The 57,671-nt window shown below is 59.6% G+C and carries 50 protein-coding genes, 2 tRNA genes, 1 other RNA gene and 1 pseudogene (1 of these 54 running past the window's edge); 45 read left to right on the top strand and 9 right to left on the bottom strand.

Annotated elements, in window-relative coordinates:
* Positions 1-778, bottom strand: partial view of a protein kinase gene (locus tag VNM72_01515; GenBank protein HXF04075.1) — the start only. It extends 1,382 nt beyond the left edge of the window; only the first 778 of its 2,160 coding nucleotides appear in the window; its start codon is at positions 776-778; its stop codon lies off the left edge, out of view.
* Positions 779-931: 153 nt separating this feature from the next.
* The gene (locus tag VNM72_01510; GenBank protein HXF04074.1) at positions 932-1,225 is read right to left on the bottom strand and encodes a hypothetical protein; all 294 of its coding nucleotides are present in this window, start codon (positions 1,223-1,225) and stop codon (positions 932-934) included.
* Positions 1,226-1,490: 265 nt separating this feature from the next.
* Between VNM72_01510 and amrS the strand changes: the two genes are divergently transcribed.
* The 18 genes and pseudogenes from amrS (at position 1,491) to VNM72_01420 (ending at position 22,203) form a co-directional block, all read left to right on the top strand.
* Positions 1,491-2,630, top strand: coding sequence for an AmmeMemoRadiSam system radical SAM enzyme (gene amrS / locus VNM72_01505; GenBank protein HXF04073.1), 1,140 nt, complete (start codon positions 1,491-1,493; stop codon positions 2,628-2,630).
* Positions 2,631-2,755: 125 nt separating this feature from the next.
* Positions 2,756-3,100, top strand: coding sequence for a 4Fe-4S dicluster domain-containing protein (locus VNM72_01500; protein ID HXF04072.1), 345 nt, complete (start codon positions 2,756-2,758; stop codon positions 3,098-3,100).
* Positions 3,101-3,118: 18 nt separating this feature from the next.
* A pseudogene (locus tag VNM72_01495) lies at positions 3,119-4,218 on the top strand (3-methyl-2-oxobutanoate dehydrogenase subunit VorB).
* The gene (locus VNM72_01490; protein HXF04071.1) at positions 4,169-5,638 is read left to right on the top strand and encodes a 2-oxoacid:acceptor oxidoreductase family protein; all 1,470 of its coding nucleotides are present in this window, start codon (positions 4,169-4,171) and stop codon (positions 5,636-5,638) included. Before VNM72_01495 ends, VNM72_01490 begins: the two are co-directional and overlap by 50 nt.
* A gap of 165 nt (positions 5,639-5,803) precedes the next feature.
* A complete protein-coding gene (gene pta / locus VNM72_01485) occupies positions 5,804-8,095 on the top strand; it encodes a phosphate acetyltransferase (protein ID HXF04070.1) in 2,292 nt (763 codons plus the stop codon).
* A gap of 70 nt (positions 8,096-8,165) precedes the next feature.
* Complete coding sequence (locus tag VNM72_01480) at positions 8,166-8,627, top strand: hemerythrin domain-containing protein (GenBank protein ID HXF04069.1); 462 nt, start codon at positions 8,166-8,168, stop codon at positions 8,625-8,627.
* Positions 8,628-8,640: 13 nt separating this feature from the next.
* Positions 8,641-8,919, top strand: a complete 279-nt coding sequence (locus tag VNM72_01475) for a 4Fe-4S dicluster domain-containing protein (protein ID HXF04068.1) — start codon at positions 8,641-8,643, stop codon at positions 8,917-8,919.
* Positions 8,916-10,073 (top strand): 2-oxoacid:acceptor oxidoreductase subunit alpha, encoded by a 1,158-nt coding sequence (locus VNM72_01470; GenBank protein HXF04067.1) that lies wholly within the window; start codon positions 8,916-8,918, stop codon positions 10,071-10,073. Before VNM72_01475 ends, VNM72_01470 begins: the two co-directional genes overlap by 4 nt.
* Positions 10,066-10,941: a 2-oxoacid:ferredoxin oxidoreductase subunit beta gene (locus VNM72_01465; GenBank protein ID HXF04066.1), complete on the top strand. Its 876-nt coding sequence runs from the start codon at positions 10,066-10,068 to the stop codon at positions 10,939-10,941. The genes VNM72_01470 and VNM72_01465 overlap by 8 nt, the downstream gene beginning before the upstream one ends.
* 9 nt (positions 10,942-10,950) lie before the next feature.
* The gene (locus VNM72_01460) at positions 10,951-11,502 is read left to right on the top strand and encodes a 2-oxoacid:acceptor oxidoreductase family protein (protein ID HXF04065.1); all 552 of its coding nucleotides are present in this window, start codon (positions 10,951-10,953) and stop codon (positions 11,500-11,502) included.
* 132 nt (positions 11,503-11,634) lie between these two features.
* Entirely contained in the window at positions 11,635-12,771 is a 1,137-nt protein-coding gene (locus VNM72_01455; protein HXF04064.1) for a Glu/Leu/Phe/Val dehydrogenase dimerization domain-containing protein, read from the top strand.
* 28 nt (positions 12,772-12,799) lie between these two features.
* Positions 12,800-14,233 carry an NAD(P)-dependent oxidoreductase gene (locus tag VNM72_01450; protein ID HXF04063.1) on the top strand — a complete coding sequence of 478 codons (1,434 nt, stop codon included), beginning with the start codon at positions 12,800-12,802 and terminating at the stop codon, positions 14,231-14,233.
* A 16-nt stretch (positions 14,234-14,249) separates the two neighbouring features.
* Entirely contained in the window at positions 14,250-15,326 is a 1,077-nt protein-coding gene (gene buk, locus VNM72_01445) for a butyrate kinase (protein HXF04062.1), read from the top strand.
* Positions 15,327-15,416: 90 nt separating this feature from the next.
* Positions 15,417-16,376 (top strand): phosphate acyltransferase, encoded by a 960-nt coding sequence (locus VNM72_01440; GenBank protein HXF04061.1) that lies wholly within the window; start codon positions 15,417-15,419, stop codon positions 16,374-16,376.
* A 259-nt stretch (positions 16,377-16,635) separates the two neighbouring features.
* On the top strand, positions 16,636-17,769 hold the full coding sequence (locus tag VNM72_01435) for an alanine dehydrogenase (GenBank protein HXF04060.1): 1,134 nt from the start codon (positions 16,636-16,638) through the stop codon (positions 17,767-17,769).
* Between the two features lies 1 nt (position 17,770).
* Positions 17,771-19,069 (top strand): acetyl-CoA hydrolase/transferase C-terminal domain-containing protein, encoded by a 1,299-nt coding sequence (locus VNM72_01430; protein ID HXF04059.1) that lies wholly within the window; start codon positions 17,771-17,773, stop codon positions 19,067-19,069.
* Positions 19,066-19,875, top strand: a complete 810-nt coding sequence (locus VNM72_01425) for a hypothetical protein (GenBank protein ID HXF04058.1) — start codon at positions 19,066-19,068, stop codon at positions 19,873-19,875. Before VNM72_01430 ends, VNM72_01425 begins: the two co-directional genes overlap by 4 nt.
* Before the next feature lie 1,959 nt (positions 19,876-21,834).
* A complete protein-coding gene (locus tag VNM72_01420; GenBank protein ID HXF04057.1) occupies positions 21,835-22,203 on the top strand; it encodes a hypothetical protein in 369 nt (122 codons plus the stop codon).
* Here the strand turns inward: VNM72_01420 and VNM72_01415 are convergent.
* Positions 22,200-22,523, bottom strand: a complete 324-nt coding sequence (locus VNM72_01415; protein HXF04056.1) for a hypothetical protein — start codon at positions 22,521-22,523, stop codon at positions 22,200-22,202. The genes VNM72_01420 and VNM72_01415 overlap by 4 nt on opposite strands.
* Before the next feature lie 1,042 nt (positions 22,524-23,565).
* On the opposite strand from VNM72_01415, the gene VNM72_01410 reads away from it, so the two are divergent.
* The 11 genes from VNM72_01410 to VNM72_01360 all read left to right on the top strand — a co-directional run bounded on the left by VNM72_01410 (position 23,566) and on the right by VNM72_01360 (position 37,507).
* Positions 23,566-23,925 carry a hypothetical protein gene (locus tag VNM72_01410; GenBank protein ID HXF04055.1) on the top strand — a complete coding sequence of 120 codons (360 nt, stop codon included), beginning with the start codon at positions 23,566-23,568 and terminating at the stop codon, positions 23,923-23,925.
* The gene (gene cas10, locus VNM72_01405) at positions 23,922-26,855 is read left to right on the top strand and encodes a type III-B CRISPR-associated protein Cas10/Cmr2 (protein ID HXF04054.1); all 2,934 of its coding nucleotides are present in this window, start codon (positions 23,922-23,924) and stop codon (positions 26,853-26,855) included. Before VNM72_01410 ends, cas10 begins: the two co-directional genes overlap by 4 nt.
* On the top strand, positions 26,855-27,943 hold the full coding sequence (gene cmr3, locus VNM72_01400; protein ID HXF04053.1) for a type III-B CRISPR module-associated protein Cmr3: 1,089 nt from the start codon (positions 26,855-26,857) through the stop codon (positions 27,941-27,943). Before cas10 ends, cmr3 begins: the two co-directional genes overlap by 1 nt.
* Positions 27,936-28,886 carry a type III-B CRISPR module RAMP protein Cmr4 gene (gene cmr4, locus VNM72_01395; GenBank protein ID HXF04052.1) on the top strand — a complete coding sequence of 317 codons (951 nt, stop codon included), beginning with the start codon at positions 27,936-27,938 and terminating at the stop codon, positions 28,884-28,886. Before cmr3 ends, cmr4 begins: the two co-directional genes overlap by 8 nt.
* Before the next feature lie 15 nt (positions 28,887-28,901).
* Complete coding sequence (locus VNM72_01390) at positions 28,902-29,204, top strand: type II toxin-antitoxin system HicB family antitoxin (GenBank protein HXF04051.1); 303 nt, start codon at positions 28,902-28,904, stop codon at positions 29,202-29,204.
* 41 nt (positions 29,205-29,245) lie between these two features.
* A complete protein-coding gene (cmr5, locus tag VNM72_01385) occupies positions 29,246-29,632 on the top strand; it encodes a type III-B CRISPR module-associated protein Cmr5 (GenBank protein HXF04050.1) in 387 nt (128 codons plus the stop codon).
* Positions 29,633-29,737: 105 nt separating this feature from the next.
* On the top strand, positions 29,738-30,676 hold the full coding sequence (gene cmr6 / locus VNM72_01380) for a type III-B CRISPR module RAMP protein Cmr6 (protein HXF04049.1): 939 nt from the start codon (positions 29,738-29,740) through the stop codon (positions 30,674-30,676).
* Positions 30,677-30,703: 27 nt separating this feature from the next.
* Entirely contained in the window at positions 30,704-33,916 is a 3,213-nt protein-coding gene (locus VNM72_01375; GenBank protein ID HXF04048.1) for a putative CRISPR-associated protein, read from the top strand.
* A 279-nt stretch (positions 33,917-34,195) separates the two neighbouring features.
* Entirely contained in the window at positions 34,196-34,564 is a 369-nt protein-coding gene (locus VNM72_01370; protein HXF04047.1) for a hypothetical protein, read from the top strand.
* 405 nt (positions 34,565-34,969) lie between these two features.
* Complete coding sequence (gene ttcA, locus VNM72_01365; GenBank protein ID HXF04046.1) at positions 34,970-35,803, top strand: tRNA 2-thiocytidine(32) synthetase TtcA; 834 nt, start codon at positions 34,970-34,972, stop codon at positions 35,801-35,803.
* Between the two features lie 66 nt (positions 35,804-35,869).
* Positions 35,870-37,507, top strand: coding sequence for a thiamine pyrophosphate-binding protein (locus VNM72_01360; protein ID HXF04045.1), 1,638 nt, complete (start codon positions 35,870-35,872; stop codon positions 37,505-37,507).
* 98 nt (positions 37,508-37,605) lie between these two features.
* Here VNM72_01360 and hutU read toward each other — a convergent pair whose 3' ends face one another.
* The 3 genes from hutU to VNM72_01345 all read right to left on the bottom strand — a co-directional run bounded on the left by hutU (position 37,606) and on the right by VNM72_01345 (position 40,545).
* Positions 37,606-39,258 (bottom strand): urocanate hydratase, encoded by a 1,653-nt coding sequence (gene hutU / locus VNM72_01355; protein HXF04044.1) that lies wholly within the window; start codon positions 39,256-39,258, stop codon positions 37,606-37,608.
* Between the two features lie 168 nt (positions 39,259-39,426).
* Positions 39,427-40,305, bottom strand: a complete 879-nt coding sequence (locus VNM72_01350; GenBank protein HXF04043.1) for an SDR family NAD(P)-dependent oxidoreductase — start codon at positions 40,303-40,305, stop codon at positions 39,427-39,429.
* A gap of 18 nt (positions 40,306-40,323) precedes the next feature.
* Complete coding sequence (locus VNM72_01345) at positions 40,324-40,545, bottom strand: AtpZ/AtpI family protein (protein ID HXF04042.1); 222 nt, start codon at positions 40,543-40,545, stop codon at positions 40,324-40,326.
* 189 nt (positions 40,546-40,734) lie between these two features.
* Here VNM72_01345 and VNM72_01340 point away from each other — a divergent pair, with 189 nt between their 5' ends.
* Complete coding sequence (locus tag VNM72_01340; protein ID HXF04041.1) at positions 40,735-41,223, top strand: hypothetical protein; 489 nt, start codon at positions 40,735-40,737, stop codon at positions 41,221-41,223.
* A gap of 400 nt (positions 41,224-41,623) precedes the next feature.
* The gene (locus VNM72_01335) at positions 41,624-41,830 is read left to right on the top strand and encodes a cold shock domain-containing protein (protein HXF04040.1); all 207 of its coding nucleotides are present in this window, start codon (positions 41,624-41,626) and stop codon (positions 41,828-41,830) included.
* Between the two features lie 96 nt (positions 41,831-41,926).
* Here VNM72_01335 and VNM72_01330 read toward each other — a convergent pair whose 3' ends face one another.
* The 3 genes from VNM72_01330 to VNM72_01320 form a co-directional block, all read right to left on the bottom strand.
* Entirely contained in the window at positions 41,927-42,922 is a 996-nt protein-coding gene (locus tag VNM72_01330; protein HXF04039.1) for a carbon-nitrogen hydrolase family protein, read from the bottom strand.
* A gap of 130 nt (positions 42,923-43,052) precedes the next feature.
* Positions 43,053-45,167, bottom strand: a complete 2,115-nt coding sequence (locus tag VNM72_01325) for a S46 family peptidase (GenBank protein HXF04038.1) — start codon at positions 45,165-45,167, stop codon at positions 43,053-43,055.
* A 240-nt stretch (positions 45,168-45,407) separates the two neighbouring features.
* Complete coding sequence (locus VNM72_01320; protein ID HXF04037.1) at positions 45,408-48,134, bottom strand: GH116 family glycosyl hydrolase; 2,727 nt, start codon at positions 48,132-48,134, stop codon at positions 45,408-45,410.
* Positions 48,135-48,159: 25 nt separating this feature from the next.
* Here VNM72_01320 and VNM72_01315 point away from each other — a divergent pair, with 25 nt between their 5' ends.
* The 14 genes from VNM72_01315 to VNM72_01250 form a co-directional block, all read left to right on the top strand.
* Complete coding sequence (locus VNM72_01315) at positions 48,160-48,339, top strand: hypothetical protein (protein HXF04036.1); 180 nt, start codon at positions 48,160-48,162, stop codon at positions 48,337-48,339.
* Positions 48,329-48,673, top strand: a complete 345-nt coding sequence (locus VNM72_01310; protein HXF04035.1) for a hypothetical protein — start codon at positions 48,329-48,331, stop codon at positions 48,671-48,673. Before VNM72_01315 ends, VNM72_01310 begins: the two co-directional genes overlap by 11 nt.
* Positions 48,674-48,708: 35 nt before the next feature.
* Positions 48,709-49,692 carry a porphobilinogen synthase gene (gene hemB / locus VNM72_01305; protein ID HXF04034.1) on the top strand — a complete coding sequence of 328 codons (984 nt, stop codon included), beginning with the start codon at positions 48,709-48,711 and terminating at the stop codon, positions 49,690-49,692.
* Between the two features lie 95 nt (positions 49,693-49,787).
* Positions 49,788-50,261: a tRNA adenosine(34) deaminase TadA gene (gene tadA, locus VNM72_01300; protein HXF04033.1), complete on the top strand. Its 474-nt coding sequence runs from the start codon at positions 49,788-49,790 to the stop codon at positions 50,259-50,261.
* A 43-nt stretch (positions 50,262-50,304) separates the two neighbouring features.
* Positions 50,305-50,393, top strand: a tRNA-Ser gene (locus VNM72_01295).
* A gap of 19 nt (positions 50,394-50,412) precedes the next feature.
* Positions 50,413-50,505: transfer RNA gene (locus VNM72_01290), tRNA-Ser, on the top strand.
* A gap of 52 nt (positions 50,506-50,557) precedes the next feature.
* An RNA gene (ffs, locus tag VNM72_01285) (signal recognition particle sRNA small type) lies at positions 50,558-50,657 on the top strand.
* Between the two features lie 78 nt (positions 50,658-50,735).
* On the top strand, positions 50,736-52,340 hold the full coding sequence (gene dnaX, locus VNM72_01280; protein ID HXF04032.1) for a DNA polymerase III subunit gamma/tau: 1,605 nt from the start codon (positions 50,736-50,738) through the stop codon (positions 52,338-52,340).
* Positions 52,341-52,367: 27 nt separating this feature from the next.
* Positions 52,368-52,679 carry a YbaB/EbfC family nucleoid-associated protein gene (locus VNM72_01275; GenBank protein HXF04031.1) on the top strand — a complete coding sequence of 104 codons (312 nt, stop codon included), beginning with the start codon at positions 52,368-52,370 and terminating at the stop codon, positions 52,677-52,679.
* A 153-nt stretch (positions 52,680-52,832) separates the two neighbouring features.
* Entirely contained in the window at positions 52,833-53,432 is a 600-nt protein-coding gene (gene recR, locus VNM72_01270; protein HXF04030.1) for a recombination mediator RecR, read from the top strand.
* A gap of 179 nt (positions 53,433-53,611) precedes the next feature.
* Entirely contained in the window at positions 53,612-53,887 is a 276-nt protein-coding gene (locus VNM72_01265) for a hypothetical protein (GenBank protein HXF04029.1), read from the top strand.
* Positions 53,887-54,456, top strand: coding sequence for a PH domain-containing protein (locus VNM72_01260; protein HXF04028.1), 570 nt, complete (start codon positions 53,887-53,889; stop codon positions 54,454-54,456). Before VNM72_01265 ends, VNM72_01260 begins: the two co-directional genes overlap by 1 nt.
* A gap of 74 nt (positions 54,457-54,530) precedes the next feature.
* A complete protein-coding gene (locus VNM72_01255; protein HXF04027.1) occupies positions 54,531-55,772 on the top strand; it encodes a DUF6599 family protein in 1,242 nt (413 codons plus the stop codon).
* A 22-nt stretch (positions 55,773-55,794) separates the two neighbouring features.
* A partial coding sequence (locus VNM72_01250) for a M14 metallopeptidase family protein (protein HXF04026.1) occupies positions 55,795-57,671 on the top strand: 1,877 nt, incomplete at its 3' end.

Below are 57,671 nucleotides of genomic sequence, written 5' to 3'. Positions count from 1 at the left end.
TCTCGACGGCTTCGGACAAATCGGGTCGAAGCGCTCTGAGTGGTGGTGGCTCGACTTTCAGATGCTGATAGATCATGCGCTCCATCGAGTCGGCATCGAAGGGAACCTGACCCGTCAGCAATTGATAAAGGATGACGCCCAGGCTGTAGATGTCCGAGCGATGATCAATGCTCGCGCCCAGCATCAATTGCTCCGGCGAAGCGTAATGAAGCGTGCCGATGGCCCGACTGACCTTCGCGCCCGTGGTCGTACTCATGGCCTTGGCGATGCCGAAGTCGAGAATCTTCACCGCCTCCTCGCCCTTGTAATCGGTCACCAGCATTATGTTTCCCGGCTTGAGGTCACGGTGAACGATGCCCCGCGCATGGGCCTGAGCCAGCGCCTCGCAGACCTGTTCGATCAGCGTGGCCACCCGGTCCAGCGGCAACATGCCTTTGTCTCGAATCTCGGCTTCGAGCGTGCGGCCGTCAAGCCACTCCATCACCAGGAAGGGGATGCCATCGGCAGTCACCGCCGCATCGGTCACTTTGATGATGTAGGGATGATCAAGTCCGACGGTCGCTTTCGCTTCCTTGAAGAAGGATTCGACCATGTCGGGATAGGCGATCGCCAGATCGGGTTTCAACACCTTGAGGGCTACCGTCGCCGTTGTCATGACGTGCTGAGCCCGATAGACCACTCCCATGCCGCCGATGCCCACCAGCTCTTCGACTTTATACCGGTCGGCGATCGTTGTCCCCACCAACCCGTAGGGGTCGCGTTTGGGTCGCTGCTCCATAAAATTCCTCCTTAACCGCTTCGCCTCACCCGGCGCTTCGACAGGTCTTCGACATCATAAGGAACGAATCCGGTGAAAGCAAGACGACACAGGCAACGTGACGCTCAGGTAAGGAATGCCTTCGGCTCCTCATCCCCGAGAGGGCCGATCCCGCTACTTGGTCGGTTTGAATCCGATCTTTTCCCGAATGGCTTCGGGGAGAGTCTGAAGCATCTGCTCGTGACGCAGCAAAATTTCTTCATGGCGGAGCAAAATTTCCTCGTGGCGGAGCAAAATCGTCTCAATGCGGGTGAAGCGTTCGGCGTTCTCGCGCCGCAGGGCCGCGATCTCCGCCAGGAAAGCGGCCTGGTTATGCACCAGGGTTGCTTGCGCATGAAGCAGTTCGGCCAGGGCTTCCTCCAGACGATCCCCTCTGTCGGCTTTTGCTGGTCTTTTCCGCTTGTTCATCTCCTTACCCACCCTCACGGTCGGGGTGCTGACAGGCGCTGATATTGTATCACACTTTTGCCGATGCGACGGTTTGGTTTGCGCCCTGCCGGGGGCCTGTGCGCTGGTTGGTAACTTTTCTGCGTCGTATGACTCATCGGTGGGGGAAGGTTCTCAGCGTGGGGCCGGGTAGGTCTTGTTAAGCTCTTTGATTGTCGAGGTTGACAGAATCCGTCGCGCGCGGCACGCTGTTTGCACGCGCCACATCGAACGGGATGGACAAGCGATGACGAACCGGGACGAACAAGGTGTTACAGGAATTCAGCGGGCGGCACAGGAAGCGATGCTCTATCATCGCGTCGGCGCTCAGGATGTCGTCTGCGATCTCTGCGCTCACCGTTGCGCTCTTGGTCCGGGCCAGCGCGGGCTGTGTGGTGTGCGGGTCAATCACGAGGGGCGGCTCTACACGCTTGTGTCTGATCGGATTGTGGCGATGGCGGTGGAGCCGGTGGAGAGGCATTCGTTTTATCACGTTGATCCCGGCTCGGCGGCTCTGGCGCTGGCGACGGTGGGCTGCACGATGCGCTGTCGCTACTGTCTGAATTACACGCTCTCCCAGCTCCCGAAAGGGAATCGAGGGCGGGTCATCGGTCGGCGCATTACTCCTCCGGAGATCGTCGCTTCCGCCCGAGCGCATCGCTGCCGCAGCATCGTTTACACCTACACGGAGCCGACCGTCGCTTTCGAGTTGATGTACGAAACGGCTCGCCTGGCCCATGCTCAGGGAGTGAAAAATTTGCTCGTCACCAACGGCTACCTGACCGACGCCGCGCTTCGGTTGCTCGCCCCTTATCTGGCGGCCGCGGCCGTTGATCTCAAGGGGTTTGATGATCATCGCTACCAGCAGTGCTGCGGAGCGCGGCTGGAACCGGTTCTGGAGACGATCCGGATGCTGCATCAGCTCGGCGTGTGGATTGAAGTGACCACGCTGGTTGTTCCCGGTCATAACGATTCGGACGTGGAACTCTATCGCACGGCGGAGTTTGTCGCGTCGCTATCGCGGGATATTCCCTGGCACGTCGCCGCCTTCTTCCCTTCCTATCAGATGGGGCAGTGCGAGCCCACACCGCTGGAGACGCTCTATCGCGCCTGCGCAATTGGGCACGCCGTCGGATTGCGGTACGTCTATTGCGGGAACATTCCGGGATCGTCGTGCGCCCACACCTATTGCCCTCGCTGCCGAACAATTCTCATCGAGCGCCAGGGCTATCACACGCTGCTCAATCGAATCGTCAATGGTCGGTGCGGCGAGTGCGACCAGGCGATAGCCGGCGTCGCTCTGAGCGCGGCGGCTTCTGGTGACTCGCGTCCTCTCTGGAAGAATTGGCTGTCAGGCCCCTGGCCGATGATCTCCTCACCTGGGTGAAATTTCCCTCAGGAGTGCGGAGTTTTAGCCCACCGGAGCGAAACCACTGCCCCACAGGTCGGCTGACCTCTTGAGGAATCAACCAATTAGAATGGCTACCCGCGAGAACGGTCCCGGCATGGAGTTTGCTTCCCTTTCTGAGCGGGAGAGGCCGCTGTAAGGCTTCTCCCCAAAGGAGTACCGGGACAATGGCAAAAGCAGAGACGCTTGATCGTGGCACGGTGGAGATCAACCAGGAGGAGTGCAAAGGATGTGGGCTGTGCGTGGCGGCCTGTCCGCCTCAGGTCCTGCGGCTGTCGGAGCGACTCAATAGCTATGGGTATCATCCGGTTATGTATGTTGGGCAGGGATGCACGGGCTGTGGCGCGTGCTTTTATGCCTGTCCGGAGCCGGGAGCCATCACCGTCTTTGTCCTGCAGCAACCGGCGCGTGCCGCCCCGGTTCAGGGTCACGCTGCTGCCGCTGCGTGAGCGGGAGAGGAGGGCATCATGGCCAAGCAGCTCGTCAAGGGAAATGAAGCGGTGGTGATTGCGGCCATTCTGGCGGGATGTCGCTCGTTCTACGGCTATCCGATCACGCCGGCCAGTGAGATCGCCGAAGCGGCTGCCCGATACTTCCCTCTGGTCGGGGGGACCTTCCTTCAGGCCGAAAGCGAAGTGGCAGCCATCAATATGGTCTACGGAGCGGCTGCCGCCGGACAGCGGACGATGACGGCCTCCTCGGGGCCGGGGCTGAGCCTGATGCAAGAAGGCATCTCCTATTTGGCGGGTGCCGAACTTCCCTGCGTCATCGTGGACATCATGCGCGGGGGCCCGGCCTGGGCAATATCGCACCGGAACAAAGCGATTACCACCAGATCGTCAAGGGCGGCGGCCACGGCAATTACCGGACAATTGTCCTCGCGCCCAACTCCGTTCAGGAGATGTGTGACCTGACGATGCTCGCCTTCGATCTGGCCGATCGGTTCCGCAATCCGGTGATTGTGCTGGCCGACGGCTTCATCGGTCAGATGATGGAACCGGTGGAATTCCCTTCCACCGCCGTTTTGCCTGAACCGCCGGAGTGGGCTGTGTGCGGCAATGCCCAGACGCGCTCCAATCTGATCACGTCAATCTATCTTGCGCCGGAAGAGCTGGAGCAGCATATTCGCCATCTCGAACAGAAGTACGCGCGGGCGCGACATAGCGTCCTGCTTTATGAGAAGTACAAAACCGAGGATGCGGAGATCATCACGGTCGGCTATGGGATCGTCTCGCGCATCTTGAAAACAGCCGTGGACGGAGCGCGGGCGCAGGGCGTCAAGGCCGGACTCTTTCGTCCGATCACGCTGTGGCCATTTCCTGCCGAACCGCTATCGGTGCTGGCCGATTGGGCGCAATGCTTTCTCACCGTCGAACTGAGCGCGGGACAACTCGTCGAGGATGTGCGACTGGCCATCGAAGGCGAGCGGCCCGTCTTGCTCTACAGTCGGTTCGGAGGAGTGGTTCCCACGGCCGAAGAACTGGTGGAACAAATTCTCAAAGCCAACGAGGTGAAACATGTACGCCGTCGCTTACCAGAGACCGAAGAGTTTCTATGGGGTGTTTGAGCGCAAGCCGGGCGATCATCACACGACGCACTATTGTCCCGGCTGCGGTCATGGCAACATCCACAAGTACATCGCCGAGGCCATTGACGATCTCGGCATTCAGGATCGCACGATCTTCATCAGTCCCGTGGGCTGTTCCGTCTTCGCCTACTACTATTTCGACGTGGGGAATATTCAAGCGGCTCACGGGCGAGCGGCGGCCGTGGCCACGGCAGTGAAACGGGCGCGACCGGAGAGTATCGTCATCAGCTATCAGGGCGATGGCGATCTGGCGGCCATCGGCGGCAATGAGGTGCTGCACGCGGCCAACCGGGGAGAAAACATCACCGTCATCTTCGTCAATAACGCGCTGTATGGTATGACGGGCGGACAGATGGCGCCGACGACGTTGCTGGGGCAGAAGACGACGACCACCCCGCGCGGACGAGATGTCCTCAACGAAGGCTATCCGCTGCGCGTGTGTGAGCTGTTAGCTACGTTGGCCGGACCCGTCTATATTGAGCGGGTAGCTCTGTTCGATACCCGATCCCGCATGAAAGCGCGTCGCGCCATTCGCAAGGCGCTTCAGGCTCAGATGGAAGGCAAAGGGTTCTCGCTGGTGGAGGTGCTCTCGCCCTGTCCCACCGGCTGGGGTCTTCAACCGGATGCGGCCTGCGAGTGGATCAAGGAGCAGATGCTGCCGGTCTTCCCTCTGGGCGTGTTCAAGGACGAAACGGCGACGCGGCCCAGCCGGACGCTCACGAAAACCCATGTTCCCGTGACCGAGATTCCCGCGCTTCTCGGCTTGCGCGAGCCCGACATTTTCGGTCGTGTCACACCGCCGGACGTCGCCGCTTGTTATCGCAATCCCCGCATTAAGATCGCCGGATTCGGCGGTCAGGGCGTGCTCTTTCTGGGAACGATCCTCGCTGAATGCGGGATGTATCAGGGGTATCATGTCTCCTGGCTTCCCTCCTACGGACCGGAGATGCGGGGAGGAACAGCTCACTGTCATGTCACGCTCTCACAGGAGCCCATCGGCTCGCCGCTCATCTCGCATCCCACCGTGTTGATGGCCATGAATCGTCCGTCGCTCGACCGATTCGAAGCGGAAGTCGTGAGCGGAGGACTCTTGCTCTATAACGCCACCCTTATTGATCGTGCGCCGGTGCGCCGGGATCTCGAAGTGATGGCCGTCCCCGCCAGTGAGATTGCCGATCGCCTGGGCGAAGCCCGAGCCGCCAATATGGTGATGCTGGGCGCATACCTCGGGCGAACCAGACTCCTGACACCAGACCTCGTTGAACGGGTACTGGAGAAAAACACCAAGAAATCTTCTTTGCTGGAAGTGAATCGGGCGGCACTGCGCGCCGGCATCGAATGGGCTGCTGCTGGACAATGCACCGAGCCGATCACTTCCTGGGTGGTGGATAACTGGTGAACGAAGCGGCAGTTGGATACGGGTCTTCTTTCGAAAGGGGGCCTGGGCGGCTGCTGCACGAGAGATGTTGAATGCGTCCATCAGCGCGCGTTTGCCACGAACGAAGGGGAGAGGACTCCTCGGCCTCGTTCGTGCGCATCGTGGGCTATTTTTCGGGAGGAGGTCATGATCAAGGAACAGGAAGCCCTCGATTATCATAGCCAGGGACGAAGGGGCAAAATCGAAGTCGTCCCCACCAAGCCCTGCCTCACCCAGCGCGATCTCTCGCTGGCCTACACGCCGGGAGTCGCCGTCCCCTGCCTGCGCATTCAAGCCAATCCCGACGATGCCTATCTTTACACGGCCAAAGGAAATCTCGTCGCCGTCGTCACCAACGGAACGGCTGTCCTGGGGTTGGGCGATATTGGCGCGCTGGCGGGAAAACCGGTGATGGAGGGCAAGGGGATTTTGTTCAAGCGCTTCGCCGATATTGATGTCTTTGACATCGAGATCAACACACATGATCCCGACGAAGTCATCCGCGTCGTCAAACTGCTCGAACCGACCTTCGGCGGCATCAATCTGGAGGACATCAAAGCGCCCGAATGTTTTTACATCGAGGAGACGCTCAAGCGCGAGCTGAGCATCCCCGTCTTTCACGACGATCAACATGGAACGGCGATCATTTCCGGAGCGGCGCTGCTCAATGCTCTGGAGATCGTGGGTAAGCGCATAGATGAGATCAAGGTCGTCTTCAACGGAGCGGGTGCGTCGGGCATCGCCTGCGCCAAATACTATCTCCGCCTGGGCGTGAAAAAGGAGAACCTGATCCTCTGCGACACCAAAGGAGTCATCTACAAAGGGCGAACCGTCGGCATGAATCCCTGGAAGGAAGAGCTGGCGGCAGAGACCGATGCTCGCACGCTGGCCGAAGCGATGGTGGGAGCCGATGTATTCGTCGGATTGTCGGTGGCTAACTGCGTGACGCCCGAGATGGTTCGTTCGATGGCCGAGCGCCCGATCGTCTTCGCCATGGCCAATCCCGATCCCGAAATCACCTGGGAGGAAGCCAAGGCCGCCCGCCCGGACGTCATCATGGCCACCGGACGCTCGGACTATCCCAATCAGGTCAATAATGTCCTCGGCTTCCCCTTCATCTTCCGGGGGGCGCTGGATGTTCGCGCCACCACGATTAACGAGGAGATGAAACTGGCAGCCACACGCGCTCTGGCGGCGCTGGCCAAAGAAGATGTTCCCGATTCGGTCATGAAAGCTTACGGCGGCGAACGTCTGCGGTTTGGACCGGACTATCTCATTCCCAAACCGCTCGATCATCGGGTGCTCATCTGGGAAGCGTCGGCGGTGGCTCAGGCAGCGATGGAAAGCGGTGTGGCCCGGCTGCACATTGACATCGAGGAGTACAAGGAGCAACTGGAGAGCCGCCTGGGCAAATCCCGTGAAGTGATGCGGATCATGATCCATCAAGCCAGGCGCAATCCGAAGCGCGTCGTCTTCCCCGAAGGGGAGAACGAAAAGGTGCTGCGGGCCGCTCATCTGCTGGTGGACGAGGGCATCGCTCGTCCCGTGCTGCTGGGCAATGAGGAGCGGATTCGTCAACAGGCGCGGGAGCTGGACATCGCGCTCGACGAGATCGAACTCATTGATCCGATCCGTTCGCCCAAGTTCGAGGGCTATGCCCGCGAATTCTACGAACTGCGCCAGCGCAAGGGCGTGACCTGGCGCGATGCTCTGGAGCAGATGCGCAATCCCACTATCTTCGGCGCGATGATGGTGCGGCGGGGCGATGCCGACGCGCTCATTGCTGGCGTCACCCAGCACTATCCGGAGACCATTCGTCCGGCTCTTCAGATCATCCAGATGCGGGAGGATGTGTCGCGCGTCTCGGGTCTCTACATGATGATCCTCAAGGACAAGGTCTACTTCTTCGCCGACACAACGGTCAACATCGAGCCGACGGCCGAGGAGCTGGCCGAAATCGCTCTCTGCGCCGCTGAGGTGGCCCGGCGCTTCCACATCGAGCCGCGCATCGCCATGATCTCGTTTTCCAATTTCGGCAGCGCCCGCCATCGGTTCGTGGATAAAGTCCGCGAGGCCACGCGCCTGGTCAAAGAGCGGGCTCCCGATCTCATGGTGGATGGCGAGATGCAGGCCGACACCGCCGTGGTGCCGGAGCTGATTGACGAATACTATCCCTTCAGCACACTCAAGGGGGGAGCCAATGTGCTCATCTTCCCCGACCTGCAATCGGCCAATGTGGCCTATAAACTGGTGCAGCGGCTCGGCGGGGCGGAAGCCATCGGCCCCATCCTCATGGGCATGCGCAAGCCGGTTCACGTCCTCCAACGGGGCTGCGAGGTCAAAGACATCGTCAACATGGCAGCCATCGCCGTGGTGGATGCTCAGGAGGCGGAAGAGAAACTCCTCCGGCATCCGGAACCCGTCACCGTCGGCGGATGACCTGAGAATCGAGCGGTCCGCCCGCCGAGCGGATTCCGGCGGGCGGACCGACCTCGAGGGAGTCGGAACGATGAACGAAACATCGGTCGCTACAGCTCAGGAGATTCTCCGAGAGCATGAGGTCGTGCGGTCTCTCCTCGGCGAACTGCGCGCCTTGCTCGACGAAGGAGAGGAGCACCATAACAATCCCGACTGGAACTGGCGACTCTGCGATAAGCTCTGGCAATTTCGCCGCCACCTCCTGCGCCATTTCATGCTGGAGGAGACGGGTGGATTCATGGAGGATGTCGTCCTGCGCTGGCCTTCGGCCGAGGAGCAGGTGAAGAAGCTCCGACAGGATCACGTGCGGATTCTCCGGAATGTGGATGACCTGATCAGTGCCTCCGATCTTCAGGCCACAGGTTGGGGGGCATCGTTTGCCGACTTTCGCCAGCGCTGTCAGAATCTTTTCGCTCTCATCCAGCGACACGAGACCGAAGAGAACGAGCTGATCCAGAAGGTTTACTATCTGGAGGTCTCGGCTCTCGACTGAAAGGGAGAGACGCATGCCGAACCAAGCTGCTCATGTGACCGTCGTTTCTCGCCCCTCCCGCGGGCGGGCGCGCGTTCATGTCTTTCTTCTGGCGGAGCGATGCAAGGGCTGCGCCTTCTGCGTGGAGTTCTGTCCCAAGCATGTGCTGGTGATGTCGGATCGGTTCAATGCCAAAGGGTATCACATCCCGCAGGTGGTGGACGAAAGCGCCTGTACGAATTGTCAGCTCTGTCAACTGTTGTGTCCGGAGTTCGCCGTCTACGTCGTTACGGAGAATGGATCGAAGCCATGACGTCCGATCGAGCGGTCCTCACCGGCGAACACTTCATCAACGGCGATGTCGCCTGCGCTGAAGGGGCACTGGCGGCGGGCTGCCGCTTCTTCGCTGGCTATCCCATCACGCCGGCTACCGAGATCGCCGAGCGCATGGCCGAACGCCTGCCCGAAGTGGGCGGAATCTACATCCAGATGGAAGACGAGATCGCCTCGATCAGTGCCGTCCTGGGAGCCGCCTGGGGAGGGCTCAAAGCCATGACGGCCACGTCCGGCCCGGGCTTCAGCCTGATGATGGAAAACCTCGGCCTCGGCATGATGACGGAAACACCCTGCGTCATCGTCAACGTTCAACGAGGGGGACCCTCGACCGGATTGCCGACGCTCGTCAGTCAAGCTGACATGATGCAGGCCCGCTGGGGCGCGCACGGAGATTATGGAGTCATCGCCCTGGCTCCCATGAGCGCCCAAGAGATGTTCGACCTCACCGTGCTCGCCTTCAACCTGTCGGAGACCTATCGCCTGCCGGTTCTCGTCATGAGCGATGCCGTCGTCGGCCACCTTACGGAGAAGGTGGTCATTCCGCCCCGGGATGAAATTCCGGTGGTGAACCGGAAGAAGTTCACCGGTCCACCCGAGGCCTACTGGCCCTTCCGCGCCGAGGCCGATTTGGTTCCGCCGATGGTGGCGGCCGGAGAAGGCTATCGCGTCTACATCACCGGACTGACGCATGACGAACGAGGCTATCCGGCAACATCCGCCGAGGTGCACGACGCCCTGGTGCGACGGCTGGTGGAGAAGATTCGGCGCCATGCCGACGAGATCATTCGGCTGGACGAGTGGGCGACCGAGGATGCTGAAGTGGTCGTGATCTCCTATGGCATCAGTGCGCGCGTGGCCCGCTATGCGGTTGAACGGGCCCGCCACAAGGGCCTGCCCGTGGGACTCCTGCGATTGGTGACCGTGTGGCCTTTTCCCGAAACGCGCGTGCGCGAACTGGCCGAGCAGATCAGAGCCTTCGTCGTGCCGGAAATTAATCTGGGACAGATCGCCCTGGAAGTCGAACGCGCTGCCGCCGGTTGTGCCCGCACGCGCCCGGTGACGCGCGCCGGCGGACGCGTGCACGATCCCGGTGAGATTCTGGCGGCCATTGAGGAGGCTCTCCATGAGTGAGACGCTCGCACATCCCCTCGATTATCTGCTGCGCACCGACCGCTTCCCGCATATTTGGTGTTCGGGCTGCGGCATCGGCATTGCGATGAAGAGTCTGCTTCTGGCGCTGGAGAATCTGAAGCTGCCGCTCGATCAGGTGGCCGTCGTGTCGGGCATCGGTTGTTCGGCTCGCGTCGCCAGTTATGTCAAGCTCGATGCCTTTCACACCACCCACGGTCGGGCCATCCCCTTCGCCACCGGGTTGAAGCTGGCCAATCCCCGGTTGACGGTCATCGTCTTCACCGGCGACGGCGATCTGGCGGCCATCGGGGGCAATCACTTCATCCATGCCGCCCGGCGCAATCTCGATCTGACGGTCGTCTGCGTCAACAATTTCATCTACGGCATGACCGGCGGACAGATGGGGCCCACGACGCCGCTGGCGGCGAAAAGCAGCACCAGCCCCTACGGGAACTTCGAGTATCCGTTCAACCTGCCGCGTCTGGCCGCCGCCAGCGGTGCCGTCTACGTCGCCCGCTGGACCGTCTTCCACGTTCGCCGCCTCATCACGGCTCTGGAGGAAGCTGTGATGAAACCCGGATTCAGCTTCGTCGAAGTGATTTCGCCCTGCCCGACCGGCTATTTGCGCCGCAATCGGCTGGGCGATGCGCTGGAGATGATGAAGTACTTCAAGACTCACAGCAAGATCGTTCATGGAACTCTTCCCGATGAGGATGGACTCGATGTGCGAGGTGAGATTATCCTTGGCAAGTTCGTGGATCGCGAGCGGCCAACCTACCACCAGATGATGCGTCGGCAACTGGCCGCCTTCATGGTCGAGCCCTACGTCGAGAAGGTTCATGACGAGATCGAAGCCGTGGAGGGATAACAGAACGCGATGAGCCACACCGAGGTGAGAATTTCCGGTTTCGGCGGGCAGGGAGTCATCCTGGCCGGCTATCTGGTGGGCAAGGCGGCGGCGCTCTATGATCATCGCTATGCCACTCTGGTTCAGTCCTACGGGCCGGAAGCGCGGGGCAGCGCCTGTAGCGCCCAGGTGATCATCGCCGATGAACCGATTCACTATCCCTATCTCACCCGACCCGACATCGTCATCGCCATGTCGCAGGAAGCCTACACGACGTTTGCCGCTGAGTTGAAACCGGAGGGACTGTTGCTCATTGATGAGGATTTGGTCGTCCCGGACCCGGTGCGACCCGACGTGCGCCTGTTCCGCATTCCGGCCACGCGCCTGGCCGAACAGCTCGGGCATCGCATCGTCGCCAACGTCGTCATGCTCGGCTGCCTGACGGCGCTCGCTCAGGTAGCGACGGTGGAAGCGATGACTCAAGCACTGGCTACCTCGTTCCCCTCGTCCGCTGTCGCCCTGAACCAGAAAGCGTTCGAGAGCGGATACGACTATGGCCGAGCAGCTCAAATCCCAGCGTAGCGCAGACTTTTCAGTCTGCCGACGTAGCGCAGATTTTCGAGTCTGCGAGAAACGCCGGCTGGAAAGCTTGCGCTCCAAGCGATACAGGCGGGGAAACCCGCGCGACTCCATTTTTTCGCCGGAGGTGACAGGATGAACTGCTTCTCCCGAATGGAAGAAGGCGGTCACGAGGAAGTGATCTTCTGCCAGAATAAAGACGTCGGATTACGGGCGATCATCGCCATTCACGATACGACCCTGGGACCGGCGCTTGGGGGGACCCGCATGTGGCCGTACGCGACCGATGAGGACGCTCTCATTGATGCCTTGCGACTGTCGCGGGGAATGACCTACAAGGCGGCGGCAGCGGGACTCAACCTGGGCGGCGGCAAGGCGGTCATCATCGGCAATCCCAAAACGGATAAATCGGAAGCGCTCTTTCGTGCCTTCGGGCGATTTGTGCAAAGCCTGGGCGGGCGCTTCATCACTGGCGAAGACGTGGGCATTGATGTCAACGATGTCGAGTACATGTACATGGAGACCGACTACGTCTGCGGATTGTCTCCCGCTCATGGCGGTGGCGGAGATCCCGCTCCGGTGACGGCGTTCGGCGTCGTCCAGGGAATGAAAGCGTGTCTGCTGGAGAAATTCGGCACCGATTCGTTTCAGGGATTGACCGTGGCCATTCAGGGTCTGGGGAGCGTCGGTTTTCATCTGGCCCAGCTCCTCAGCCGCGAAGGCGTTCGCCTCATCGGCGCCGACATTGACCCGGAGAAAACCGAGCGGGCACGGACGGAGCTGAAAGTGGAGATCGTTCCGCCGGAGGAAATTTACGATGTCCCGGCGGAAATCTTCGCCCCCTGTGCGCTGGGCGCAATCCTCAACGACCGCACGATCCCGCGCTTGCGCTGTCAGATCGTCGCCGGCGCTGCTAACAACCAACTGGAAGAGGATCGGCACGGCCTGGCGTTGCATGAGCGGGGAATTCTCTACGCTCCCGATTACGTCATCAATGCCGGTGGCCTCATCAACGTCTCGGTCGAGCTTGAAGGCTATGATCGTCGGCGGGCGCTGCGGATGACGCGGGGAATCTTCTACAACTTGAGGAAAGTTTTTCAGATTGCCCGCGAGCGGGGGATTCCCACTCATGAAGCTGCCGACCGCATGGTGGAGGAGCGCATCGCCATGGTCCGTCACCTCAAAGGCGTCTACACGGGAGGCCCGCTCCGACGCTATCGCTGGGAGCGCGCCAATGCCGGGGTGCGACCGGTCGAACCGCCAAGACTGTGATCTCACACATCCATTGGGAGGAAAAGCCATGATGCTGACCGATGTCCTGCGCGAGCGCGAGGGGAAGAAAAAAACCGAGTGGCCCCGACTCGATCCGGAGAAACGTCCGGTCGCCGAACGGGTGCGCGATTTCCGCGAGGTCTACATCGAATATGACCCCGTGACGGCGCAACTTGAAGCGCAGCGGTGTATCGGTTGCAAGAATCCGGCCTGCGAAGCCGCCTGCCCCCTTCACAATCGTATTCGTGATTGGCTCATCCTCACGGCCGAGGGGAAATTCCTCGAAGCCGCCCACCTCTCGCAATCCACCAGCAATATGCCGGAGATTTGCGGGCGCATCTGCCCGCAGGATCGGTTGTGCGAGGGAGCCTGCGTGCTCGGCAAAAAGCACGATCCGGTCGCCATCGGCGCAATTGAACGCTTCATCAACGAGTATGCCTTCCGCCAGGAGGGACTTCCCCGGCCCCCCATCGCTCCGCCGACGGGCAAGCGCGTCGCCGTCGTCGGATCGGGTCCGGCGGGATTGGCCTGCGCCGAGGAACTGGTCAAACAGGGCCACGACGTCGTCGTCTTTGAAGCCTGGCCGCAACCGGGCGGATTGCTCATCTACGGTATCCCCGGATTCAAACTCGAAAAATGGGTGGTCGAGCGGCGCATCCGTTATCTGGAGAGCCTGGGCGTGAAATTCGTCTGCTCGACCCGCATCGGCAAGGACCTCACCCTGAGTGATCTCTTCGAGCAGGGATTTCACGCCGTCTTTCTCGGCACCGGCGCTCAGGAAGCGAAGAATCCACGCCTGCCGGGAATGGAGCTGGAGGGTGTGTGCGAGGCATTGCCGTTTCTCATCCGCAATAATTTGGATGAGACGTACCTGCCGCCCGGGCAATGGAAGAAGGATGATTTGCGCGGGAAAAAAGTGACCGTTCTCGGCGGGGGCGATACGGCGATGGACTGTTTGCGCACGGCCGTTCGCCTGGGGGCAGCCCGCGTCATCTGCGTCTATCGGCGCGATGAGGAAAATATGCCGGGAAGCCGCGCCGAGGTGCAACGCGCCCGCGAAGAGGGCGTGGAGTTTCATTTCTACACCGCACCGGTGCGCTTCATCGGCGATGCCCAGGGGCGCGTCTGCAAAATCGAGTGCATCCGCATGGAACTCGGCGAACCCGATGTGGATGGCCGACGTAAGCCCATCCCCATTCCCGGCAGTAATTTTGAGATCGAGACCGACTTCGTCATCCTGGCCTTCGGATTTGAAGGTTCGCCCGTTCCCGGAGATGATCAAAAACGATTGGCCCTGACCCCCTGGAAGACCTATGAGGTGAACGACCAGAAGATGACGTCCTGGCCGGGTGTTTTCGCCGGCGGCGATTGCGTGCGCGGAGCCGATCTGGTTGTCACCGCCATCAAAGATGGGCGCGATGCCGCCCGGGCTATTGACGCTTATTTGAAACAAGCCGCCTGACTTGACCCAGACGACCATGGCCGCAAAAGAACCTCTCATTCTCGTCATCAATCCCGGCTCCACGTCCACGCGCGTGGGGCTGTTTGACGGCGAGCGGCCACGTCAGGACAAGACGGTGCGTCATCCGCCGGAGGAGTTGAATCGGTTCGCCACTCTCTGGGATCAATTGGAGTTTCGTCTCGCCTTTGTGTGGGATGCCCTCGCCGAGTGGACGTGCTCGGTCATGGATCTCGATGCGGTTGTCGGTCGCGGCGGCTTGCTCAAACCGGTTGACGGCGGTGTCTATCGTGTCACCGAGCGCATGCTGGAAGACGCGCGGCGGGGCATTCAAGGCCAGCACGCGGCCAATCTCGGCTGCGCCCTGGCCTGGGAGGTAGCCCGTCGGGCCGACGTCCCCGCCTTTGTCGTGGATCCCGTCTCGGTGGACGAGTTCGAGCCGCTCGCACGACTGTCGGGCCATCCGCAGATTCCCCGACGGAGCCTCACCCACGCGCTCAGCGTTCATGCCATCGCCCGCGATGCAGCCCATCGCCTCGGTCGGCCTCTGGAACAAACACGCTTCATCGTCGGTCACCTGGGTGGAGGAATATCCGTCTGTGCGGTCAGGAGCGGACGCATCATTGATGCCAATGATGCTTCCAGCGAGGGACCGTTCTCGCCGGAACGAACCGGCGGTCTGCCGCTTCAGCCCGTCATCACGCTCTGCTTCTCCGGGCGCGTGACCGAAAGCGAAATGCGCCGTATGGTGATGGGCCAGGGCGGATTGGTGGCCTATCTGGGAATCACCGATGCCACGGCAGTCGAAAAGCGCATCGCTCAAGGAGATACCTACGCCGCTCAGGTCTATGAAGCGATGGCCTACCAGATCGCCAAAGAAATCGGGGCCATGGCCGCGGTGCTCAACGGTCGGGTGGATGCGATTCTCCTCACCGGGGGACTGAGCCGGTCAGACCTGCTGGTCCGATGGATTCGACAGCGCGTGGAGTTCATCGCCCCGGTGATCGTCCTCAGTGAAGACATGGAGATGCGGGCTTTGGCCGCTGGCGCCCGCCGCGTCCTGATGGGCGAGGAAACGGCCAAAGAATACGTCTGATGAGGGAGTGGGAGCCATGCGCATCCGTCCGATCCGCCTCGATCACAACAGTATCGCAGGATTCCTTCCGGGAATCGGGAGGACGAAGCGATGACATCGGCGATTTACAGCTTTGATGAGATGGTCGAGCACGCCCGTCTCATCCCCGGCAAGAGAATCGTCGTTGCCGGCGGCGACAATCGCGCCGCGCTCGAAGCGGTCATCGCCGCTGCCGCCGAGTTCCGGACCGAGACTCTCGTCGTCGGTCGGCGGGATCGGATTCATCCGCTGCTTCGCTCGCTCAAGGCCGATCTCCCCATCCTCGATTGCTCCGATGACGCCGAGATCGCCCGCGAGGCCGTCGCCCGGATCCGCGCCGGACAGGGGGACATTCTCCTCAAAGGTTCGGTTGATACGGCCACCGTGATGCGGGCCGTCCTGGACTCGACAAGCGGCCTCCGCACCGGTCAGCTTTTGAGCGATGTCTTCCTCTTCGAGAATCCCGCCCGACAGCCCAATCGGTTGATGATGATCACCGATGGAGGAATCAACGTCAGTCCCGGTCTGGCCGAAAAGATCGAGATCATCCGCAATGCCGTGCGCGTCGCTCAGGTGCTCGGCTGGGAGATGCCCAGGGTCGCTCTTCTCTCGGCGACAGAGAAAGTCACCCCCGCGATACCTTCCACGCTGGAAGCGGCGGTGATCTCGAAGATGAACGAGCGGGGACAAATCCCCGGCTGTCTCATCGAGGGTCCGCTGGCGCTCGATCTGGCCGTAGCGCCCGAAGCGGCTGAGGCGAAGGGGATCAGTTCGCCCGTCGTCGGGCGCGCCGACATCCTCGTGGCGCCAAATATCGAAGTCGCCAATGTCCTGGCGAAAAGCACAGTCTACTTCGCCCGCTTCCGTCTGGCCCACGTCACGGTGGGAGCTTCCGTTCCGGTGCTCATCCCTTCGCGATCCGATAGCGCCGAGGCGAAATTTCTCTCCATCGCGCTCGGTCTTCTGATGCGCGCGAGGGAAGGAGTATCCCCGTCGCCCGAAAGCCCACCGCGACCGACACAGACGGCGTGAGAACGTCGGAGGAGCGACTCATGGAGCGGGACTTCCGCCCGGAAATGACGAAAAGTAGACTTTTCCGTCCGCGACAGGGCGTGGGCTGGAAAGCCCGTGCCCTTTTTTCCGAGGAGATGGAGCCGCAGGTTCCACCGATTTTACCGAGCGAGAGGAATCGGTGCGAATCTCCTCCATTTGTGGCTTCAGGGAATAAACAATCGAGCTGAAAAATCGGTGCCACTGTGTGAGATCTGTGGCCCTTTTCTCAGGAGGACGCATGATCATCGGCATTCCCAAAGAAGCTCCGGTGATGAAAGGAGTCGAGGAAAAGCGCGTCAGTCTCTCACCTGCCGGCGTGCGCGATCTGAGAGGTCTCGGAGCCGAAGTGGTGGTTGAATCGGGCGCGGGTGCGGGTGCGGGATTCAGCGACGAGGAGTATCGCGCGGCCGGAGCCCGAATTGTCTACTCTCACGAGGAGGCTTTTCGCCGGGCCGATCTTGTGGTCAAGGTTCAACGCCCCGATGTTTCGGAGTGGGGATTGTTCAATCCGGCGACGGCACTCATGGCCTTTCTCCACCTGGCGGTGGCGCCCAGGGAGTTCATCGAGATGCTCGTCGAGCGGCGCATGACGGCCATCGGGTTCGAGATCGTTCGTCGGGATGACGGATCGCTTCCCATCCTTCGCGCATCGAGCGAGATCGCGGGACTCATGGCCGTTCAAATCGCCGGGCGGCTGCTGGAGACGACCCACGGTGGGCGCGGCGTGCTTCTCGGAGGCATTCCCGGCATCCCACCCGCCGACGTCGTCATCCTCGGCGCCGGGACGCTCGGCTACTACGCGGCGCGCGCTTTCCTGGGTGTCGGGGCCAACGTCTATGTCCTCGACAAGGAGATCACCCAGTTGATGAAGATTGACGCCGCCTTCGGTGGGCGCGTCGTCACCGCCCTGGCGACGAGAAATAACATCGAGAAGTTCGTCACGTTCGCCGATGTCCTCATCGGAGCCGTTCTCGTCCCCGGTCAGCGGGCTCCCGTGCTGGTGACAGCCGACATGGTCAAGCGGATGCGACCGGGGAGCATCATCATGGATTTCTCCATTGATCAGGGCGGATGCGTGGAGACGTCCACTCTGACGCCTCACGAGGACTTCCTTTTCACGGCTCACGGGGTGATCCATTTTTGCGCTCCCAATGTTCCCGCGATGGTGGCTCGGACGTCGTCTCATGCGCTGACCAATGCGCTGTTGCCGTATCTGTCGGAGATCGTCGGGCGCGGCCTGCCGGCGGCCCTGAAAACGGATGCGGCGCTCCGGCGCGGCCTCTATGCTCTGGAGGGAACGATCTCCGCCAGCCTGGGACTCGCCGGCGTGCCTGCGGCCGATCTGGAGCAAATGGTTCAGGAGATGCCTTGAGATGAATTGGTGGAACGACTATCAACGGAAGCGCGTGACGGCCGAGGAGGCCGTCTCGGTCATCACCTCGGGCAATCGTCTCTATGTCAGCGGGAATGCGGCCACGCCCTATGTGTTGCTCTCGGCTCTGGCTGCGCGAAGGGATGAACTCCGCGGCATCTCGGTCACGTCGGCCTTGCTGCTGGGCAACGATCCGCTGTCCCAACCCGGCATGGAGGAACACTTCCGGCTCAATTCCCTCTTCGTCGGGCCAGCGGATCGGGCCGCCGTCAACGAGGGTCGCGCCGATTACGTTCCCATCTTTCTGCACGAAATTCCCGAACTCTTCCTGTCGGGTCAGATGCCGCTCGATGTGGCCTTGATCCAGACGAGCCCGCCCGATGAGCACGGCTTTTTGAGTCTGGGCGTCGAATGCCTCATGACGATGGCGGCCATCACCGCCGCGCGGACCGTCATCGCTCAGGTCAACGACCGGATGCCTCGCACCATGGGCGACTGCTATGTCCACGTCTCCAGGGTGAGCCGTATCGTGGAAGTCTCCTGCGACCTGCCGGAGCTGGAGCGGTCGGGCATGACCGAGGTCGAGCGAAAGATCGGTGAGTACATCGCCGAACTCATCGAGGATGGCTCCACATTGCAACTGGGCATCGGCGGTATCCCCGATGCCGTGCTCGCGTCGCTGCAGGGGAAAAGGGATCTCGGCATCCATACCGAGATGATCTCCGACGGCGTCATGGAAGCCATCGAGGCCGGCATCATCACCGGCGCGCGGAAGACGCTCCATCCCCGCAAGGTCGTCTGCACATTTGCCCTGGGCAGCCGTCGCCTCTACGAATACCTCCACAACAACCCCCTGTTCGAGTTCCATCCGGCCAACTACACCAATGATCCATTTGTCATCGCCCAGAACGACAAGATGGTGGCGGTGAATTCCGCCATCGAGGTGGATCTCACCGGTCAGGTCTGCGCCGATTCCATCGGGACGATGATCTATTCCGGCGTGGGCGGCCAGGTAGATTTCATTCGGGGAGCGGCGCGGTCGCGCGGGGGCAAACCCATCATCGCGCTGCCGTCAACGGCGCGCGGCGGCACCGTCTCCCGCATTGTTCCCGTGCTGCGGCCCGGCGCCGGTGTGGTCACCACGCGGGCCGATGTCCATTATGTCGTCACCGAGTACGGCATCGCCTATTTGCACGGCAAGAATCTGCGCGAGCGGGCGGAGGCGCTCATTCGCATCGCCCATCCGCAGTTCCGCGAGGAATTGCTTCGCGCCGCTCGCGAAAGGAGGCTCGGATTATGAAACCCCTCATCCCGATCACCCTTCTCTGTGTGGGAGCGAGCGCGATGACTATCGGCTCGGTCTCCATGTTCGTCACCCCGAGCCAGGAGTCAAAAGCACTGGAGAACAATAGCTGCGTCACCTGCCATCGAAATATCACAGCCCCGATCGTCGTCAGTCAACGCTACTACGATTGGCACCTTTCGGTTCACAAGGAAAAGGGCGTCGGTTGCGAAGCCTGTCATGGCGGCGATCCCAGCCGCGCCGAGGCCAAACAGGCTCATGCGGGAATGCTTCCTTCGTCGGATCCGGCCAGTCGGACTCATGGGAGGAACCAACCGGAGACCTGCGGCCGGTGCCACGCGGAGATTCGCAGCGCATTGGCCGCAAGCGCCCACCAGTTGAAACTCGGCATCGCCGAGATCGGCCCCACCTGCACGACCTGCCATCGTCAGATGGCCAACTCCACCGTGAGAAGCCCGCAGGAAGCGGCAGCTCTCTGCGCCACCTGCCATAACTCACAGGATGGGCTCATGCCGCCTCGACCCGAACTGGTCAAACAAGCGGAAGAAGTCATGCTCGCCCTCAGCCGGGCCAACGCCGTCATGATCTGGGCCGACCGATTGATCGAAGCCGCCCAGAGTCAACGCGTGACCGTGACCGACGAGCAGAAGCAACTGGACCAGGCGCGAGGCGAGTTGAAGAGCGCCCGGATCGAATGGCACACATTCCGCTTCGATCCCGTGCGGACGAAGGCCGACCGCGCGTTCACTCAGGCCACAGCCGTCAAAGACCGACTGATGAAAAAACTCTATCCGGGGTCATAGACATGATGCCCCTGGACGGGGCTTGCCGGGAGTGCACGCCTTCCGGCGTGCGCTCCTACAGCCCCACCGGAGGCAGGCGCTCGCACCACGCCCATTCGGGTGTCGGGTTTATACTAATCGTCTTTCCAAACGCCGTGTTCTCTCTCCCCTCACCGCTCCACCGCCTCCACCCTTCAGGATTAACCCACTAGCGAACGCACCCGATCAGGCGACAACGCCAGTTCCCGCAACACTCCCGCCACCACCTTCACCTCAATAGCCCACCCCACATACACCACACCCTCTACCCAACGACGCACCTCCCAAAGACACCCGCTCCACCGGATTCAATTTAAGCGTATATGCCAGCAAAACCACCAACGGCACACCTACCTCACGCACTGCCCTCAAACGATGCGCCGGCCCCCCGGCCTCGCGCCATTGTGACACCACAACCGCCAGCACCTCCCCCGGCCACCGCTCCACCCACCTCCATCGCAACTCCCCCATTAACCGCCAGCACCAGTATCGCCACACATACACCTGCTCCACCCGCTGCACCATCGTCACCCCTTGTACTTCTGCCAACGCATCTGACCGCCGAAGAACGGCAAGCACTCGTTTGCAAAAAGTTACTCCCTCCTCAACCCCCGCCTTCGCTGATGCCTCGCCAAGCCCTTTTTTGCCTCCCGCACCTGGGCGCGTACCGCTTGCGGACGAGCTACCTTGCGTCGCAGCTTGAGTTTCTCAAGTCATAGTCGCACCAGGTTTTCAATACCCCCCAATGTGCTCCTGGATCCATTGCCTTGCTTCTCCCCGCGGCCGAAAACCATGTCCCGCACGACCGACTGGTGCTTCAGGGTCAGATTCCTGGCTTGACGTCCTGCCCCGCCACACGTGCGCTCGAGCAGGTGGGACAACCCGCCCTGGCGTACCACCCAACCCACCTCTGGACGGTGTGTAAGTAAACCCCCCAGCGTGTGGGCGACTTGGGTTTGGGCGTATCCGCGTCCGAGGAGCCAGAGAACGTGCAGGCGTTAAGCGGTGCTGGGAGGCTTTGCGACGTCCTGTTTTCTATGGTCCTAATCTAGTCTTAAGCCCGTGGTGGTCACCTCTTGACAAAGGATCCACTCTGCGACGACTGAAAAGACAAGCCGGTATTACAGGGCGCCTCCTTTTTGGGACAACTTTCGGTGTTAATTTCAATTGACATCGTTGTGGACAAAATATATAGTAGCGACGAGAGAGTCGGAGGGCCTTATGGCCAGATCAGGCAAAAATGTGATCACCACGATTTGCCTGAATCCTGAGCAGAAGGAGCAACTGAACCGGCTTTCGGCGAAAACCCGCGTGCACATGAGCAAATTCATTCGAGAAGGGGGCGATCACGTCCTGAAGCGACATCCCAGGATTATTAGGAATCTGTACGAAAGCCCGACCATACAATAAGGTTCGGTTGGCCTAGGCTTTTTTGTTTGATTAACTTATCAACGGAGGATATGGCGACCAAGACCGTCAGGGACTCGCTACGGCATGTGTCCGATGATCTAATTGCGCCGATTTGGGAATGGGAGAAAGAACCGAGGGAGACCGGGGCGGCGCGCGACGCCGTTTCACCGGATCTGTGACGAAATCATCTATATGCAGCGAACCGGCTGTCCAAGGCAGGCGATTGCACGTCAGGAGCGGGCGTTAGACTCGGTGGTGCACGGAGGATAACCCTAATGGTTCCACGCGAGGGTGTTTGCTCAGGCTGGAAAAGTGTTGTTGCGATATTACGATGGGCAACTGTGGTTCTCCTGGAAATGGCAGGCGCTCGATGGGGTCATCACCAAGGCCCCGCTAGGCAGTGAGGGGACAAGGCCGGGTCCTGTAGATCGAGGCAAATGCGGGACCAAACGGAGTATGTTGACTGATCGCTGAGGTGCACTCTTGTCGGTGATGAGGACCATCGCTAACACCCATGATAAAATCGTCGCTGTGGAGACGGTCGTTGGCCTTATCGTCCCGCGACCAGAAGAAAAAGTCGTCTATCGCTTGCATCATCTGAGCTTAGACAAAGGCTACGATTATGAGATCTCGCCGAAGGCGTCTTGGAGCGCGATTCTTGTTTTGCACCTGAAGCAAGGCCACGAGGATGACTTGGCGATCCGCACGAAGAAGAACAAGAAGCATCCGGCTTCTCGCCGGGTGGTGGAGCGAACTCATGCCCGGGCAAACCAGTTCCGTCGCGTGTTGGTGCGATGGAAGCGGGAGTTGGCGCATTATGGAGCGATGATTCATTTGGCCTGCGTTCTGATATCGTCTCGTCATCACGCCTTGATGAGGGGTTTTCGTATGGGCTCTTAGACGCTCACCCGGAAGCCGGGCAGTTGGATCAAGTGGTTCGGCTGCCACTTTGGTGCGATGGACAGCGCGAGGCGTTTGTTTAGATAGACGGACAGTCTGCCTGTTAAAAGCGACTTGGTACTGGCATCCTTGCCTGCGTTTGAGCGGAACTTTATGTCGGGATTGGAACTGACCCTGTTCGTTCTCATCGCTTTGGGGATCACCATCAGCTTGGTGAGGCCGAAGTGGATCGGTGGTTTTCTCATCTGGGTACCTCGTGGGCCAATGTTCTTTGGTATCATCTCCAGCACCGAGGAGCAGATTGCGGCAAACTCGTTCATGCTCATAGTCCTCGTCATCATGTCTTTTGGCTCTTCTCAGGCTCATCCTTTCCCGGGATGTCTGGGCAGGTGTAGTGGGAAACCTCGTCCACGATGTATTGAAGTTCGTCGTGATGCTGCCGCTCAGAATTATCGGGTGGTTCATCAAGTTGGTTGCATCGGGAAATCGGAGGTAGATTCTCATTCATCGGAATGGGCATGTTTTGTGCCCGCTGCTTAAGCTGAACGGAGTGAAGGATTATTTAAGATACCAGGAGGATAAAAGCTAATGGCACAAGTGCGATTCAATGTCGAAGCTGTGACTCCAATTTTCCTCGGGGGTGCAGACCCGCGAGGTGATCCAGAATTGCGCCCGGCCTCCTTTCGCGGCATCCTGCGTTTCTGGTGGCGAGCGTTGGTGGGTGGAGTCATTGGAGATGGAAACTTGACGACACTCCGCGAGGCGGAAACGGCCGTATTCGGCGAGACGGAGAGAGGCTCGCCCGTCATCGTGCGCATTTCGGGACAAGCGCGCCCCCAACGCTTTCAGTCCAACCAGCCCGGAGTGAGTTATCTCCTTTGGTCAATGTTACGCACTAATCGCCAATGTCTGCCTGCCAGAACGTCGTTCACTTTGACCTTACAAACCCGTCCCGGTGTGAGAAGCGATGAGCCGCTCAAAAGGGCGCTAGCATCATTGTGGCTCTTGACACATCTGGGCGGCATCGGCTCACGGTCGCGGCGCGGCGGTGGGAGTGTGCAGGTCGTGAATATCCAGGGGCAACTTCCCTCCGGCGTGCCGGACTTACCGGTGCGGGCCCACTCCCCACAGCAGCTACGCGATGAACTTGCGAGCGGGCTAACACAATTGCGGGCACTCGTCCGTGCAGGTGGTTTCCCAGCAGCATCTGTCAGTGCTAACCCGGCGTTTGATGTCTTGCACCCCCACTGCTGCCGCATCGTAGTGCTGAATAGGACGTGGAGCACGTGGGAGCAGGCGCTAGACGAAGTAGGGCAGAAGTTCCAAACTTTCCGTAACCGCCGACAGCCAGACTACCAGAATGTGAAAAATGTGGTGAGCGGCGGCAACCCTACTCTGCAATCGGTCGAGCGTGCCGCCTTCGGCCTCCCTATTGTGTTCTACTATCGTTCGCTGGGCGGTCAACAGGGAATGCTCGCAGGGGCCACTCACGATCGCCGCGCTTCGCCTCTTTTGGTTCGCGCAGTCCGGCTGACGAATGGGCAGCATACGGTGGTGATGACTGTCTTTAAAGCGGCGCTGCTGGAGAGCGGAGAGATGTTGGAACTGCGGCAGCGCGGCAGACCACCGGCTAGTGGCACTCCGCCGGGCTTGGGCATCCTGGACACATTCCTGAATGACCTTGGGCAAACTATTCCTTTGCTGGAGGTGACGAACTGGTGAGCGTGGATTGGAAGCTAAAACTTATCGCTCTGTTGCATGATCCGCCAGACAAAGTATTAGCATTGCAGGGGCATCAGCGACGGGCATTTGAACGGATAGAGCGGTTAGTTGGTCAAAGCGACTTTCAGGCCTTGTTTAACACCACAGGGACTCAACTCACGCGGGCTCAGTTTGAAGCGACACCTATAGGTCAAGCTGTGAAGAAGGCAGATCAGGTTGCATCGGCAATGGACCGTGCGGCTTTCCCGCGAGACATAAATTTGAGCACTCAAGATTTTCTCCAATCGCCCTGTGTTTGCCATCCGCTGGCAGGTCGCCAGCAACCGCTGAATCAAGTTCGCCAAGCCAGCTTCAACACGGTCATAAACGCTCTGAACCATGTTTTTACACAGGCATTGAATTCGACCAATACTGTGCAACAACGGTTTCTTTGGCTCTGGCGAAACCTGGCTGATGCACTCGCGCATCACAATGCCATAAACGGTTTGGCAGAGGAGTGGCACCTTGTCCCAGCCGACACGCGCGTTGTGGATCATACACTGTGGGATCATTTAAGCATCACAGCGGCATTGGCGGTCGCCCTGCCGCGCGCGGCGCTGATGGTGTGTTCTGTCGGTCCCGTACAAGATTTTATCCGCACGGCGCGGCGGACGCAGGACTTGTGGATGGGCAGTTATATCCTGTCCTACCTCACATGGTGCGGTATCAATGTCATCGCCGATGAGTTTGGTCCCGATGCCGTGCTGTATCCAAGCCTACGCGGGCAGCCGCTCGTTGACCACTGGCTGGCAAAGCAGCATGGTTTGTCGGTGTCACCGCATCCTGGCGGTCTGACGCGGGCGACGCTGCCTAACAAGTTCGTCGCGCTACTGCCTGCTGCTGAAGCGAAATCCGTGGCAGAGCGCGTAGCCGAGCAGGTCCGCATCGCCTGGAATACGCTAGCTGATGAGGTCGCGGCGTGGCTACGGACGACAGCGCAGGTGACGACAGACGCAACCTGGCAGGAAATGTACAATGCGCATAAGCAGCAAATGCCCGAGATTTATTGGACTATTCATCGCTGGCCGGATGTCTCGTCCTTCAAGCAGTCAAAGGGTGAAGCGGATGCTGCCTTGGATGAGATTCGCCGCCTGCTCCGTCCGCCATCGGAGTGGGAGTTTCAGCGCATCTATGACGTCTTCTGCGCTACCGCGCCACAGATGGTCAACATCGGCACCGTTTACAGCCGTTTGCACGACTTGGTACAGCGTGGCTTTGAAGCGCGGAAAGGCTTGCGCGACTTCGCGCCCATCGAGGAACTGGGCGAAAAATGCACGCTTTGCGGCACCCGCTCCGCACTACGCAGCCAGGTTCAATCAGCACGCGACCACTGGGCGCATGTTGCCAATCAAGTGCGTCGGGTGCCCGGCGAGGTTGTCACCATCAAGCCTGGTGGGCGGGAGCGGTTGTGCGGTGTTTGTACGGTCAAGCGGCTGGTGCAACGTGGGTTCTTTGAGAAGGAACTCGGCTTACGGGGCGGTTTCCCGTCCACCAGCGAAGTGGCTGTCGCTTCCTTCAAGGAAGGAGTGCTGAGCGAGCTGAGCGATCCACAGCATGGTCAGAGGCTAGCTCAAACATTACAGGACCATCTCCAAATACTACAGCGGTTGAGATTCGAGCCAACAGTTGCTGAAGGCGCGATTCCAAAACTTCGTAATATGTGCCTTCAGTTGTCCAACGTGTCTCCGCAAGCGAAAGCCCTTGCTGACAAGTTTCTGAAGTACGATGGCGATGTGCTCTTTGAAGAGACATTCACTCGCGAGCGCCTCAAGGCCGATTATGATCTTGATGTCACCGAATCTGATGTCGCTGCTGCGCAGGGTTCGCTTAGGAGACTGTTAAAAGCCGCTGAGGAAGCGGGCATCCCTCGTCCAGCCAAATACTTCGCCGTCCTGATGCTTGACGCCGATGAGATGGGCAAGTGGCTGAGCGGGGACAAAGCACCGTTATTTGAGCAGGCGCTTCACCCGGCCGTGGTGAACGACTTACGCTCCAACTATCCCGGTTGGAACGCGGTGCTTGACGCCAAGCGAGTGCTAAGCCCTGCGCTGCACGCTGCCATGAGCAGCGCGCTTGCGAATTTCGCGCTGTATTTGGTCCCCTTGGTGATAGAACAGCGTTACTGCGGACGGGTAGTGTATACGGGCGGTGATGACGTGCTGGCGTTGATCCCAGTGGATCAAGTACTTCCCGCTGCACGCGAACTGCGAGCGTCGTTTAGTGGGGAAGTGAATATTGACGCCAGGCTCAATATACAGGTTCGTTTCCGGGATGTGAGGGTCAGTGGCTTTGTGACGTTCAACAGCAGGCCTTTGATGACGATGGGGCCGAACGCGACCGCATCCATTGGCATCACCATCGCGCATCACCTGTCACCTCTTGACGCCGCACTGGCCGCAGTGCGCCGCGCCGAGGAGTCTGCGAAAAAAGACTATGGGCGCAATGCCATTTGCATCCATTTTCTCAAGCGGTCAGGGGAAGAAATACGTGCCGGAGCACAGTGGTTCTATTCTAATACACCCCCAAGTAACACCCGCGACACGGTGGATTTGCTTACTGATCTTCAGCAGCGGTTTGCCGACAAACGGATCTCGATGAAGTTCGCGCATGCCGTTTTTGACGAAGCCCGCACGCTAGCTGCTGTGCCTGCCGCCTACGAAGCCGAGTTACGCCGCTTACTCAAACGGCATCGTGGAAGCGCGCTCAACCCTCAGCAAGGCGAACGACAAGCAAAAGAGCTCGCGCCACAACTGGCGCACTTAGCGCGTGCGCTGGACATTCACTGCCCAAGTGCCGACCCATCACCTAGTGAGCCACAACCGGGTCTGATCGAACTGGCAAAATGGTTATTGCTGTTGCGCTTCTTAGCACAGGGAGGAGGTGGTGAGTGATGCGTATTTTCATTGAGCCAAGTGATGTGCTCTTGTTCCGCGATGGGCGCCCGTTTGTTGCTGGTGAGGATCATCGTGCTCTGAGCTTGTTCCCGCCCACGCCGCTCACAATGCAAGGGGCGATCCGCTCAAGAGTGCTAGCAGACAAAGGAGTGTCCTATACTGCCTACGCCTCGGGTGCTGTGTCTGTGCCGGGAATTGGCTATGCCGATGACTACGGGCAGTTGCGCCTGCGGGGTCCGTTCATAGCTCGGCAGGAGAATGGACGGGTTATGCGTTACTTCTCCCTCCCCTCTGACGTAGTGTTAGCAGGATGTCCGCATCCTATCGCACTTGCCCCCTTGTTCGCAGCAGAGTCCTCATTCGAGAGCAATCCGACGGTCGGTGCGAACTCGCTTGGTTTGCTCTGGCATCGGACGATAGCCCGCATCGAAGCCCCAAGTGGTTGGTTGAGCGAAATCGAATTGCAGCACTACCTAAATGGGGAACCGTTCAGCGTAACCCCAGAGCATGAGTTGTTCGACCGCGAATCGCGCTTTCATGTCGGCATTGATAGCCAGTTTAAGCGTCCGCATCGAGGCGGCGCAGGTGGGCATTTGTTTCAAGTGGAGTTCGTGCGACTTCAACATGGCGTAGGATTATGGTTGGATGTGAACGGCGTGCAATTAAGCGATGAGGGGCTCCTACAACTTGGTGGTGATTCAAAGGCGGCTGTGTATCGGAAAGTGGATGAGGTACCGCCCCTTACGGCAGGCGGCGTAGTGCAAGGCAAATTCAAACTTTACTTTGCAACACCTGCCTACTTTGCTACTGGCTGGCAGCCTGATGACTGGGGACGATTTATCACAGGTGGCACTGTGCGACTTGTAGCTGCTGCTGTACCGCGCGCGCAAGCGATCGGTGGTTTTGACCTGGCACGAAACCGACACAAACCCATGCGCCGTTTCGTGCCTGCTGGCAGTGTGTTCTTGTTTGAGAGCGATGGTGAGGTGACCGTACCTGAAGTCATCACAGATGACGATGGACAGGCACGGTTCAGTCAAATTGGATTTGGTCAAGTTTTCATCGGGAGGTGGGATTATGTTTGAAGCGAAAGCGATGCTCTACCTTTACGTCGAGACGCCGCTTCATGCCGGCAGTGGCACATCCCTTGGTGTCGTGGACCTGCCCGTTCAGCGGGAGCGGGTGACCAACTATCCGATGGTGCAAGCCTCGGGCATTAAGGGCAAACTGCGGGCGGAAGCGAGTGACCATCCGAACAAAACCAGTGACCAAGAGTGGACAAAGAAAGTTGAAATTGTCTTCGGACCGGACACCCAACGAGCCTCCGAACACGCAGGCGCGTTCTCCCCTGGTGATGCTCGCTTGCTGCTCTTTCCCGTGCGCTCGCTGATCGGCGTGTTTGCGTGGACAACTTCCAAAGATGCTCTTGCTCGTTTCTGCCGGGATGCGAAAACAATCGGACTACCATTCAACTGGCAAGCGATAGGACCCGAAGATAAGTCCCATGATCCGAAGGAAGCAGAGAAGACAGCACTTGTGGCCCCTGGCAACGATGTCACTGCCGACGGCAAGGTGGTGCTGGAGGAGTTCGCATTTGATGCGGAGGAAGACCAGCAGGTGAAAGCCATCGCGGAATGGCTGGCAAGCAACGCTTTGCCGACGGATAGCGAATATGACTATTGGCGGAAGAAATTACCAAAGAGTCTCGTTATCCTGCCGGAAAACGCCTTCCGCGACTTCACGCAGTTCTCCACCGAAGTCGTCAACCGTATTCGTTTGGAGAATGAAACAAAAACAGTGGCGGAAGGTGCACTGTGGAGCGAGGAGCATCTGCCGACTGACACGTTGCTTTACGCCCCGCTGTTTGCCACCAAGCCGCGCGTAGACAAGAGCAAACTGCCACAAGGATGGCAAGGCACGGCGCAGGAAGTACTGGATTTTTTAAAAAACTTGAGACTGAATCGCGTCCAGTTGGGTGGTGATGAAACGGTGGGGAGAGGGCTTGTTAAATTGCGAATAGAACCTTGATGGGAGGTGAATGTGATGGCTCGTTTCCTTGTTTATCTGGAACCAGCCGAAGAGGGTGGTTACATCGTTTCGGCTCCGGCTCTCCCTGGTTGCGTGACGCAAGGGGAAACAAAGGAAGAAGCGCTGGCGATGATCAAAGATGCCATCAGTGGCTACATCGCCAGCCTTCGCAAGCACGGCGAACCGCTGCCTGCTAACTATGAAGCAGCAGAATTTGAGGTTGTTGAAGTTAAGGTGGGAAACGTTGCGTGGGCCGATTGCCCGCCCTCAAACCTGATAGCGTGGCGGCCCTGGCGATTATCCGCCAGGCGGGATTGACGGTAGACGAATTCATTAAGCTGTGATGGGAGGTGACCATCATGCCAAGTCTTCAGCAAACCAAAGACCAAGAGCGAGCGGCACAAGCGTGGAGATGTGTTGAGGAAGTGAAAAAGAAGGGCAAGGAGTTTGGCAGTAAATACAAAAGTCTTGTCCAAAAGATGCCGTCCTATATCCTGACCAACGGGTTAGGACAGTCGTTGGCGTTCCTCAATGCCAAGACGAAAGGCAATCCCCTTGACGAACACGCGTTGCTCTATGAGCACCTGTCTAATTGGGTCAGACCCCAAGTGGACCCAACCAGCAGCCAGCCCTTGTTGCAGTGGGTGATGAATAACGACAGTAATGCTTACCGCCGCGCCACTGCCGAGGCTTTAGCCTTCATCAATTGGCTGAAGCGGTTTGCGGAAGCAGAGTTAGGAGAATGATGAGCCATGCGCCAAGATAGACCACGACAACCAATGGGACGCAGACGTCCAGAGCCTTCGCAACCGGTAGCCGTATTTCCACTGCCAAATGACACTACGACTATCGTGCGTACACACGGCGGCAAATGCCAGAACCTGGGCCTGTGGCTTGACCGTTTTATTCTGTACGAACGGCGGGGCAATCAGTGGGAACAGAGTCAACAGTCTAAAAGGCGTGAAGCCGCACCGCTCAACCTCCAACGACTAAATCAGCTCCTCACCGCGTGCAGCCGTCGCTGGGAAGCGATGCTTAAGTCGTATGAGCCCGATGTGGTGCAGTTCACAGCAGAACCGGAGTGGCGTGTCGTTATCGGTTTAGGGTCAGGGCATGTGTTAGAGACCAACATCACCCTGCACCGCATCTACGGCGTACCTTTCATTCCTGCCAGCGCGGTAAAGGGGGTGACACGAGCACAAGCATTTTGGGAGATTGCCGAAAAGTTAGGCGTGCCTTCCGTTTCGGACGATGAGGCAGAATGGCGTGGGAAGGCGAAGCGCAAAACGCCGTTGCAATTGCTTAACCAGTTGTTGTCTGAAGGTTCGGTGAAGGAGCAGACAGAAACGTTGGAGCAATTGCAGGGGGACGAATTGTGCCGCGACGTAGCGGCTGTGCAATCACTTAACCTCGACCAATGGCATGCGTTGGCGGGTGACTTCTATGCGGTTTTCGGCACAACCAAGCGGCAAGGTAAAGTTATCTTCTTCGACGCTTACCCGGCGCAAGCGCCGCGTATGAAACTCGACGTCATGAATCCACACTATGCTGACTATTACCAGCAAAGGGTAGATAAAACGGGCAGGCCGACTCCGCCTGCAGATTACCTAAGCCCTGTGCCCGTGTATTTCCTTACTGTCGAACGCACGCCCTTTGCCTTTGCCTTGGCGTCTCGGGACAGCCATCTACGCCAAACCGCTGAGGCATGGTTGAGAACGGCGCTAAGCAACTTAGGCATTGGCAGCAAGACAGCGGCAGGATATGGCTTTTTCAGCTCAACGCAGGGATAGGATGGTTAAAGGAGGTAGCAGCGTGGTATGTGGCGAGAGATCTTAATTCAAGTCATATCCGCGCTTCTTGCTGCGCTCTTAATAGCACTGATTGGCTGGATCGTATACCGTTGGTATTCCTCTGAAGCAGTCACCCGTTTGCGCATCTATCGCAGGGCAATGCGTTATGTATTGGGTATTCGTATCTGGCAAATACGACGTTGGTGGAGAGTTTATTCCTTCTTTCGTCAGCGCGATGTGAAAGATGTCATAAAAGACCCTGCGTACCGTGTAAAACAGGAATGGGAGTTCCTCGCGCAAAAGGCGAGAGCGATGGGAGTTCTCGATTCACCGCCATCAGTCTCTGAGTTTTACAAGAGCGTTAGGCTGCAAATGCGGGATACGAAATCTCTGCAAAATGAAGCGGTGATCATCGCTGAACAATTGCGGGAGCTAGAAGAACCGCCTCCGCCGACTCCTGAGGAGTTCCGAACAAGGCCCTCTCCTATAGGCATTTTCTCACCACCACCGTCTCCCGGGAAGTTCATAGACAAAGACAGGGAATTAGAACAATTGTGGCAGTGGCTTGAGGATGAAGAACAGAAGACTCTGTCCATCGCTGAACCCCCTGGACGCGGTAAGACCTGTATTGCAGCAAAGTTATGCGACGAAGCCCAACAAAGCGGCAAATGGAAAGTCTACTGGGTGAACTGTTCAGCTCGGGTAACAATGGAAAGCATTCTTAAATCGTTCGCTGACGAGTGGGCGAAGGAGATTGCTGAGGATCCTGTTGCTGCGGACAGCGATTACTACCAACAACTCACCAACGCCAGTTACCTTTACGAAAGCCGATTGAACGCCTTGACGCGATGGCTAGGGCAGAAACAGCGGCTTATTGTGTTGGACAATTACTTCCTTGCCCATGAGACCTTAAACCAAGTGGTGATAGCCATAGACCGGAGTCCAGGGCAGACGAAGTTGCTACTTTTGGGGCGTAGAGAGCCGTCTGTGCTGGAGAGCACGGAACTCCCAACAGGAGTCCACAAGTTCCTTCGCCTTGACCCTTTGCCGCAAGAGTTCGCTCGTGAATACCTCATAGTGTGTGAAGACGCTCTACGGGAAACGTTGAGTGAAGAACAGGCTCTTGCCATCTGGCATAAGTGCGGTGGTGAGCCAGAGGCCATGAAACTGGCTGCCTTCGCTGCACGGCGGCGTTCCGTTGACGAACTGCTGCACCTTGATCTGCCCGATTGGTCAAGTGACATGAAAAGGTGGTTGGACGAATTAACGGAAATTCTCACTGATTCTGAACGCGATGCGCTTCGAGCAGCGTGCATCTTCTCTGAGCCGCATGAGCGCGCGCTGCTGGAGGCAGTGTGCACTGCAACCGCTGTGACTGATACGAGTAACGCCATTAATGGGTTGATTGATGCCCATTTGTTAGAACGCGATGCGGACGATCGTCTTTCTCTTCATGATATACTCCGCGACTACTGGCGTTCCAGGTTAGGCGAGGAGGCGAAACGGCTGCATGCTCGCGCTGCGGAATGGCTGGAAGAACGACGCACGCAGGTTAAGCAGACACAGATTTCACCAGACGTAGGAGATTGGGACGAAAACGCCCGCCGGCGGTGGGCGGATTACACCCGCCGTGCGTTCAACCACTGGCGGGAAGCAGGCGAACCTGCAAAGGCGCTTGCCTGCGCTGAAGACTTGTGGACAGTGGCAGAAGACCTACGCCTTCTCTGCCAGCAAGCGCTTGACCTGTGTGAGCAGGTTGGTGACGATGCGGCACGCGCCGTCTGGCTTCGTCGGGAAGCAGCGTTGTTATACAACGAGCAGAAAATGGACGCCGCTGAAAACCGATACCGACAGAGTTTGGAGTTAGACCGACAAGCAGGAAACGAGTTGGGACAAGCACAAACGGAGGCAGCATTAGCCTGGCTTTGTCTAGAGCAAGGGCGATTTGACGAAGCTGCTGACTTCGCTAACCACAGCCGTCTGCTGAGTCAGCAAGTTGGAGACAAGGTTACACATGCTGCCGCTCTTCATGTGATGGGTTTGGTCGAAGAAGTATACAGCCACTTTCTTGATGCTTTGACTTTGTTGGCAAGCGCCCGTTCGCTCCTACAGGAGGTTGGTACGGAAAGCGACGAACTCCAAGAGGACATAAAACGGGTAAGGAGGGCAATTTCTATGCGTACCATTCTGACCACTGTCGGCACGTCATTGCTAAGCAATGCCAGACGGGATTTGAACGAGCAGCAGCCCGATGAATACCAGCTTGCTAACTACCTGCGTCAGACGGACGCTGTGAAAGCCAGCGCCGAAACCAATTCGCTGTCGCGGCTATTGACAGAAGGCGACGAGCGCATTGTGTTCCTGTGCTCGCAAACGGTCGAGGGCAAGCAGTGCGCGGAGGCGTTGGCGCGGCACTACGAGAACTCGGGATGCGAAACCCGCGTGATAGAAGTGCCCGACCTGACCTATACAGAGAGCCGGTTCAAGATGCGGGGCTTGCGGTCGCTCGTGGCAACGCTCATTGATCAGATTCGCCGCGAGAAAGCCCAGGGACGCAGCGTGCTCATCAATGCGACGGGCGGGTTCAAGGCGGAAATCGCCTATGCGACATTGGTGGGGTTGCTGTTCGATGTGCCCGTTTACTACATTCACGAAGCCTTCCGTGACATCATCGAAATGCCGCCCACGCCTATCAGTTGGGATTACTCGCTGCTGGCAAGCTGTGAGGAGTTCTTTGAGTGGATTAATGCCGACTTGCGCCCAACGCCAGAAGTGGACGCACGGCTGCGCGGATTGCCAGAGGAGGTGCGGTTGCTGCTCGCAGAGGAAGAAGGCTTCACGCTGCTGTCGCCCGCGGGTGAGGCATTTTATGAAGCCTACCGTGACCATGTAGCACAAGCAAAGCCTGAACCCATCTGGCTCTCAGCGCAAGCCTGGGACACCTACCGCGCTGCTGCCCCCGACGTGCGCGAGTTATTTGATCGCGCGCTCAAGAAACTGGGACTGCGCGAGTTGCGTATCAGTGGCTCAGAGCGGGTGCGCAACTGTGATTGTCTCGTCTATCCGAGAGGTCACCGTGACGAGCGTGTATTCTTCTTTGAAGCCGATGACGGCAGCGTGCGCGTCTGCGAGCTGGCGCGACACAGCGACCAGAGTTATGAACGGCTGATAGCGCGCGGCGTGTGGCGGAATAAATACCAAGACTTTCAACCGTGGCGCGAAGGAAGTGTGCACTTATGATTCGTCTTCACTTTCTTTCCCATCTTGCTTCGGCCCATCGCGTCTTTAGCCCACCTCCCGGTGCTGGGGATGGCCGATACCTGTGGCCCCAGGTTGCTGCACCCGATCCGGCAAGGCCGCCGTCCCCGTCAGGTCAGTAAAAAAGCGAGTCGAACTGTGCGGAAGTACATGTGAAATGATCGTACAAACCCGACCCATCAGGTCAGCAAACAGGGCAAGTCGAATCCTCGTTGGATTGGGGGCGGCAAATCGGGCATTGTCCTGAACCGGTGGGAGACAGTGGTGGACTGGGATTGTGCTACGGTCAAGGTGAATGATGCCACGTTCAAGCCCCTGATTGCTCGATTCGATGGTCCGATGATCGTCCTGACTGACACGGCCTTTGATGCTCGCCGGGGCGATCCGTTCAACATGAAAGTTTGTGTCCTGGGTGTCTGGAATGTCCGGATGGCTGTGGAGACGGTCCACTCCATGTTGATCAGCATCCGCCATGTCAACCGTGTGACTCATCGCGTCCGGGACTATTTTCCCGCTCATCTGGCTTTGGTCATGGCTGCCGTCACTCTCTTGGTTCAATGGCATGGGTTGCAACCAGATGAACACAGCCTTATTCATCTTTCCGTCGCTCAGTTCAGTCGGCGAAGCTGACACCAGAGGTTGCTCCTCCCGTCCGATACCTGCTTTGCACGACAATGTGAGTTGGAGTAGTGTAAGGCTCTCCAGCTCGCGCACGTTGCCTGGCCAGTCATCGTTCTCTGATGCCTCAGAGAAGTCGGCGGTGGCACGGCCGACCTACTCTGCCTTCCCGCCGGGAGCATAGACGCCCATTCGGCGGGTTTATAGTCCCGCCGGGCCTGACCCAGCCCCGGAGCTATTTTCGCGTATCGCTGATGTGACACGTTTTCTCGAGCGCGGGAATTTCTGACACGAGCGCGAGAATTTCTGACGCGGTGAGGAGACCCTCGGAGGACCACTCTGTCGTATCGGGGCCGAGGCCTGGCGCACCGATGAAGTTTGCCGACAATGCGCGGCTGCGGTACTATTAGCCCGCTTATGGTTCAGTTGCGCATAGCCGAGCGACCGGCGGTGGGCAAGCCGCTTGAGGCCCTCGAACGCTCTTTGCTGCGTCGCGTGGGACGAGCCATCAAGGAGTACAATCTCATCGAGGACGGCGATCGGATTCTGGTGGCCGTGTCGGGCGGAAAAGATAGCTGGTCGCTGCTTCATCTTCTTCGCCTGCTGCAGCAGCGCGCCCCCGTATCGTTTGAGATTTTCGCCGTAACGATTGATCAAGGCTATCCCGGCTTCCGCGCTGATCTCATCGAGGACTATCTCAAAGAGCACGGCTACGAGTATTACATCGTGAAGAATCCCACCTATCAGATCGTGCTGGAGAAGCTTGAGCCCGGATCAACGGCCTGTGGGTTGTGCTCGCGGCTCCGGCGGGGAACACTCTATCGGCTGGCGACCGAGTTGAAGGCCACCAAGATTGCTCTGGGCCATCACGCGGATGACCTCATCGTCACGCTGCTTCTTTCGATCTTCTTCCGGGGAGAGATTCGCACCATGCCGCCGCGGCTGATCTCCGATGACGGTCGGCATATTGTGATTCGGCCCCTCTGTTATGTGTTTGAAGATGAGTTGCGGCAGTATGCGCAGGGACGGGGTTTTCCCGTCGTCTCCTGCGCGTCTCCCTACTGCGAAGATGAAACGGCGCTTCGCTATCAGATGAAAGCGCTCGTGGCCGATTTGGAGGCTCGCTATCCCCGACTGAAAAATTCGGTGCTGGCGGCGCTGGGCAAGGTCAATGTGACGCATCTGCTCGACCGGCGCTTCCTTCCGCTCGGTTCAGCAGCGGAAGAGGTGAGCGATCCCCCGGGGGATTAACTCCGCGGCTCCATTGACTGTAGGCGAGAAGGTGCGACCGCGCCTGGTCGTCTTCGGGAGGAAGCGATGAACCTGCATGGAGGACAGTTAGTCGCCAGGACGTTGAAGGCAGCGGGCGTGGATGTGATCTTCACGCTCTGCGGGGGACACATCATGCCGATCTACGATGGATGCCTGGATGAAGGAATTCGCATCATTGATGTGCGTCACGAGCAGGCCGCAGTGCATGCCGCCGATGCCTGGGCGCGGTGCACGGGCCGACCGGGCGTCGCCGTCATCACGGCGGGTCCCGGTGTCACCGATGGAGTCACCGGCGTGGCCAATGCCTATCGAGCCAATAGCCCGATTCTCGTCATCGGAGGTCAGGGGCCGTTCTTTCAATTCGGGCAGGGCTCGCTTCAAGAGATGGATCACGTCGCCCTCATGAAACCAATCACGAAATGGGCCGGTCAGGTGCTTCAGACCGAACGCATCCCGGAATTGATCGAGGTGGCTTTGCGTCATGCTCTGGCGGGGATTCCCGGGCCCGTCTTCCTGGAGATCCCCATTGACCTGTTGATGAACCAGGTATCGGAGAAGCGAGTCTATTGGCCCCGCCTGAACTTTGAGCGTCAGGGGCTCCGGCCTTCCATGACCCTGATTGATCGGGCGGCGGACCTTCTCTGTCAGGCGCGTCGTCCCGTCTTGATCGCCGGCAGCAGCGTGAAATGGGCCGATGCCCATCGGGAGTTGAATCGGTTCATTGATGCTCTCCACCTGCCGACGTACACCAACGGCATGGGTCGGGGAACTGTCCCGCCCGATTCGCCCAATTTCTTCGCGCATTCGCGGCGGGCGGCGCTCCAGCAGGCGGATGTTCTCGTTCTGGCTGGCGCGATCCTCGATTTTCGCCTCAACTTCGGACGCGATCTTCATCCGGAGGTGAAAATCATCCAGATGGACCTGGATCGCGCGGTGATCGGACAGAATCGTTCAGCCGATGTGGGGTTGGTAGGCGATCTCGGCGCGATCTTCGAGGCGTTGCGAGAAGCGATGGTAGCGCGCTGTCCTGAGCATCGTTTCACCGCCTGGCGCGATGAACTCCGGGAGATCGAACTGGCTGCCCTGCGGAAGATGGAACCCCGCCTCTACAGCTCCGAGGTGCCGATTGATCCCCTGCGCCTGTGTCGAGAGATCGCCGACTTCGTTGATGATGAGACGATCGTCATCGGCGACGGCGGCGACATCGTCTCGCTGGCATCGAAAGTCATCCCGGTTCGCTGGCCCGGTCAATGGATGGACCCCGGACCGCTTGGCTGCCTGGGCATCGGGATGCCGTTTGCTCTGGCCGCGCAACTGGCTCACCCGGAGAAGAAAGTTTTGGTGATTTTCGGCGACGGCTCGTTCGGTTTCAACGGATTTGAATTCGATACGGCCGTGCGATTCAATCTGCCCATCATGTCCGTTGTTGGAAATGACGCCGCCTGGGGACAGATGCGCCGACCCCAGATCGCTCTCTACGGCAACGAACGCGCCGTAGCAACCAAACTCGCTCCGACGCGTTATGATCGCGTGGTGGAGGCGTTGGGTGGCTATGGCGAATGGGTCGAACGTCCCGAAGAAATCGCACCCGCGCTCCGGCGCATGGCTGCCTCGGGCAAACCCGCCTGCGTCAATGTCCGCATTGCCGAGCAGCCGCCGAGCCTCGGCGAAAAATATTTTTGAGGAGCAGGGGGCACCCTCAATAAATTCTCGATGCCGCTTTGTTGGAGGGAGACGTCCCTCCGGGATCCCCAGGCCTGGCGGAAAAGAGCAGCCACTGCTTATTTCAGCAGCGGGATTTTCACGCCCTTTTCGCGAGCCGTCGTGAGGGCCTCCTCATAGCCTGCGTCGGCGTGACGGGCAATGCCGATGCCGGGATCATTGGTGAGCACGCGTTCCAGTCGGCGCGCGCCCTCGGATGTTCCATCGGCGACGATGACCTGCCCGGCGTGAATGCTGTAGCCGATGCCCACGCCGCCGCCGTGATGGAGCGATACCCAGGAGGCTCCCGATGCCGTATTGAGCAGCGCGTTGAGGATCGGCCAATCGGCGATGGCATCGCTTCCGTCCTTCATTCCTTCGGTCTCACGATAAGGCGAGGCCACCGATCCACAATCGAGGTGATCCCGGCCGATGACAATGGGGGCTTCGATCTTCCCCTGGCGGATGAGGTCATTGATGGCGAGGCCGAACTCGGCGCGTTCGCCATAGCCGAGCCAGCAGATGCGTGCGGGCAATCCTTGAAACCGGACCTTCTCGCGGGCCAATCGGATCCACCGTTGCAGCACGCGATCATCGGGGAACAGTTCGCAGACGAGATCGTCCGTGGCGTGAATATCGGCCGGGTTGCCTGAGAGCGCCACCCAGCGAAACGGCCCTCGCCCCTGGCAAAAGAGCGGACGGATGTACGCGGCGACGAAGCCGGGAAAGTCAAACGCGCGGGTCACGCCGGCGATCTCCGCCTGCTTGCGAATGTTATTGCCGTATTCAAAGGTCACCGCCCCGCGACGTTGCAGCTCGAGCATAGCTTCGACGTGACGCGCGATGGATTCGTAGCTACGGCGTATGTAGTCGCGGGGATCGGTCTGCCGCAGTCGGGCGGCCTCTTCAAGCGTGAGACCGGCGGGAACATAGCCGTTGAGCGGATCGTGAGCGCTCGTTTGATCGGTGAGGACATCGGGCACAATCTCTCGCCGGACGAGTTCCGGAAGCACGTCGGCGCAGTTGCCGACAAGTCCGACGGAGAGAGCCTCGCCGCGCGCCCTGGCCTCCAGCACGAGCGTCAACGCTTCATCGAGATCAAAGCTCATGCGGTCGCAGTAGCCCGTCTTGATGCGGCGCTCGATGCGGGCCGGATCAACATCAATTCCGAGGAAGGCTGCTCCGTTCATGGTCGCCGCCAGCGGCTGCGCGCCCCCCATGCCCCCCATGCCGCCGGAGACGACCAATCGTCCCCGCAAGTCGCCGCCGAAATGTCGTTCGGCAACGGCGGCAAACGTCTCGAACGTTCCTTGAACAATGCCCTGGGTGCCGATGTAAATCCAACTCCCTGCGGTCATCTGACCGTACATGGTCAGACCCAGCGCTTCCAGGCGGAGAAATTCGTCCAGCGTGGCCCAGTGCGGGACCAGATTGGCATTGGCGATGAGCACGCGCGGTGCCCACTCATGAGTGCGAAAGATGCCGACGGGCTTGCCCGACTGAACGAGAAGCGTTTCGTCGTTCTCCAGCTCGCGGAGCGACGTCACGAGCGCGTCGAAACACTCCCAGTTACGAGCGGCTTTCCCCGTTCCTCCGTAGACGATCAACTCGTCGGGTTTCTCGGCCACATCCGGGTCGAGATTGTTCATGAGCATCCGCAGGGCGGCCTCCTGGTGCCAGCCCTTACAACTGATTTCCCGGCCTCGGGGAGCCCGAATCATGCGTCTCGTCATAACTCCTCCTCGTTTGCTACGGTGGGCTCGTGTGGAGCCGGTGAAAGTATACCAGCCCGGCGGAGCAAAGGGTGAGCGCCTCTTTGCCACCGTTGCCCGTGCCAGTGTTTGGCCAGGGGAAGTGTCTGCACGCACGTACTCCAGAGCGACGGCTCCTTGGCCGGAGCGTCAGGCCTCTGGTGGAGCGGAGGCGGCTTTCGCCAGTCCCATCAGCCGGAGTATCAGGGCGTGAAACATTCCATCGGGCAATAAGCGCTTGACCGCCAGGGCCAGATGCGCGTGACCGGGAGCCGCATAGCGCGTTCGGGGTCGCCGCGTCGTTAAGGCGGTGACGATCAGGCGGGCAATATCCTCCGGGCGACCGGCAAACTGGCGGGCCGCTCCGTATCGTCCCACCGCCTGAGAAAAGAACGGCGCATACGGCCCGATATCACCGATCACCGACTGCATCTTCTCCTGGGCAACCTGAGTGAATTCCGTGCGAATATACCCCGGCTCGATCACTACCACATGAATCCCGAAGGGAGCCAACTCTCCCCGCAATCCATCGGAGATGGCTTCCAGGGCATGTTTGGTCGCGTCGTAGACGGAGGAAAAGGGGCGAGCGATTCGACCGGCAACCGAGCTGATATTGATGATGCGTCCCCGGCGCTGTCGGCGCATCACCGGGATGACCTGCTGCGTCAGGGCAATGAGAGAAAAGAGATTGGTCTCGAAATTCTGACGAATCGCCTCCAGGGGGATGAGTTCCACCGGCCCCACCTGACCATAGCCGGCATTGTTGATGAGTGCGTCAATGCGCCCCCCTCGCTCCATCGCCTCGGCCACCACGCGGTCCCGATCGGCTGCCACGGTGATGTCGCCCGCAACGGCCACCGCCTGTCCACCCGCGGCAGTGATCTCGGCGACGAGGGCGTCCAGCCGCTCGCGCCGTCGCGCCATCACCACGACGCACGCTCCCTCTCGGGCGATCTCTCGCGCCGCCGCTTCCCCGATCCCTGACGATGCTCCCGTCACAATGACGACCTGTCCGTCGAGCTTTTTCATCGCCTTCCTCCAGCGGAGTCATTTCTCCATCCGCGCGGCAATGCGCAGGACATTGTAAATGGCCGCCGCCATGCCGATGAAGAGAAAGAGAAGGAACAACCACGGTGAGGTCCCCAACCATCGGTCAAGGTAATATCCGATCAATACGCCTGCCACCACGTTGGAGAGGAAGACAAGACCGAGGGCCGTCGCCCATCCGAATTTTTTCAACTGTTCTACCGGATCCCCTTTGCCGAACATGTTGCTGCCTCATGAGGACGACCATGGCCATTCTATGATGCCGTCGCTGAAGAAAGCAACCTCGCGCTCCGTTGCCCGATATGAGATGGTTGTGCCACAATCTCCCGGCCTCGACTGACGTTTAAATTCAACGGGGCACTCTGATGAGGGGGAAGTGAGCGCGCCGAAGACCGATGAGGAGGAAATGCGATGAATCCGGCTCAGCTTCATCTCTGGTTGAACCACATCCCGGTTCTGGGAACCATCTTTGCTGCTCTTTTGCTACTTGTCGCCGTCGCCCGGAAAAGTCAGGAGATCGAGCGAGCGGCGCTGGTCACGCTCGTTATCGTAGCGGTGCTGGCAATTCCCGCCTATCTGAGCGGCGAGCCTGCCGAGGAACTCGTTCACTCGCTGCCGGGCGTTTCGACCGATGCCGTCGAGGAACATGAGGAATCGGCCCTTCCGTCATTGCTCGCCCTGGAGGCCGCCGCCGTCGCCGCTCTGGCGGGATTATTTCTCGGCCGTCGGGGAGATCAGCGAGCGCGACGGATCGTGACGCTCACGCTGCTTCTGGCCATCGTGTCGAGCGGGCTCATGATCTGGACCGCTCACCTGGGAGGGCGCATCCATCATCAGGAACTCCGGGGAGAAGCTCCACCCGCTTCGCCTCAAGCGGAGGAAGAGCACGAGAGAGAATAAAAGACGATCTCCCCCGGAGTGGGCGATTCCGGAGCGAACCCCTCATGGGGCGCGGGCTGCCCGCCCTGAAACGATGAAAATCTCACTCCGGTGAACAGGGATGAACACAGGGCGATCGGAGGATCCGTCCCAATCCGTGTCTGTCCCTGGTGATTTTCGGAGGACCGTTGGCCCTACTGTCCGCGGTCTGGTGCTAACGAGACCGATCGCACCACCTGGCCGAGCGGGAAGCCTTTTCCTGTTGACATTCAGGGTGAACTTCTGTAGTCTCTCGCCGTTACTGAATTTGGCTTTTGGGAGCTTGAGCGAGGATGGGCCAGTAAGTGGTGGCGCAACTTCTCCCGGCTGACGAAAGACCAAAGGCAGTAATGGAAAATTTGGAGAAAGGAGTTTGTTTGAAATGCGTGAAACAGGACGCGTGAAGTGGTTCAACAACAAGAAGGGATATGGCTTCATCGAACGCCAGGAGGGTGGTGACGTGTTCGTTCACTACACGGCGATTAAATCCGAAGGCTTCCGCTCGCTCGAGGAAGGCGAGGTCGTCACCTTCGATGTCGTTCGCGGGCCCAAAGGACTTCAGGCCGAAAACGTAGAAAAAATCCGCTAGTACGGGTCGCTCGACGTTCTGAAACGCCCTGAGTCAGACGCTCAGGGTCTTTTTATTTTGTCTCGGTTCCGGCCGCGCTCTCGACAGGCAAAAGGCTCAGTCGGTCGAGTCCGCGCGGCTTCTCTTTTCTGAGGGTCGGTCGTCGCCGGGACCGTCACGAAAGGAGACGCTCAGCCGACGGCGACGATCCACGCGAAGGCGGAATACATCGGGTCGAGCATAGTGACCGGTTGGATCGAAATTCTGCCGCTCACGAGAGACCATCCGGGAGTCAATGTCGGCATAGACGATGCCCTCGACATCAACCAGAGGACCCGCCACGAGCGTTCCATCGGGGGCGAAGATCGAGGTCCCTCCGCGATAAAAGACGTTTCCGTGAGCCAGCATGTCCTCACGCAGAGGAAACGTCGGGGGAATATCCTCCGCCCGAAGGATGCCGCAGACGGCCAGCACATAGACTCGCCCCTCGAGGGCGACAAAACGACCGTTGTCCATGACCAGTGAGGGATTCCCCGGCCAGACCGAGACGTGCAGTTCCTCGCCCTGAGCATAAAGAGCGGTGCGGGCGAGCGGCATCCAATTCTCCCAGCAGATGAGTCCGCCGATGCGCCAACCCTGGTAGGGGAGGACGCGGAGACCCCCACCATCACCATCGCCCCAGACCAATCGCTCTTCGTAAGTCGGTTTGAGCTTTCGATGGACGTTAACGACGCCCCGCTGCGGATCAATGGCCAGAAGCGTGCAATAGACCGTTCCCCGGCCCTGATGCTCGGTCAGGCCGCGCTCGCTCATTCCGGCATAGACGAAGATCCTGTGTTCGCGGGCCGCGCGTTCGAGCGCACGTACTTCGGGGCCGTCTAGGCGAACGGCTTGATCGAGCAGCACCGCATAGGCCTCTTTCTGACGATCATCGTTGAAGCGGGCTCCACCGGTCAGACTGAGCCAGGCCGGATACCCGGAGAGGAAGACTTCGGGAAAGGCGCACAGCTCAGCTCCCTCGCGGGCTGCCTCAGCGATAAGCGAAAGCATTTTGTCGAGCGTCGCCTGCCGATCGAGGAAAATGGGTGCCGCTTGAATTCCTGCTACTCTCATCGTCGCACACCTGTCGCGCGGGTTTTCGAGCCTGCGTTTTTTCGCCACCTGTAGTGCAGGCTTTCAAGCCGGCGGTTCTTCGCGGACTAGGAAGTCTGCGCTACTTCGACGGCGCTCGGGCTCCCGGAGATTACCGTTTCCCCTCCAGTTCGTCGGCCAGTGCGTCGGCGTCGTAGAGCTTGCGCAAAGCTTCAATGATGGCCGCGCTGTGGACGGCGACGGCGCGGTTTGTTTCCTCGATGTAGACGAAGTTTCCCACGAGGCTTTCGATATTGCCGTCGAAGATGACGCCCACGAGTTCCCCCTGGCGATTGATCACCGGCGAGCCGGAATTGCCGCCAATGATGTCGCAAGTGCTGACGAAGTTGAGCGGGGTCGTGAGATCGAGCTTCCCTTTTCGTTCCAGGTACCGCGGCGGCAAATGGTAAGGCGGTTTCAAATCGAAGCTGTAGGCGCGATCATAGAGTCCATGAAAGGTCGTCTTCGGGGGAGCCTGCGTCCCATTCATGGGATAGCCTTTGACCGTGCCGTAGGCCAGTCGCAGGGTGAAGGTCGCATCAGGATAGACGGACTTGCCGTAGACGGCGAATCGAGCCGCCGCGAGTTTCTCGCCCGCCGCTGTGACCACGCTGAGGACATTCTCCTCATACCATCGGCGCATCTCCCGGATGAACGGGTCTATGCGGCGAGCGAAGGCAATGAGCGGATCGGACGAGGCAGCGACGGCGGCCTCCCCTCCCTCGATGAGAGAGCGACGAACCTGTGGGTCATCGAGTTTCGTTCCGGAGATGATGTCGCGGGCAACCTCAGCGGGACGGCGACCCCCCAGAGCCGCCCGGATGAACGGATCCTCCGGCCCCAGCTCCTCGAGCGATTCCTGGAGGCTGTCGGCGAGCAGCACTTCTTCCATCTCCCGATAGATGGGCGCAGGAGAAAAGAGCGCAAACCGCAGCGACTCCAGTTGGGCATCATGATAGCCATCGAGTCGGTCGGCATCCGGTTTTTTCACCTCGACGACGTACTGCACGATGGTCAGAGCGATGTCGGCGAGCTCGGAGAAACTCCGCCTGAGCGAGCGAAATCGAAGCGGTTTGAGCATCTCCCGCTGTTTCTTCTCGGCTGCCGCAATGGCGTCCCAGGCGCTGCCGAAGGCGCGGGCCCATTCGGGGCGGCTCATGATCTGGCGGCGAAATTCGTTCTCTTCCTTCTCCTTCTTGGCCATGAGGGCGGGATCGCGCAGCCCCCGATATTCACCGGTGTAGGCTTTGATGGCATTTTCCAGGCTGAAGATGAGCCCCGCCGCCTGGCGCGCATGCTCGGGACTCCGAGCCGCGTATGCCCTGAGGAGTTCGAGCCGTCGGGTGAGGGTCTTCAGCGTCAGCGGATAGAGGTAATCTCGTTGCGTTTCGATTTGTGAGAGCGTGAGCCAGCGATCGGTCGAACCCGGATGACCGGATACGAAGACCAATTCCCCTTCGGCTGCGCCACGGCTGTTCCATTTCAAGTAGTGCGGCGTCTGAAGTGGCCGACCGTTTTCGTAGACGCGGAAGAGAGCGAAATCGAGATCATACCGGGGATAGGTGAAGTTGTCGGGATCGCCTCCAAAGAAAGCAATCTGTTGCTCCGGAGCAAAAACGAGCCGCACATCGGTGTAACGCTTGTAGCGATAGAGCCAGTATTCGCCGCCCCCGTAGAGCGTGACCACATCCGAGCGCAGGCCGGTTGCGTCCAGGCTCTCTTTCTCAATGCGAGCAATCTCCGCTTTGCGCGCATCGAGAGCCTGTTTCTCGCTCATGCCGGGCGTGACCGCCCTCTGCACGCGCGCCGTCACATTCTCCATCGAGACGAGCACGTTCAGTTCCAGGTCGGGACATTTGATCTCTTCCTCCAGCGTCCGGGCATAAAAGCCATCTTTCACGTAGTCCTTCTCCGGCGTGGAAATTTTCTGCAACTGGCCCAGAGCAACGTGATGGTTGGTCAGGACGAGTCCGCGAGGGCTGACAAACGACCCCGATCCGCCATCGTTGAAGCGCACGCTCGACAGCCGCACATGATCGAGCCACTCCTGGGTAGGGGTGAACCCGTAGCGCTCGGCCAGATGCTTGAGCGGGGGATTGTCGAACGTCCACATCCCCTCGTCGGCTCGTGCCCCGACGGAGCTGACGAGACCGCTCAGCGAGAGGATCAGGAAAAACGAAGCGGCGAGGCGTAGTGCTTTCCGGAATTGTCGCACGCGCTTTTTCATGACTTTCCTCCGAAAATGACCACGGATGACCGCGGATTGTCTCACCTTCCGTGTTCCTCCGGGTTCATCGGTGGTGAAATTTTCTCTCCGTTGACGACCTACTGCTGCGTGGGTCCATGTCGAGGGCAAAGCTTATTCGAGCGTCACCGGGAAAGTCAATCGCAGCATCCCCGCGGCGGGCAGGGCAGCTCTGGAGGAGGGCGCCCGCAGCATCCCTTCACCCGGGCATCACACAGCGTTTCAGGGAGCGAACGTCACGCTCAGCTTCTGTCGCACGACCGATTCGTGAATGGATGGGCGGAGGCGAACGCGCAGCCGATAGCGCATGCCCCAGGCAGCCGAGGGCTCGCGACCGATGATCTCGACATCGGTAGTCCCGGCAATCTCGCGGGGAGTGAACAAATCAAGGAGGTAGGTTTCCCCGGCGACACCTTCAACGAGAGCGCTCACGGCCGTCTCGCCGTATTCCACTCTCAGGAGCTTTAATCCACGCGGACGATCTCCCTCCCGGGGTTCCACCGGAGACAGGCTCAGGCTCGTTCCCTGCCGGTAGCGAATATCAACGATTGCTCGTCCAAGTGGCGGCACAGTGAGACGGCAGATCTGATCTTCCGCCCCACGAATCATCTCAAACGCCGCCGGGCGTCCGTTAACGGTGACGCTGTGGATTGTGGCATCCAGAGGGAAGCTCGGAGCGAGTTCAACCGTCAGCGGAGTCGCCGACGTAGAAGGGAGCCTTCGTTGGGTGATCGTCACCATCATTCGCGCTATTCCCGGATGGGGACCCACCCGGTCAAGGCTGCGTTTGAATTCGATATCCACGAGCGTGTGACCGACGCGCACATTGCGCACGGAGGCCTGATCCCATTCCGGTGGCAGTTGCGGCTCACACCGAAGGAGTGACGCAGGAGCATCCCCTTCCAATCCGAAGAGCCCTCGCACCAGCGGAAGAATGACCATGGCCGAGGACCAGATCTGCTGGGGGACGCCAATGGAGCTGAACCGATCGCCCGAAAGAACCTCCGTCACCCAGCCGAGACTTCCGCTCTCCGTCAACAGAACGTTGGCCATGAGCGCAGCGGCAGCGGCAGGAGCTTTGTGATAGCGGTAGCTGGCCAGGGCGGCCCAGCCGGTGAACAGGGGCCATACGCTCCCGTGATGGTAGCTGATGGGATTGTACTTCTCGCTCTCACGACTGAGCAGGCGGACTCCCCAATCGGTCGTCATATCCGAGGCAGCCAGCGCCTCCAGCGTGCGGCGCGCCCGCTCGTCCTCAAGCAGCCGCCAGATCATCGGCACGGCTGGCATCACGGTCTTTTCCTCGACCAAGCGACCGTCCCGCTGGCGGGCGAAAGCGTAATAGCCTTCCTCGTTCAACCAGTAGAGAGTCTCGATTTGACGTCGGGCTTTTTCGGCTTGCTCGTGGCCGAGCTGCTCCAGCTCTTTGTCTCCCATGGCCGCGGCCATCCGTGCCATGGCGCGGGAGGCCTGCACCCAGAGGCCCGCCAGATAAATCTCCTCGTGAACCGGATGGAGAGCCCCGCCCTCAACCCAGCCGTGACCGACGTCGGTGTTTTCGATCAGTCCGTTGCCGTCGCGGTCGGTCGAACGAGCGAAAGCGTAGGCGCGTCGGGCCGACTCCCACATCTCCTGCAGGAAGGCCAGATCACCGCTCGTTCGATAGTAATCCTCCAGGGCGATGATGTAGAGGGGCGTGGAATCGGCGCTCGCGTAAGGATAGGGAAAGCGGCTGAACCACTCAACGAAGGGCGCGGCGTGCGAGAGTTCGTGCATGATCTTTCCATCGGACCGTTGATATTTCTTGAGCAATCGCAGGCTCTCTCGCACTTTCTCGAAGTCGCCCGAACTGTTCAAGGCGAGTTGCGTCCACAGGGAATCGCGCCCGAAATACCAGGCGAAGCCCGGACGGCCGCTCTCGCCGGCCAACCCGAATCCGGCGACGAGTCCCGCACCGAGCAGGGGATTCTCGGCGAATGCTTTATCCAGAGCCGTCTTGGCCCACTCGAAAGCGTTGACCAGGCGCTCGTCGGGAACCTGAATCGAGAGGCGTTCGCGGGCCAGGCGGCGATAGTTCTCCACCGTTTCGCGGTAGAGCGGATCAATCGAGGTGATCAGCTCATGATAGAGACTCCGGGCGGCATCCACCGTCCCCGGCAACACGGCACCGAGCGCCACGACCGCAACGCGCCGTTCTCCCCGCAGAAGCGGCACCCGCGCAATCGGGAGTTTGGCCGTGTCAATCACCAGCCGATACTGAGGCATTCTCGCCGCAGCCGCTGGATCAGTCCGGTCTCCCGCAGGCGGAGCGTTTTCGATTTCCAGCGCCGCTGCCGGTGATCCGATGATGCCGGCGCCTCGTTCTTTCGTTTCGCGTTCGGCCCCGGCATCGGGGAGCAGGAGAAACGCGTTGATCGCATGATCTGCCAGGACCGTCACGCGACCCGGCTCTGCCGGCCACATGAGTCGAAACGTCGGTTCAAAATGAACGGAGATTTTCAGCGGCACGTGAGCATCCACATCGAGGAGCATGATCGCTCCCGGTCGCGTGAGAGGAACGAAGACGATCTGGCGAACGGTGAAGGCTCCATGCACGTAGGTCAGCGTCGTCGCTTCCGGTCGAACGGTGATGCGGGTGGCGACGTCCTGAGCGGGAATCTCAGGAGGGATCTCGTTTCCCACCGGCGGTAACGCAAACCGAAAAGAGAGCCGCAGATCGCTGACGAGCTGAAGAGGATAAACCCACGCCTCGCTCCGCCCGTCCTCGCTGCCGATGATGGCTGCCCGCCGCCCGATGGCGCTCCAGACGGCCCCCCGGCGTATCGGCCGTGTCAGCTCCAGCCCGGTCACCTCCAGAAAACTCCCATCGGCTGTGAGATCAACTCTCAGGTGAACCCGCTGGCCAGCACTCCCTCCGCACAGGAAGAAAAGCACCAGTGAGCACGCCACTAAAGAACGCATTTTCCCGCCGATTGTGGCCCGGCTCAAAGTCATGCTTCCGATCTTCCTCTCCCATGACACCCTGCGCCCGGTTCACCGGGAGAACCGGAAGGGCGCGCCCCCGGCGACAAAAAGCTCCAAACCCCAATCGGCAGGAGACGATGGTGGAGTGCAGACATTTCTCCTGGCGGAAACGGCTGTCTATGCCGTCTGACATCGCTACGCCCCGAGCGACAGAGCAAAAAAGCGACGGCGAACCGACCTGCTCCGGCCCTGGCGTTCTGTTTCATCTCCGCACATTCCTCGATGGAAAGCTTCTCCATTCTACCGATGGGCGACTCTCCAGGCAAAGCGGGAAGTTGAGTCGGAGCAACGATCGGCGTTCCCGGTCCGAGGAAACTTCTCGCGCCTCTCCATCCCTGCTGGTGAGGCTGGGGGGCATCATCGAGAGATCGCGTCGCTTCTCCCGGTTCGCACTGGCAACAGACGCTCGCGGATTTCGGCGTCAGAACATTCACACCCTTTTTGAAAAACCGGAACGGCTTTGATAGAATCGCCCCGACCGTGAGGTGGCGTGATTATGATGGAACTCATTCATCGCCCTCGACGATTGCGTCGCACGCCGGAGCTGCGGGCACTGGTCCGTGAAACAGACCTGGCCGTAGACGATCTGATCTATCCGCTCTTTGTCTGTCCCGGTCGGGGGGTGCGGCGGGAAGTGCCTTCGATGCCCGGCGTCTTCAATCTCTCCATTGATCAACTCATCGAGGAGGTGCTCGATGCTCGCAGCCTGGGACTGCGCGCGATCATCCTCTTTGGCATTCCCGAGACCAAGGATGAGATGGGCAGCGAAGCCTACGCCGAAGAGGGCATCGTTCAACGGGCGATCCGCGCCGTCAAGCGGGACGTGCCCGATATGATCGTCATTGCCGATAATTGCCTGTGCGAGTATACGAGTCACGGCCACTGCGGGATCGTTCGGGATGGCGAGGTGCTGAACGATCCGACGCTGGAGTTGCTGGCGCGCACAGCCGTCAGCCAGGCTCGTGCCGGAGCTGACATCATTGCTCCTTCGAACATGATGGATGGGTGCGTGGCGGCGATTCGCCGGGCTCTGGATGAAGCGGGCTTCCAGCATATTCCGATTCTGTCGTATGCCGTCAAGTACGCCTCGGGATTTTATGGTCCGTTCCGGGAAGCGGCTCAGAGCGCCCCGCAGTTTGGGGATCGTCGAGGGTATCAGATGGACCCGGCCAATGCCCGCGAAGCCCTCCGCGAAGCGGCGCTCGATGTCGAACAAGGGGCCGATATGCTGATGGTGAAGCCGGCGCTGCCGTACCTGGATATTATTCGTGCCGTGCGCGAACGATTCCCGCTTCCCCTGGCGGCCTATCAGGTGAGCGGCGAATATGCCATGATCAAAGCGGCTGCCCGTCTCGGCTGGATTGACGAGGAGCGCATCGTCTGGGAAACGCTCACCAGCATCAAGCGGGCCGGGGCCGACGTGATCCTCACCTATTTTGCTAAGGACGTGGCGAGGAAACTTCGGCGAGAGACAGCGCCCTGAGGCATCCGGCGTGTCGCACCACGAGGCGATGCGCAATCGCTCGGTAGCATGATCCTTCACCTTGGCGTGCAGGAACCCACCCGATGAGTCATCCGATGGATGAAGTCTGGATGCGGCTGGCCCTGGACGAGGCGCAGGATGCCCTGCAACGGGATGAGGTGCCCGTGGGGGCCGTCGTCGTGCTCGGCGAGAAGGTCATTGGCCGCGGTCACAATCGCGTGCTGACCGAATGTGATCCGACAGCTCACGCCGAGATCGTGGCGCTTCGGGATGCCAGCCGATTTCTCAACAACTATCGGCTCGTCGGAGCGACGGTCTACACCACGATTGAACCCTGCCCGATGTGTGCGGGGGCTCTGGTTCAGGCGCGGGTGAAACGCCTCGTCTACGGTGCCGCCGATCCGCGCGCGGGCGCCGTGGAGAGTCTTTTTCGTCTGGTGACCGATGCACGACTCAATCATCAGATCGAGGTTCAAGGGGGTGTGCTTGCTGATGATTGTCGGCGGATGATACAATCCTTTTTTCAAAAAAAGCGCGCGGCTGCAGATGAGCCGGAGCGGGCGCAGTAACGGCCATCGAGCGGCGGGCAGCAACCGAAGGAAAGGATCGCGCGGAGGGATGTTCCGAATTGGCAAGGAGCCGGTCTCGAAAACCGGTGGGTCTTACGGCCCATGAGGGTTCGAGTCCCTCTCCCTCCGCCAACCTGTGGCGATGGATTCAGGAGGGATGGCCGAGTGGGCGAAGGCGCCGTATTGGAAATGCGGTGTAGGGGCAAAACCTCTACCGTGGGTTCGAATCCCACTCCCTCCGCCAAGACTCCTCGTGAGCCCGTGGCGCGGGGGCGTTGCGGGCCCGCTTGATCAGGCTTCGGGCTCCGTGCGATGGTTCCACTGCGAACCCCGCCAGGCCCGGAAGGGAGCAACGGTAGTGGTGGTAACCGTGTGCTGCGGATCACCCCGAAGCCTGGCCACTCTTTTCGCCAGCATCGTTTGTCCATTGTCGGTTGCCGCGGCGGCCAGACGACGGACACCGGACGCGCACCCATGACGTACCAGGTCATTGCCCGGAAATGGCGCCCGCAAACCTTTGACGAACTGGTGGGGCAAGAGGCCATTGCCCGCACGTTGCAAAACGCCATCTCCTGTGGGCGTCTGCATCATGCCTATATCTTTGCCGGCCCTCGCGGCGTGGGAAAAACGACGACCGCTCGCGTCCTCGCCAAAGCCCTCAATTGCGCCACCGGACCGACGACGACTCCCTGCAATCGGTGCCCCTCGTGCGAGGAGATCGCGCGGGGAACCTCGCTCGATGTCCTGGAGATTGATGCCGCTTCCCATACGGGTGTGGATAATGTGCGCGATGTCATCATCAATAACCTCGCCATCGGCCCGGCGCGCGATCGCTACCGCATCTTCATCATAGACGAATTTCACCAACTGTCCTCGGCGGCTTTCAATGCCCTGCTCAAGACGCTCGAAGAGCCTCCTCCCCATGTGCTCTTCATCATGGCCACGACCGAACTGCATAAGGTTCCGCCGACGATCATCTCGCGCTGTCAGTTGTTCGAGTTCCGGCTCATCGCCGAGGGGAAAATCTTCGAGCGGCTTCGGCGCATCGCTCAAGCCGAAGGCATCACCATCAGTGATGCGGCGCTTCGGCGCATCGCCCGCGCCGGCGAAGGGAGCATGCGCGATGCGCAATCGGTCTTCGATCAGGTGATCAGCTTTGCCGGTCGAGAGATTCACGACGAGCAGGTCATCGAAGTCCTGGGATTGGTGGGAGCCGAGATGCTCGCCGCCGTCGCCGATGCGATTGCCGATCAGGATGGCGGGCGCATCCTCCGGCTGGTGGACGATCTGGTGGCGCGAGGCGTGGACCTTCGCGCCTTCACCCGCGAGTTGATGAGCTACTTCCGTCATCTGCTGGTAGTGAAGACGGTGGGGCCGGATCCCGAGCTGTTGCCGGTCGAAGACGCCGAGCGAGCCCTGCTCCTCGCCCAGGCCGATCGCTTCAGCGAAGAAGATATTGTCCGGCTCTTCCACGCCCTCGCCGAGGTCGAGCAGGCGATCCGCCTGGCGACCGAACCGCGGTTTCAACTGGAAATCGGCCTGGTCAAACTGGCGCATCTGCAACGGGTCCGACCGCTGGCCGACCTCATTCGACGAATCGAGGCCCTTCAGGAGCATATCTCCACCGGCTCGGTGAGCGGAGATGCTCCCGGCTCGCTCCGCCCTGCTCCGGCGACCGTACCAGCAGTCCCCCCTTCGGGAGCTACCGATGAAATCGAGGCGATTAAGCAGCAGCTCATAGAGCGAGGGAAGATTCTGCTCGCAACCATCCTGGAGAAAGCCCAAACCATCGAGATCACCGGAGACCGCCTGCGCATCGTCTTCGCTCGCACCGAGAGCGGACACCGGGAGACCGTGTTGCAGAAGTCAAATGCTCAGGTCCTCACCGCCGTCGCTCAGGCGGTGACGGGCCGCACTCTCACACTCGATGTCGTGGTCGAAGCGAATGCACCGTCGGAACAGTCCTCTCGAGCGTCGGCCTTGCGAGCCAAAGCCGAAGCCGATCCGGTGGTGAGGGCACTCGTGAAAACGTTCAAAGGAGAGATCGTGGACGTCGTGGCAAAGGATGAAACGACGTGAACGGTTTCTTTTTCGAGGGAGGGATCAATGAAACTACCGGGTAACCTGGATCTGAACAAGATGCTCGAACAAGCGCAGAAAATGCAGCAGGAATTGCAGAAAACCATCGAAGGCATCCGCGTCGAGGCCTCGGCCGGTGGCGGAGCCGTCACGGTGACGATGAACGGGGCCAAGGCGGTCCTCTCGCTCACCATTGATCCTGAGGTCGCCGCCGGAGATGTCGAGATGCTGCAAGACCTCATCATCGCCGCCGTCAACGAATGCGGACGAAAAGTGGACGAAGCCGTCCAGCAGCAGGCAATGAAGAACCTCAATCTCAATCTCGGCGGACTCTTGTGAGGCGATGGTGGATCCCCGTGAGCGAATCTTTCATGCCCGCGTCGGCCGCGAGAAGAAAGAGCCACAGATTCCGCCGATCGTCACAGGTGCGGAGAAACCGAGAGTCACCTCCGGGGTTCTTTGCCGGGGGCGGATGGGGGGACGGTCAGACTTATGCCGGATTACGCCGAGCCCATCACGCGACTCATTGATGAGCTGAAGCGGCTGCCGGGAATCGGCGAGAAGTCGGCGCAGCGGATCGCCTTTCATCTTCTCCGCGTTCCCCAGGAGCAGGCGGAGCGATTGGTCGAAGCTATTCTCGATGTCAAGCGCCGGATTTCTCTCTGCTCTCAGTGCAACAATCTGACCGAGACTGATCCCTGCCGCTTTTGCTCTGATCCTTCGCGCGATCACAGTTTCATCTGCGTGGTCGAGGAACCGTCCAGTGTGGTGGCCATTGAGCGGACGCGCGAGTATCGCGGGCTCTATCATGTGTTGCATGGATCGCTTTCGCCAATTCGCGGCATCGGTCCGGAGGATTTGAAGGTGCGGAATCTTTTGACCCGGCTTCGGTCGGGCGAGGTGAAAGAGATCATCCTGGCAACCAATCCGACGACCGAGGGGGAAGCGACGGCCAACTATCTGGCGCGACTTCTCAAGCCCCTGGGCGTGCGCGTGACGCGCATCGCCATGGGGCTGCCGGTGGGCAGCGACATCGAATTCGCCGACGAAGTCACGATGTATCGTGCTCTTGCCAATCGTCGAGACATCTAGCTATTTTTCGCGGTGGCGTAGACTTTCAAGTCTGCGAAAAAACGCAGGCTGGAAAGCCCGCGCTACATGTAGCGCAGACTTTCGAGTCTGCGAAGAACACAGGCTGGAAAGCCTGCCCTACAGGAATGCGCGAGCTGGAAAGCTTGCGCCACAACAGGCGCAACATTTTCGGTGAGGCTATGACTCAGACAACGGAAACCGTTTCGACGGCGGAGGTCCCCGCCCTCAAACCGATCAAACCCAACCAGACAAATTGCGATGAGAAGGACGCCAAAGGCAAGCCCTGTTGGGGGCCATTGAAGGTCATGCCGGTGGTGTCCGATTCGCTGCGGCAGCGGGCTCCGGCAGGATCGGTCTTCTATCGGTGCCTGGCGTGTCAGAAGATTTATTACGGCCCGCCGCGCGAGCTGCCGCTGCGACGTATTCCCCGGCGGATTTCTATTCTGGGGTGGTGATGACGATCACCTGCCAGCAGTGCGGACAGACCAATCCCCAGGGAAGCCGATTCTGCAATCGGTGCGGGGCCGCGCTGTCTTCTGCCTCTTCGGCTCCGGCGAGGGAGCCGACGACGGGTGAACAGATCGTCTTCGTCATTCGTCCGGCGATGATCTTTGTCCTGATCCGGTATCTGCTGGCCGCTGTGGTGACCGTCGGCATGATCGTTGGCTATTTTTACCTGGATGAGCGTTTTCCGGGAGCGATTCCCTGGTGGGTTGTGCTGATAGCCTCGGCCAGTGCATTTGCTTCTCCCGTCTATCGTCACATCTTGCGCCAGCGGGAGGTTTATACTCTGACGACGACGCGCATGGAGTTCAGTTACGGCATCCTGAGCAAGGTCCGGCGCTCTATTCCTCTGAGCAAGATTCAGGATGTGACTGTCACGCGCACGGCCCTGGAACGCCTGGTCGGCATCGGGGACATCGTCATTGACAGTGCGGCGGAATCGGGCAGGATTCCCTTGCGAAATATCGCTCATCCGGAGAGATACGCCAACCTCATTTTGCGCCAGATTGAGCACCAGTGAGAATGCTGTGAGACTACGACCGGGCCAGCCGGCGGGCTCGCCCGATGGCCCCTGATGGGAGAGAGCGTGAGATCATGAGCTTTCATTGGCTATACCGAGGGCGGAAGGCGCGGACTGCCGGAACGACCGTCCCTGTACGGATCGGCGGTCTGCTCAGTCTCATCCTGATGGTCGGGGTGTCGCTCGGATGGGCGCAGGTGATCGAAGTGCGTACGGCCCCGCATATCGCCGATGTTTTCGCCCGCCGTCTGGGAGATTGGCGATTGACAGGACCGGTTCAGGTGCTCTTGCCAGCGGAACTGGCCCTCTATGCTCCGGGCCGGGGCGATGTCGTGCGGGAATACGGACTGCACGAAGCCGCTTTCGCGGACTATATGGACGCCCAGAAAACCACGATCCGCGTGGAAATTTTCCACATGATCAATTACGTCTCGGCCTACGGGATTTATTCCTGGGAGCGAACGTCGGCCGTTCAGGCCGAAGGCATCGGCAGCGAGGCCAGCATCGGTGATCGGGAGCTGGGGTTCTGGAAAGGAAACTACTATGTTCGTCTCTCCCTGACGACGCTCTCGCCGCCGAATGTCGCCGTCAGCAAGATGACTGATCTGGCCCGAGCCGTTTCCGAGCGGCTTGTTGTCGGCCCGCATGAAGTCCCGCTTTTGGTTCAGCACTTGCCCGCGGACCGACGGATCGCCGGGAGCGAACGATTCATTTCGGGTCCGCGAGGATTAGCCCGATTCCCCACCTATGATAATCCCAACGACCTGTTCAACCTGGGCAGTGATGGCGTGGAAGCCGCTATTGCGGAGTATCGCACGGGGAAGGGAATCGCCCATCTGCTGTTGGTCGAGTATCACACCCCGCAACTGGCCTCCGCGGCCTACGAGCGGGTGAATCAGTATTTTGCCCGACTGCCGGAGGAGGAACGGGACCGCCGCATTTTCAAGCGCGAGGGGAATTATCTCATCGAAGCTTTCAACGTGACTGATCGTGAGGTCGTGGAAGCCCTCGTCAACTCGATCAAATACACGGCCAAAGTGCGCTGGCTCGATCGCGACCGTCTTCGTCTGGTCGGTTCGCTTCCGGAGTTTCCCGCTGCCACCTGGCTGATTACCACCTTCGCTTTCATTGGAGTCATCGTGTTGATTCTTATTGCAGGGGGAGTAGCGCTCGGCTATGCCTTCTTCGTCATTCGTCGGCGACATATTCAGCGTTATGGTTTTTCCGATGCCGGAGGGATGTTGCGACTGAATTTGGACCGTCTGATTCTACCTCCCGCCGATCAGCCCCGGAAGAGCCTCCCGGCGGGAGAATGAAAACCCGAACGAGGAGGAGAGCATGAGAACGAACGTATCTCGCTGGACGGCAGCTCTGCTCGTCCTGCTGCTGGCAGCCCCGTGGGCGTTGCCGCAAACGCGAATCACGACGCCAAAGGAACACTTCGGCTTCAACATCGGCGATGATTATCAGTTGGCGACTTACAGCCAGTTGCTCGATTACTGGAAGAAGCTCGATCAGGAATCGGATCGGATGAGCCTGGTCGAAATCGGTCGAACCGCCGAAGGGCGACCCATGGTGATGGCCATCATCACGGCTCCGGAGAATCACAGGAAGCTCGACCGATATAAGGAGATTTCTCGACGGCTGGCGCTGGCCGAGGACCTGACTGATGAGCAGGCCCGCGCCCTGGCCGATGAAGGAAAGGCGGTCGTCTGGATTGACGGGGGATTGCACGCCACCGAAGTGCTCGGTGCGCAGCAGCTCATCGAGATGGCCTATCAGATGGTGAGCCGCAACGATCCGGAAACGTTGCGCATCCTCCGGGACGTCATCCTGTTGCTTGTGCCGGTCAATCCCGATGGGATGGAACTCGTTTCCTCCTGGTACATGCGCGAACCCGATCCCACCAAGCGATCCACCGGCAATCTCCCTCGACTCTATCACAAGTATATTGGCCACGATAACAATCGCGATTTCTACATGGTCACGCAACCGGAGACCGAAGCCATTACGCGCATCTTCTATCACGAGTGGTTCCCTCAGATCATCTACAATCACCATCAGACGGGACCGCCGGGAACCGTTCTCTTTGCGCCTCCGTTCCGCGATCCGTTCAATTACTATCTCGATCCGCTGGTCATCGTGGGCGTCGAGCAAGTCGGCGCTGCCATGCACGCGCGGTTTATCGCTGAGGGCAAGCCCGGCTCGACGATGCGCTCCGGGGCTTCCTATTCAACATGGTGGAATGGGGGATTGAGAACGTCGGCCTACTTCCACAACATGATCGGCATCCTCACGGAAACCATCGGGAATCCGACGCCGATGGAAATTCCCTTCATTCCCGAACGACTTCTTCCCAAAAGCGATTATCCCGCGCCGATTGCGCCGCAACGATGGCATTTCCGTCAATCCATCGAGTACGCCATCACGGCCAATCGGGCCATTCTCGATTACGCGTCACGACATCGGGAGGAGTTGCTGCTGAACATTTACCGCATGGGGCGTAACTCCATTGAGCGTGGCAGTCGCGATCACTGGACGATCACGCCAAAGCGCATCGCCGAGGTCCAGGCCGTGGTCGCTCGTGAGGTGCCGACGCGAGGGCAGACCACGGAGACTCCGGATGCCCCGGCCTTCGGTCGGGGAGCGCCGCGCGTACCGGCGCGATATTACGAACTGTTGCGCGATCCGGCCAAACGCGATCCGCGCGGGTACATCATTCCCTCGGATCAACCGGATTTCCTGACCGCCACGAAGTTCGTCAACACGCTCATCAAAAATGGCATCACCGTCCATCGGGCTACCCGCGATTTCCAGGTCGGCGGCAAGACCTACAGGGCGGGGTCTTACGTGATCAAGACGGCGCAAGCCTTTCGCCCTCACATCCTCGATATGTTCGAGCCGCAGGATCATCCCGATGACGTTCCTTACCCCGGAGGACCGCCCACGCCGCCTTACGACAATGCCGGCTGGACGCTGGCCTATCAGATGGGCGTGGTTTTCGATCGCATCCTGGACGGCTTCGACGGCCCGTTTGAAAAGATCGTAGGATTGGCCAAACCGCCGGCCGGTCGCGTTATGACGGTGCCCAATGCCGTCGGCTTTTTACTCAGCCACCAGGTCAACGATGCATTCATCGCGATCAACCGATTGCTCCGGGAGGGTGACGAGGTCTACTGGCTCGCTCAGCCATTCACCACCAATGGAAAAACCTA

The organism is Blastocatellia bacterium, assembly GCA_035573895.1.
Classification (GTDB): domain Bacteria; phylum Acidobacteriota; class Blastocatellia; order HR10; family HR10; genus DATLZR01.
Note: the sequence above shows the minus strand (reverse complement) of the source record. Positions and strands in the feature narration are given on the sequence as shown.

Coding starts and splice junctions, on each gene's coding strand:
- VNM72_01510 (HXF04074.1), bottom strand. CDS start 1,225: ATGAACAAGCGGAAAAGACCAGCAAAAGCCGACAGAGGGGATCGTCTG.
- amrS (HXF04073.1), top strand. CDS start 1,491: ATGACGAACCGGGACGAACAAGGTGTTACAGGAATTCAGCGGGCGGCA.
- VNM72_01490 (HXF04071.1), top strand. CDS start 4,169: ATGTACGCCGTCGCTTACCAGAGACCGAAGAGTTTCTATGGGGTGTTT.
- pta (HXF04070.1), top strand. CDS start 5,804: ATGATCAAGGAACAGGAAGCCCTCGATTATCATAGCCAGGGACGAAGG.
- VNM72_01480 (HXF04069.1), top strand. CDS start 8,166: ATGAACGAAACATCGGTCGCTACAGCTCAGGAGATTCTCCGAGAGCAT.
- VNM72_01475 (HXF04068.1), top strand. CDS start 8,641: ATGCCGAACCAAGCTGCTCATGTGACCGTCGTTTCTCGCCCCTCCCGC.
- VNM72_01470 (HXF04067.1), top strand. CDS start 8,916: ATGACGTCCGATCGAGCGGTCCTCACCGGCGAACACTTCATCAACGGC.
- VNM72_01465 (HXF04066.1), top strand. CDS start 10,066: ATGAGTGAGACGCTCGCACATCCCCTCGATTATCTGCTGCGCACCGAC.
- VNM72_01460 (HXF04065.1), top strand. CDS start 10,951: ATGAGCCACACCGAGGTGAGAATTTCCGGTTTCGGCGGGCAGGGAGTC.
- VNM72_01455 (HXF04064.1), top strand. CDS start 11,635: ATGAACTGCTTCTCCCGAATGGAAGAAGGCGGTCACGAGGAAGTGATC.
- VNM72_01450 (HXF04063.1), top strand. CDS start 12,800: ATGATGCTGACCGATGTCCTGCGCGAGCGCGAGGGGAAGAAAAAAACC.
- buk (HXF04062.1), top strand. CDS start 14,250: ATGGCCGCAAAAGAACCTCTCATTCTCGTCATCAATCCCGGCTCCACG.
- VNM72_01440 (HXF04061.1), top strand. CDS start 15,417: ATGACATCGGCGATTTACAGCTTTGATGAGATGGTCGAGCACGCCCGT.
- VNM72_01435 (HXF04060.1), top strand. CDS start 16,636: ATGATCATCGGCATTCCCAAAGAAGCTCCGGTGATGAAAGGAGTCGAG.
- VNM72_01430 (HXF04059.1), top strand. CDS start 17,771: ATGAATTGGTGGAACGACTATCAACGGAAGCGCGTGACGGCCGAGGAG.
- VNM72_01425 (HXF04058.1), top strand. CDS start 19,066: ATGAAACCCCTCATCCCGATCACCCTTCTCTGTGTGGGAGCGAGCGCG.
- VNM72_01415 (HXF04056.1), bottom strand. CDS start 22,523: ATGAACGAGTTTGCCGCAATCTGCTCCTCGGTGCTGGAGATGATACCA.
- cmr3 (HXF04053.1), top strand. CDS start 26,855: ATGCGTATTTTCATTGAGCCAAGTGATGTGCTCTTGTTCCGCGATGGG.
- cmr4 (HXF04052.1), top strand. CDS start 27,936: ATGTTTGAAGCGAAAGCGATGCTCTACCTTTACGTCGAGACGCCGCTT.
- VNM72_01390 (HXF04051.1), top strand. CDS start 28,902: ATGGCTCGTTTCCTTGTTTATCTGGAACCAGCCGAAGAGGGTGGTTAC.
- cmr5 (HXF04050.1), top strand. CDS start 29,246: ATGCCAAGTCTTCAGCAAACCAAAGACCAAGAGCGAGCGGCACAAGCG.
- VNM72_01375 (HXF04048.1), top strand. CDS start 30,704: ATGTGGCGAGAGATCTTAATTCAAGTCATATCCGCGCTTCTTGCTGCG.
- ttcA (HXF04046.1), top strand. CDS start 34,970: ATGGTTCAGTTGCGCATAGCCGAGCGACCGGCGGTGGGCAAGCCGCTT.
- VNM72_01360 (HXF04045.1), top strand. CDS start 35,870: ATGAACCTGCATGGAGGACAGTTAGTCGCCAGGACGTTGAAGGCAGCG.
- hutU (HXF04044.1), bottom strand. CDS start 39,258: ATGACGAGACGCATGATTCGGGCTCCCCGAGGCCGGGAAATCAGTTGT.
- VNM72_01350 (HXF04043.1), bottom strand. CDS start 40,305: ATGAAAAAGCTCGACGGACAGGTCGTCATTGTGACGGGAGCATCGTCA.
- VNM72_01345 (HXF04042.1), bottom strand. CDS start 40,545: ATGTTCGGCAAAGGGGATCCGGTAGAACAGTTGAAAAAATTCGGATGG.
- VNM72_01340 (HXF04041.1), top strand. CDS start 40,735: ATGAATCCGGCTCAGCTTCATCTCTGGTTGAACCACATCCCGGTTCTG.
- VNM72_01335 (HXF04040.1), top strand. CDS start 41,624: ATGCGTGAAACAGGACGCGTGAAGTGGTTCAACAACAAGAAGGGATAT.
- VNM72_01330 (HXF04039.1), bottom strand. CDS start 42,922: ATGAGAGTAGCAGGAATTCAAGCGGCACCCATTTTCCTCGATCGGCAG.
- VNM72_01325 (HXF04038.1), bottom strand. CDS start 45,167: ATGAAAAAGCGCGTGCGACAATTCCGGAAAGCACTACGCCTCGCCGCT.
- VNM72_01310 (HXF04035.1), top strand. CDS start 48,329: ATGCCGTCTGACATCGCTACGCCCCGAGCGACAGAGCAAAAAAGCGAC.
- hemB (HXF04034.1), top strand. CDS start 48,709: ATGGAACTCATTCATCGCCCTCGACGATTGCGTCGCACGCCGGAGCTG.
- tadA (HXF04033.1), top strand. CDS start 49,788: ATGGATGAAGTCTGGATGCGGCTGGCCCTGGACGAGGCGCAGGATGCC.
- dnaX (HXF04032.1), top strand. CDS start 50,736: ATGACGTACCAGGTCATTGCCCGGAAATGGCGCCCGCAAACCTTTGAC.
- VNM72_01275 (HXF04031.1), top strand. CDS start 52,368: ATGAAACTACCGGGTAACCTGGATCTGAACAAGATGCTCGAACAAGCG.
- recR (HXF04030.1), top strand. CDS start 52,833: ATGCCGGATTACGCCGAGCCCATCACGCGACTCATTGATGAGCTGAAG.
- VNM72_01265 (HXF04029.1), top strand. CDS start 53,612: ATGACTCAGACAACGGAAACCGTTTCGACGGCGGAGGTCCCCGCCCTC.
- VNM72_01260 (HXF04028.1), top strand. CDS start 53,887: ATGACGATCACCTGCCAGCAGTGCGGACAGACCAATCCCCAGGGAAGC.
- VNM72_01255 (HXF04027.1), top strand. CDS start 54,531: ATGAGCTTTCATTGGCTATACCGAGGGCGGAAGGCGCGGACTGCCGGA.